This is a genomic window from Bacteroides sp. 224, assembly GCF_010500995.1.
Classification (GTDB): Bacteria; Bacteroidota; Bacteroidia; order Bacteroidales; family Bacteroidaceae; genus Bacteroides.
The window spans coordinates 1-43,941 of the sequence record NZ_QVMK01000023.1 but is presented as its reverse complement, the minus strand read 5'-3'; the positions used below and the strand labels follow the sequence as shown (position 1 = coordinate 43,941).

At 37.5% G+C, this 43,941-nt stretch carries 36 protein-coding genes, 1 tRNA gene and 1 pseudogene; 11 read left to right on the top strand and 27 right to left on the bottom strand.

Annotation, left to right across the window (positions count from 1 at the left end; all coding sequences use genetic code 11):
* Window positions 1-177: 177 nt before the first annotated feature.
* The 6 genes from D0T60_RS11715 to D0T60_RS11690 form a co-directional block, all read right to left on the bottom strand.
* Window positions 178-2,175, bottom strand: a complete 1,998-nt coding sequence (locus D0T60_RS11715; RefSeq protein WP_163218347.1) for a glucosamine-6-phosphate deaminase — start codon at window positions 2,173-2,175, stop codon at window positions 178-180.
* A 128-nt stretch (window positions 2,176-2,303) separates the two neighbouring features.
* Window positions 2,304-3,074, bottom strand: coding sequence for an amidohydrolase (locus D0T60_RS11710; RefSeq protein WP_163218346.1), 771 nt, complete (start codon window positions 3,072-3,074; stop codon window positions 2,304-2,306).
* Window positions 3,075-3,077: 3 nt separating this feature from the next.
* A complete protein-coding gene (locus tag D0T60_RS11705; RefSeq protein WP_163218345.1) occupies window positions 3,078-3,632 on the bottom strand; it encodes a 1-acyl-sn-glycerol-3-phosphate acyltransferase in 555 nt (184 codons plus the stop codon).
* Between the two features lies 1 nt (window position 3,633).
* The gene (locus D0T60_RS11700; protein WP_163218344.1) at window positions 3,634-3,903 is read right to left on the bottom strand and encodes a hypothetical protein; all 270 of its coding nucleotides are present in this window, start codon (window positions 3,901-3,903) and stop codon (window positions 3,634-3,636) included.
* Window positions 3,904-3,972: 69 nt separating this feature from the next.
* The gene (locus D0T60_RS11695; protein ID WP_163218343.1) at window positions 3,973-6,855 is read right to left on the bottom strand and encodes a hypothetical protein; all 2,883 of its coding nucleotides are present in this window, start codon (window positions 6,853-6,855) and stop codon (window positions 3,973-3,975) included.
* Between the two features lie 127 nt (window positions 6,856-6,982).
* Complete coding sequence (locus D0T60_RS11690) at window positions 6,983-8,860, bottom strand: fimbrillin family protein (RefSeq protein ID WP_163218342.1); 1,878 nt, start codon at window positions 8,858-8,860, stop codon at window positions 6,983-6,985.
* A 933-nt stretch (window positions 8,861-9,793) separates the two neighbouring features.
* Between D0T60_RS11690 and D0T60_RS11685 the strand changes: the two genes are divergently transcribed.
* The 7 genes from D0T60_RS11685 (at window position 9,794) to D0T60_RS11655 (ending at window position 16,417) form a co-directional block, all read left to right on the top strand.
* Complete coding sequence (locus D0T60_RS11685) at window positions 9,794-11,032, top strand: ATP/GTP-binding protein (protein WP_163215346.1); 1,239 nt, start codon at window positions 9,794-9,796, stop codon at window positions 11,030-11,032.
* A gap of 2 nt (window positions 11,033-11,034) precedes the next feature.
* Window positions 11,035-11,763, top strand: coding sequence for an RloB family protein (locus tag D0T60_RS11680; protein ID WP_163218341.1), 729 nt, complete (start codon window positions 11,035-11,037; stop codon window positions 11,761-11,763).
* 525 nt (window positions 11,764-12,288) lie between these two features.
* Window positions 12,289-12,858: a hypothetical protein gene (locus tag D0T60_RS11675; protein WP_163218340.1), complete on the top strand. Its 570-nt coding sequence runs from the start codon at window positions 12,289-12,291 to the stop codon at window positions 12,856-12,858.
* A gap of 43 nt (window positions 12,859-12,901) precedes the next feature.
* A complete protein-coding gene (locus D0T60_RS11670; RefSeq protein WP_163218339.1) occupies window positions 12,902-13,195 on the top strand; it encodes a hypothetical protein in 294 nt (97 codons plus the stop codon).
* A gap of 230 nt (window positions 13,196-13,425) precedes the next feature.
* Window positions 13,426-14,406 carry a radical SAM/SPASM domain-containing protein gene (locus D0T60_RS11665; RefSeq protein ID WP_163218338.1) on the top strand — a complete coding sequence of 327 codons (981 nt, stop codon included), beginning with the start codon at window positions 13,426-13,428 and terminating at the stop codon, window positions 14,404-14,406.
* Window positions 14,403-15,293 carry a radical SAM protein gene (locus D0T60_RS11660; RefSeq protein WP_163218337.1) on the top strand — a complete coding sequence of 297 codons (891 nt, stop codon included), beginning with the start codon at window positions 14,403-14,405 and terminating at the stop codon, window positions 15,291-15,293. The genes D0T60_RS11665 and D0T60_RS11660 overlap by 4 nt, the downstream gene beginning before the upstream one ends.
* Window positions 15,293-16,417, top strand: coding sequence for a radical SAM protein (locus D0T60_RS11655; RefSeq protein WP_163218336.1), 1,125 nt, complete (start codon window positions 15,293-15,295; stop codon window positions 16,415-16,417). The genes D0T60_RS11660 and D0T60_RS11655 overlap by 1 nt, the downstream gene beginning before the upstream one ends.
* Before the next feature lie 399 nt (window positions 16,418-16,816).
* On the opposite strand, the pseudogene D0T60_RS18825 reads toward D0T60_RS11655, so the two are convergent.
* The 11 genes and pseudogenes from D0T60_RS18825 to D0T60_RS11600 form a co-directional block, all read right to left on the bottom strand.
* A pseudogene (locus D0T60_RS18825) lies at window positions 16,817-17,200 on the bottom strand (recombinase family protein); the annotation flags it as partial.
* A gap of 346 nt (window positions 17,201-17,546) precedes the next feature.
* Window positions 17,547-18,623 carry an AAA family ATPase gene (locus D0T60_RS11645; protein WP_163218335.1) on the bottom strand — a complete coding sequence of 359 codons (1,077 nt, stop codon included), beginning with the start codon at window positions 18,621-18,623 and terminating at the stop codon, window positions 17,547-17,549.
* A 5-nt stretch (window positions 18,624-18,628) separates the two neighbouring features.
* Window positions 18,629-19,006, bottom strand: a complete 378-nt coding sequence (locus tag D0T60_RS11640; RefSeq protein WP_163215360.1) for a helix-turn-helix domain-containing protein — start codon at window positions 19,004-19,006, stop codon at window positions 18,629-18,631.
* Between the two features lie 91 nt (window positions 19,007-19,097).
* Window positions 19,098-19,919, bottom strand: a complete 822-nt coding sequence (locus tag D0T60_RS11635) for a hypothetical protein (RefSeq protein WP_163218334.1) — start codon at window positions 19,917-19,919, stop codon at window positions 19,098-19,100.
* Window positions 19,920-20,088: 169 nt separating this feature from the next.
* Window positions 20,089-21,201: a tyrosine-type recombinase/integrase gene (locus D0T60_RS11630; protein ID WP_163218333.1), complete on the bottom strand. Its 1,113-nt coding sequence runs from the start codon at window positions 21,199-21,201 to the stop codon at window positions 20,089-20,091.
* 121 nt (window positions 21,202-21,322) lie between these two features.
* Window positions 21,323-22,195, bottom strand: coding sequence for an AlpA family transcriptional regulator (locus D0T60_RS11625; protein ID WP_163218332.1), 873 nt, complete (start codon window positions 22,193-22,195; stop codon window positions 21,323-21,325).
* Between the two features lie 253 nt (window positions 22,196-22,448).
* On the bottom strand, window positions 22,449-23,849 hold the full coding sequence (mnmE, locus tag D0T60_RS11620) for a tRNA uridine-5-carboxymethylaminomethyl(34) synthesis GTPase MnmE (protein ID WP_163218348.1): 1,401 nt from the start codon (window positions 23,847-23,849) through the stop codon (window positions 22,449-22,451).
* A gap of 81 nt (window positions 23,850-23,930) precedes the next feature.
* A complete protein-coding gene (locus D0T60_RS11615) occupies window positions 23,931-24,809 on the bottom strand; it encodes a nucleoside phosphorylase (RefSeq protein WP_163218331.1) in 879 nt (292 codons plus the stop codon).
* Window positions 24,810-24,880: 71 nt separating this feature from the next.
* The gene (gene floA / locus D0T60_RS11610; protein ID WP_163218330.1) at window positions 24,881-25,873 is read right to left on the bottom strand and encodes a flotillin-like protein FloA; all 993 of its coding nucleotides are present in this window, start codon (window positions 25,871-25,873) and stop codon (window positions 24,881-24,883) included.
* Window positions 25,874-25,898: 25 nt separating this feature from the next.
* Window positions 25,899-26,369, bottom strand: coding sequence for an NfeD family protein (locus D0T60_RS11605; RefSeq protein ID WP_163218329.1), 471 nt, complete (start codon window positions 26,367-26,369; stop codon window positions 25,899-25,901).
* A 2-nt stretch (window positions 26,370-26,371) separates the two neighbouring features.
* Window positions 26,372-27,811, bottom strand: coding sequence for a tetratricopeptide repeat protein (locus D0T60_RS11600; RefSeq protein ID WP_163218328.1), 1,440 nt, complete (start codon window positions 27,809-27,811; stop codon window positions 26,372-26,374).
* 120 nt (window positions 27,812-27,931) lie between these two features.
* On the opposite strand from D0T60_RS11600, the gene D0T60_RS11595 reads away from it, so the two are divergent.
* The 3 genes from D0T60_RS11595 to D0T60_RS11585 all read left to right on the top strand — a co-directional run bounded on the left by D0T60_RS11595 (window position 27,932) and on the right by D0T60_RS11585 (window position 32,872).
* Window positions 27,932-31,357, top strand: coding sequence for a DEAD/DEAH box helicase (locus tag D0T60_RS11595; RefSeq protein WP_163218327.1), 3,426 nt, complete (start codon window positions 27,932-27,934; stop codon window positions 31,355-31,357).
* 373 nt (window positions 31,358-31,730) lie between these two features.
* Window positions 31,731-32,495, top strand: a complete 765-nt coding sequence (locus tag D0T60_RS11590) for an ATP-binding protein (protein ID WP_163218326.1) — start codon at window positions 31,731-31,733, stop codon at window positions 32,493-32,495.
* Window positions 32,496-32,500: 5 nt separating this feature from the next.
* Window positions 32,501-32,872 (top strand): DMT family protein, encoded by a 372-nt coding sequence (locus D0T60_RS11585; RefSeq protein WP_163218325.1) that lies wholly within the window; start codon window positions 32,501-32,503, stop codon window positions 32,870-32,872.
* Between the two features lie 2 nt (window positions 32,873-32,874).
* On the opposite strand, the gene D0T60_RS11580 is transcribed toward D0T60_RS11585, so the two are convergent.
* From D0T60_RS11580 to D0T60_RS11555, 6 genes are read right to left on the bottom strand one after another with little or no spacing between them, the layout of a single operon-like run.
* Window positions 32,875-33,906, bottom strand: coding sequence for an FAD:protein FMN transferase (locus D0T60_RS11580; RefSeq protein WP_163218324.1), 1,032 nt, complete (start codon window positions 33,904-33,906; stop codon window positions 32,875-32,877).
* A 5-nt stretch (window positions 33,907-33,911) separates the two neighbouring features.
* Window positions 33,912-34,487, bottom strand: a complete 576-nt coding sequence (locus D0T60_RS11575; RefSeq protein ID WP_163218323.1) for a manganese efflux pump MntP family protein — start codon at window positions 34,485-34,487, stop codon at window positions 33,912-33,914.
* Entirely contained in the window at window positions 34,484-35,233 is a 750-nt protein-coding gene (locus D0T60_RS11570) for a DUF6048 family protein (protein WP_163218322.1), read from the bottom strand. The genes D0T60_RS11575 and D0T60_RS11570 overlap by 4 nt, the downstream gene beginning before the upstream one ends.
* A complete protein-coding gene (locus D0T60_RS11565) occupies window positions 35,193-35,732 on the bottom strand; it encodes a DUF6452 family protein (RefSeq protein WP_163218321.1) in 540 nt (179 codons plus the stop codon). Before D0T60_RS11565 ends, D0T60_RS11570 begins: the two co-directional genes overlap by 41 nt.
* 7 nt (window positions 35,733-35,739) lie before the next feature.
* Window positions 35,740-36,690, bottom strand: a complete 951-nt coding sequence (locus tag D0T60_RS11560) for a glycosyltransferase family 2 protein (protein WP_163218320.1) — start codon at window positions 36,688-36,690, stop codon at window positions 35,740-35,742.
* A 13-nt stretch (window positions 36,691-36,703) separates the two neighbouring features.
* Entirely contained in the window at window positions 36,704-37,237 is a 534-nt protein-coding gene (locus tag D0T60_RS11555) for a DUF4199 domain-containing protein (RefSeq protein ID WP_163218319.1), read from the bottom strand.
* A 205-nt stretch (window positions 37,238-37,442) separates the two neighbouring features.
* On the opposite strand from D0T60_RS11555, the gene D0T60_RS11550 reads away from it, so the two are divergent.
* Window positions 37,443-37,516: transfer RNA gene (locus D0T60_RS11550), tRNA-Thr, on the top strand.
* 53 nt (window positions 37,517-37,569) lie between these two features.
* On the opposite strand, the gene D0T60_RS11545 is transcribed toward D0T60_RS11550, so the two are convergent.
* The 4 genes from D0T60_RS11545 to D0T60_RS11530 all read right to left on the bottom strand — a co-directional run bounded on the left by D0T60_RS11545 (window position 37,570) and on the right by D0T60_RS11530 (window position 43,627).
* The gene (locus D0T60_RS11545) at window positions 37,570-38,916 is read right to left on the bottom strand and encodes a glycoside hydrolase family 28 protein (RefSeq protein ID WP_370524429.1); all 1,347 of its coding nucleotides are present in this window, start codon (window positions 38,914-38,916) and stop codon (window positions 37,570-37,572) included.
* Window positions 38,917-39,059: 143 nt separating this feature from the next.
* The gene (locus tag D0T60_RS11540; protein WP_163218317.1) at window positions 39,060-39,629 is read right to left on the bottom strand and encodes a nucleosidase; all 570 of its coding nucleotides are present in this window, start codon (window positions 39,627-39,629) and stop codon (window positions 39,060-39,062) included.
* Between the two features lie 17 nt (window positions 39,630-39,646).
* On the bottom strand, window positions 39,647-41,251 hold the full coding sequence (locus D0T60_RS11535; RefSeq protein WP_163218316.1) for a beta-N-acetylhexosaminidase: 1,605 nt from the start codon (window positions 41,249-41,251) through the stop codon (window positions 39,647-39,649).
* A gap of 381 nt (window positions 41,252-41,632) precedes the next feature.
* Window positions 41,633-43,627: a leucine-rich repeat domain-containing protein gene (locus tag D0T60_RS11530; protein ID WP_163218315.1), complete on the bottom strand. Its 1,995-nt coding sequence runs from the start codon at window positions 43,625-43,627 to the stop codon at window positions 41,633-41,635.
* Window positions 43,628-43,941 lie beyond the last annotated feature (314 nt).

The window sequence follows — 43,941 nt, the reverse complement described above, 5'->3', positions numbered from 1 at the left end:
ACGAATCCGAAAATGAAAAGCGTGAGCATCGTTGGACTTCTTTTCTTTCATTGGTTGAGTCGTTAAAGAGTCAACCATATCTACAAAAAGACAATCAAAGGATACAAAAAGACAGGTGCTTTAAAATAAAAAGACTCCTTGGCTAATTATGCAAGGAGTCTTTTTATAGGGTTCTCTTTATTTATTATAAGGAATGTATTCTACAAATGCTTCCATGGCCTCGTAAGAAGCTAATCCCAAATTATCGTACAATGCAGCTGTTGCTCGGTTTCGATCTTCGGAGCGTTGCCAGAAAAGACGTTCATCATTGCCTAAGAATGGTGCGCTTTCCATTTGAGACTGATGTTTCAGAATCGAATTACGTTTAGCGCGGAGTTCTTCGGGGCTGATAGGAACAGCCATTTCAATGTTTTCGATTTCCCATTCTGCCCATGCTCCACGATACATCCATATACGACATTCTTTCAGCCATTCTGCTCCGGCTTCTTTTTCTACATCAATAGCGGCTAATGCGGCATCCAAACATACCCGATGGGTGCCGTGCGGATCTGCAAGGTCACCTGCTACAAAGATTTGATGCGGTTTTATCTCTCGTATAAGATCAAGGATGATGTTTACATCTGCTTCACTGATCGGGCTTTTCTGAATTTTTCCGGTTTCATAGAATGGAAGATCCAGAAAATGGCAGCGATTCAACGGAATATTATTGAATGTACAGGCTGTACGAGCCTCTCCGCGGCGTATCAACCCTTTTAGAGTCAGAATATCTTTGGAGTCTATATCTCCTTCTTTCTTATCTTTGAGGAATTGACGAATTTCAGCGTACTTTTCATTGATAGCAGAGTTTGCTGCATTGTCGAAAAGCTGATTAAAGCCATTGATAAAGTGAAGAAAGCGAATTACTTCTTCGTCGCCAACCGCAATATTCCCCGATGTTTGGTAAGCTACATGTACCTCGTGTTGTTGCTCTACCAGTCTTCGGAGAGTTCCACCCATTGAGATTACATCATCATCCGGGTGAGGAGAGAAGATTATAATCCGTTTAGGATAAGGTTTGGCGCGTTCGGGTCGATAAGTATCGTCTGCATTCGGTTTGCCGCCCGGCCATCCGGTAATGGTATGCTGAAAATCATTGAATATCTTTATGTTAACATTGTATGCGGAGCCGTAAAGTGCCAATAACTCGCTCAAACCGTTTTCATTGTAGTCTTTGTTTGTCAACTTTAAAATTGGTTTCTTAACAATTGCACATAGCCAGACTATTGCACTACGGATTAATTTGTCGTTCCACTCGCAAGAGGTTACAAGCCAAGGGCGACGGATACGAGTTAAGTTGGCAGCGGCAGAAAGATCTATAATGATATGCGACTTATTATGAGTTTGCAAATAAGATGCCGGAATGGTATCTGTAACATTGCCTTCAACACATTCTTTAATCATTTCGGCTTTATCTTCTCCCCATGCCATTAAGAATATCTTTTTAGCTCCCATAATGGTAGATATTCCCATAGTAATGGAACTTACCGGTGTACTTTCGATATTAGCGAAAGACTTGGATGCATCATTTCTTGAACCGTTATCAAGCATAATTAACCGGGTAACGGAATTAATGCGAGAACCGGGTTCATTAAAAGCAATATTACCAACGCGACCTATACCAAGGAGGGCAATATCGATACCTCCGAAAGTTTCTATACGTTGCTCGTACAATTTACAAAAATCGAAAATGGCTTCTTTGGGAATGGTACCGTCCGGACTAAATACGTTCTGTTTGTCTATATCCACATGATCGAGCAACATGTTTTTCAGAGAATTCAAGTTGCTGTTAATTGCATCCGGAGCCAGTGGATAATATTCATATAAATTGAATATTACTACATTCCGGAAACTTAGTTTCTCCTCTTGGTGAATTCGGATGAGCTCTTCATATACGTTACGTGGAGAATGTCCACCTGTAAGAGCTATGACGCAGAACTTGCCATCCTTTTGTTTATTGCGGATGGTTTGTGCTATTTCATTAGCAATGTGCTTGGCTCCTTCTTCGGCAGATTCAAAAATGTCAGTAGGAATCTTCTCAAATCGGGTCAGTGCCGATCTCTCAAAAGCATTCTCAGGTTTGTAGTATTTGGGGGATACACGGTTAAGTGTAATCTGAGAACTAAGATTTGTTTTCATAAATTAATTATTCATTAAGTTGTGTCAGACTAAAGTCTCAAACTGTTCTTTTACGTGAACAAAGATACGAAAGAACTTTTTTATGAAAACTACCTTATTGTAGGTATTGTTGGTTTCTTATATTCGTTTTAACAAAACTTAAATTCATCTGCATCTTTCCAGACTGGAAATTTATTTCGGAATTGTTGCAGGGAAGATAGGGAAAGTTCAACGGTTATTGCGTCTTCTTTATGATCCGGAATGGCTGCTAATAACTCTCCTTTTGCCGAATATAGTTTACTTCCTCCACTGTAAATAAGATTGTTTCCGTCTGTGCCAACTCTATTGACTCCACACACATAGCTCATGTTTTCTAAAGCACGGGCTGGCAATAGGGTGTCCCATACCAAGTGTCTTGAATCTGGCCAGTTGGCTGTATAAAGAAGTAAATCGTACTCGTTATGTGTATTTCTGGCCCATACAGGAAATCGAAGATCGTAACAAATTAGTAAACAAATGTTCCATCCCATATAAGGAATGATAAGTCTTTTGTTACCTGCTGCGAAATGGTTCGATTCTTCTCCCATTCTAAACAGATGCTTTTTGTCATAAAAGTAAGATTGACCATCCGGTGTGAGAAAAAAGCCCCGGTTATAGAAATGGTTGCTGTCGGAGGCAATGTAGCTTCCTGTTAAAGCCGTTTGATATTTAATGGCCCATTCTCGAAGTGTTTGAATAGTGGGGCCATCAATTGGTTCTGCAAGCTGGCGACTGTTCATGCTAAATCCTGTGGAAAACATCTCCGGGAGTACAACCAAATTGGTAGTACCCCGAAGCTTTTCCAAATGTTTTTGCAACTTAAGCAGGTTTTCCTGTTTATTTTCCCAGGAAATATCAGTTTGCAGTATGGTTACTCTCATGCATTAAATAGTTCCGAGTGCAAAGTTCTCGGGATGCCTTCCTGAGAAGTTTTTATAGTAAAGTTTAATTTCGCGCATGTCTTTTTCTATATCTCCAGTAGGAAATAGTGACTTTGCTGCTGAAATAGTTTTTGTTCTATAATCTATACCTATTAATATAATAGGAACTTTGGCTTTTAATGCAATGTAATAAAATCCTTTTTTCCAGTTAGGATTCGCTTTGCGAGTACCTTCCGGAGTTATTGCTAAATGAAATTTCTTTCTTTTGGCAAATGCTTCCACCATTTGATCAACCAGTGATGTTTTTTTCTTCCGATCTACCGGTATTCCACCTGCGGCTTTAAAGAAAAGACCCAAAGGAAAGAAAAACCATTCTTTTTTCATCATGAAACTAGTTTTACCTCCGGCTGTTCCATAAAAGAGTTTACCAATAAATAAATCCAGATTGGATGTGTGAGGAGCAGCGCATATTACGCATTTATCATACATTGGGACTGTCCATACTGCTTTCCATCCCAAAATCTTTTGGTAGATAAAACCATAAATAGCTTTCTTCATTTTACTTCAGATCCTCAATAGCTTCAATAATTCCGTTTACTTTTGTATTGAAGTCCTCGCGAAACTTTTTATAAAAGCCTTTTACATTTCCAGGTTCTGTATGGCTGATACGACTGATGAAATCATCTTGTACCATCAGAATATCTGTTAATACTTTATCGGCTTTCTCTTTATTGGTTTCAGGGGTGTTCATGCTTTTAATCAAACACTCTGCAAATAACTCTCCAATAATATAATTAACATTCTTCTTGAGTTGTCTTCTACTTGCCATAATAATTACAATTTAAAATATGAATATTTATTTCGGGGTTAAAGATAAACACTTTATCCGAACTTATTTCTAAAAACTGATTGAGAATAGTGCTTCTGCCTGTAGTTTTCCATAATTTATTGGGTTTATGATGCGTGCTCCCAATGATATAGGAAATTCAATTTGAAGCAGATTACAGTCTAAGATCACATCAAGACCGTAGGAACTTTGCGTATTCCATGATGCTTTTTTAGATGCTTGATTTCGATATAGATCGTAAAATGCATTGCTTCGTACGCGTCGTATATACATTAATGAACCCAAACTGAAATCGGGGCTAATGATACTGAATGAATAATCGGCACTAAAAGTCATTAATTGGCGTGTACTATATAAATAATTATATCCTCTCGGTTCAGTCATGATTCGTTTAGGTAGATACAATGCTTTGTCGTCAAGATCTTGAAACTGATACCCAAAACGCAACATTAATCCGTTATTGTTTATAATACCGGGAAGATAAGTGGTGAGTCGGGCTGCGTACAGATGTCCGTAATTCTCGGAATTGAAAGGAGAGAATATATGTTGCAAACGTAATTGATATCCCCATCGGGGAAGTATGTCACGTTTAGCCATCTTGCGGTAATTGTAGAATCTTAATTCCGAAAGCATATATTGAAAATTGCGGTATTTTCTGCTGTTGAATTGCTGATACTCATTGTTAGTATAATAATAGGTTACAGATGGCTGGAACCCACGAGTATAATGATTGCGAGTCAGGTTGAATGGTATATATACTCTGGCTTCTGCTTCTATCAGGTTGCGATCGGTATATCTTCCTCGGATGCTTTCTTTTCCTGTTTCTTCATTTTGTGTCCATGACATTGTAAAGGCTTTTGCACCATAGTCAACCGATAAATCTACCACAGGATACCATCCCATGTAAGTAAATGCCAGTTTACCGTGGTGATAGTTGTCTTTGTAGTACCATCCTGCCTGAGCGATAGAAGTGTTAAGCGTATTTTGAGATAATATGGTTGCTCCCGGTTTTACAATTGTGCTAATGTCATCAGTGTCTAAATTGATAACATCGGACACGTCATAATAAAAAGGAGCCCAACTATGTATCTTAAATAAGTGTGGAAGGCGATAGTAACGTTTGGGCTTAAATTCAACAGATGCTATGGTAGCTGTATCCAAATTGAAGTTTTCTTGTTGACTGATTGTCTCAGCTAATTTATGTTTATAAGGATTGTTGAAGTTAGCCTGTTTCTTTTGTAGCTTATTGATTGGCACAGATGCTATTTGATAACCGGTAGATTGATAATCTGAGAAAATCAAATCCTTTTCGTTGGATGATAATGAAGGAGTGAATGCACCAAAACGAGCAGATGTTATTTGATAAGGATTGGATGAATTATCTTCCAAACAATAAATATTGTTGGTGCCATTCAAGCCTGATTCAAAATAGAGCTTATCATTTGTCCATATAGGAGAACTGATATTGGCCCAAGTGGGTTTTAAACGCTCTTTCCACTTGCCTGTATTTATATCGAGCTCCTGTATATTGATTCCGTTGCTATCTATTAAAATGGCTATAATTCTATTATCTCCGGCATAAGCGATTTCTTTTGCAAATGCATTTTGAGGGGTATCAAAGGTGGTTATTTCATTTCCATTTTCGGCATTAACCAATACTATCCGGTTCTTTCCAGCTGTTGATACACAAGAAGCAGCTATCTTTTTGTTTGTTGAGTCAACAGCCGGAGTCAGATAACGTTGACGAGATGTTAGTGTTGTAGTTTTCTTTGTTTCTAAGTCTAAACATTTAATAACCGAGTAGTTTTGATGCGTCCATCGCAGACCGGAAACATATTCACTCCAATACACTTTATTGTTGTTAAGTGTGATACGGCTGTTTATATTCCCTAAATAAGTAATCCTTTTTTCTTTTCCGTTTATTAGGGATATTAGCGAATTAAGTTCACTTAAATTTGATTTTACAGCGATTACTGTGGAATCATTCAACGATTGAGCATACTTGTATTCGGTATACTCCTTATTGACCGGAGAAATAGGAGTGGGAGAGAAGCCGGATTGTTGATATTCTTTCTCTTGTATGTTCCATTCTTCATTTAAAAAAGAGAATGTTTGTTGGAACAGCTTTTGAGGGCGAATACCTGTATGGTGCTTTAGAGCATTGGAGAATGGAGGGAGGTTTAATATGCGGTCGGCATATCTGGCGGTTACTTTGTTCCATACATCGGCACCATATTGATGTCGTGCAAAAGCAGTTAGATTATATCCGAATGCATATTTACTTCCTGTATAATTCTTATATGAGCCAAGAAACCATTTATCGAAAGAATAAAAGTCGTTGGAAAGCATTTGGGCACGATAGATCATATTAAATTCAGGTAATCTTCCTCTCCCGCTATTTGATAAAGCGGTTTCGGTAGCTACGGCATCTCCTTCCAAGAACCATGTGGGTAATAAGAATGAAGCTACGCCGGCAGCTTGTTCACCAAGTCCGTAGTAAAGCGGTTTAAAAATGCCACGAATCACTTTGTTGGTTTGGAATAGGTGTCTTGATTCATGAAGGACAAGTTGCCTGTCCCATTGTTGAGCATATAAATCGGAAGAAGGAGTAGTTATTATCTCCATGCGTCTTGGTGCCCAGGATACCATTCCGTTCGATAGCATATTGCCAGGATGCAGAATCACCGGAAATTTCCTGTCTTTGGAATTCCCAATTGTTTGTTGAACATAAGGATAAGCAGTCTCCAATAGTGTAGCGTATCGATAGGCTGTTGAGTCATTTCCTTGAGGATATACAATTTTGAAATGATTGGTGTTGACAATATTCCATTTGTATTTATAAGGGTCAGTACCGTAATTTACAAATTGGGCATGCAGAAAGTTTGCAATAGCTGAAAATGCAAACAAGACAATGACCTGTTTATATGAAAGCATATTCTTATATATTTATTCATTATAAGCTACAAAAGTATATTTTTATGAGGTATTGGCAAATAAAAAGAGAGAATACCTTATATTAAAATAGGGTATTCTCTCTATAAATGAGTGTTTTGAGGAGGGTTTATTCTTTTATGCAGCGAATGCAGGCGCCTAAAACATCCTTATTGCTGCCCGTATTTAGTGCATTATTATGAGAAGACAAATAAAGGGAATGAAGAGTTAATTGAGGGTTACTGTTTTCTGTACACCAATAAAATGCAAACCAATTTTTATTTGCATCCTGATAGGTATGAACTTCATTATACAGTCCTGTGGCAACTCCATTAAATCCGGTTAAGTTGTTTGCTTTATCTTCTCCCCAAAAAGTGCCTCCTTTTATTAAGGAAACATTGTTGTCGATATATTTGTTTAGAATTTCCCAATCAGACTCATTCCCAATTCTCCAGCTTTGCGGTGCAAGCGGTTTATGGGCAATGGCAGCCGAATTGTAAAAATAGTAAAAAGCATTAGGTTGGCAATATTTAGCAACTACTGTTTTGAAATTTTCTCCTTTTGTAATGTCTGTACCATCTGCATATTTAGTTGCTTTCAGATTGCTGCGCATCCAATATTGGGTTCCTATTTTTACAATGGGGTAGGTGATTGTTTCACTGCCACGGGTATCAGTAAGTATATCAGGGAGATGGTAAATTTGAATTGGGTTACTTATTTCGGTAGTTGATATTTCGTTGTTATCGGTAATGTAAATATAGTCAATAGCTGATGAATTTCCTTCTTGGTAAATGAAAGTATTAGTATTCTTGTTCCATTCTATTTCCCCACCATGCACTTGTTTGGTTTCATTTATGAGTTGGCATATAAGTCCTTTTGCCAGATTCGTTTGTCCGTTTTGAACAGGATAGATTACAATCGCCTGACTATTTAAAATATCACTGCAAAGGTATTCTTTACAGATTTCGGCTACTTGTTTTCCCTGACTAATGACTTTGTACACATTCGATTTAGCAAAGCTTAAGCTAGGAATATGTATAGAGGGACCAGAAACTTCTTCGGCATCTATTTCATTGGGATTAGCTTCTCCCCAACCTTCAATACTGGGATTGATGGAAACTTCTACTACTTGCGTAGAAGCCGAAAGGTGAATAGTGATATCTTCTGCACTTCCGCTTGATAATATGAAATCATCCTTAATTTTACATTCATAAACTTTTCCATCTATAATTAATTCGATAATGGTGTGAGGAGCCTGAAGGGTTTGTGGAATAGCAATCGCACTTTTTCCACTAAGTACATTATCGACTATACTCCATGATCCATAAGGAATGATATCTTCTGGGGTGTCTTGTTCTGAAATTTTATTGGTGACAAAGTCATAACTTGCTTTGGTATTAATTCCTTTTATCCTAACAGTAGGGTTGGCTGTTAGAAGTTCATTCAAATCATAATACTTTCCAGGGTTTATCTGTATGTTTAAACGAGTGAATTTATGCTTAAACAATAAATCAATAGTTTCTTCGGTAGCTGTGATATTGGTAGCTTTGGCCACCATAAATGTAGAACTCGAAAAAGCTTGAGGGCTACTCTGATCTTTCTCTATGCTTACATCAATCTTGTTTGTACCTTTCTTAACTCCTTCATTGGTATAGGGGAAGTAGCTAATAAAATTACAAGATTTATTTCCTTCCGGATAGAAGATAGACTCTTCATTTACAAATAATTGTGAGGAGTTATATGTAAATTTAGTATTGTCAATGTATCTTGTTTCTTCCAATGTAGCAGGTTGAACCAATACATAAAGTCCTATGGCATCATCAACATCAAAAGAAGTATTTGTAACACGAGTCTTACTGGATTGAACGCGAGTGGAAATGTTAATGGGAATAGTTCCTTGTTCGATTGTTTCCTCTTCTTTATCAAGCTGATTTACACAAGAAAATAAAGAAAAAAGAGATAAGAACAAAGCAATGTAATGCCTCATGGTAAATAGTCTTATTTTCATATTATTAAAGAATTTGTTAAAAATAGCCGCAAAGGTAAAAAGAATATTTTTTTGTGCAAATATTGGTGATGTTATTTGTGATGTTAAATAGGAATGTGTTGTTTATGAGTGAGTGTTTATGAAGGGTTATTTATGGTTTTTTGTTTGTTGGTGGTTACTTTCTTTTAATGGGATGATGTTTTGGTGGTTTATGTGGTTACTTTCATTTTCCAATACAACATATATAACTTATTGGTGTTCATTGTTTTGGTCTTTAAAAGGTAGAAAGTTAGAAAAACTCCTTGTTCCTGTGTGTTAAAACGCTCACTTTTAACGTTTTTATTTTTCATTAACGAATAGGTGTCTCTTGGGGTAGAGGTTTCGCCATTAATATTGCTTAGGTAGTGGATGATATCACGTGTATGCTTTACAAGTTTCTGATTTTGAAGGTAGAGAAGAAAACGATTCTTTGTCTTTCTTCCCTACCTTTACTTTAATATATCGTATATATAGAGTACGACAATAAAGTAAAGTCGATTTATTAGAATTGAGAGCATAGGCCACAAAATAAAATGAAATGACAATTGATTTTAGATTAGTGACAAAAATATTTCAAGAAACAACTATTGGTCGAAAAAATGTGTTATTTTTGCGACAAAGCGAATAAATTAGACGCTCTCTTCAGGTTATAGTATTAAGACAATAACTCCTTTCTCTGTCAGCTTATATTTTTCAGAGGGTAATGTAGAGATTCAGGATGTGTCATTACAATAAGTATTTTCCCTAATACTTGATTAGTATATTGTTCCTTTGTGCTACTTCAATGAATTATCACTCTTTTGTATTTTATTTTTTTTTGGTAGGTGTTGAAAATGAGATTTTTTCTCAGTTTAATAGTATGCAATCAATTTATTGTGTATTTTTGAAGCATTATAGTATAAAAGAAGTAATTCTATGGCAACATTATTGCAATTTACAGTAGGTAATTATCGTTCTTTTCTGATAGAAAGAACGTTTTCAATGATGCCCAACAGCATACAAGATACCCCAAAAGAATGTGTGGTAACAGAGGGACGGTACAAATACTTGACTGCTGCAGCTGTATATGGTGCAAACTCCAGCGGAAAGAGTAATCTGGTAATGGCATTGGCTGCCATGAAGAACATGGTGTTGAATTCGGTAAAGCTGAACGACTATGATTTGTTGCTTTACGACCCATTTCTCTTGAAAGAAGGGGCTGGAAACCAAGCTACTCATTTTGAGATTGTATATTTGGATACAGATGAGACTCGTATAAGATATGGCTTTAACTATACCCCACGGCAGATTGAACGTGAATGGTTGTTTATAAACAAAAAGAATAAAAAAGAACAGCCTTATTTCGTCCGTGATGAAGAAGGCATTGGTGTGAACGAAATGCTTTTTGCCGAAGGTGTCGGTCTGGAAGAACGAACCAATGACAATCGTTTGTTTCTGTCGTTGGCCGCCCAGCTTGGCGGGGTAATCAGCAAAAATGTGTTGGATTTCTTTAACTCCGGATATACTGTCATATCCGGATTAAGTAGCCAGGGGTATGAGGGTTTCACGGAAAGGCTGTTCTTGAATGAAGAAGCAGAAGCAGTTGATGCTTTGCAATTTTTCAAGGACTTGCAGTTGGGTTTCGTTGATATAGAAGCTGCTGAGCGTGAAATAGAAAAAGGTCGAAAAGCGATAGATGTCTTTACTATGCACAATGTCTATAACCGAGATGGAGAAATAACAGGTAAACAGCGCTTCCGTTTCGAGTATTGTGAATCGCAAGGTACTCAAAAACTGTTTGAGTTGGCAGGGCCGTTATTTGAAACACTACGTCACGGTCGGCTATTGGTGATGGATGAATTGGATGCAAAAATGCACCCGTTGATTTCTCAGCATATAATCAAACTCTTTAGTAATGAGAAAACCAATCCGCATCATGCCCAACTCTTGTTTACCACACATGACACCAACCTGCTCTCTTCTCATTTGTTACGCCGGGACCAGATCTGGTTCACCGAAAAGGATAAAACAGAATCTACAGACCTTTACAGCCTGATGCATATTGTTTTACCTGATGGGACCAAGCCGAGAGGAGATGGCAATCTGGAACGAAATTATATAAAAGGGCGTTATGGTGCCATTCCTTATTTGCAAACCATTGAACAACCGTTGTAGCTATGGGAAAGAAGAAGAAACTTTCATCAATAAATCTAGAATGGTATGGTTACAGAGAGGCAGTTCATGATGACGTTAAAGTGCGTTGTCGTATATTGATAGTATGCGAGGGTGAAAAGACAGAACCTAATTACTTCCAATCATTTGACCAGATGCAATACGGAAGTATGGTTTATGATATTGAGTGCGAAGGTGGAAAGATAAATACAATGCAAGTGGTGGATAAAGCGATTGAACTACGGGATAAGGCGATAGCTTCTGGTGCACCATACGATACCGTTTGGGCAGTGTTTGACAAGGACGATTTCCCGGCTTCGGCATTCAATGCCGCTATAACTAAAGCAGAGCAATATGACATTGGATGTGCCTGGAGCAATGAGGCATTTGAATTATGGTATGTCTTTCATTTCGTGAATCGCGTAACAGCGATGAGTCGTGAAGAGTATAAGAAAACTATCAGTAAACATGTGAATGAGTCTCCGTTATATACTCAGAAAGTAAAATATGTCTATCAGAAGAATGATTCAAATTCACACATAGCGATGACTACTTACGGTGATGAAGCTCGTGCTATTCGTTATGCGCAGAATCAAACAGATAATTTCGATGATGCTCGTTATGCAACACATAATCCTTGTACTACAGTGTATAAGTTGGTGCGCTTGCTTCGTGGAGAGGATAAAGAGTTTAATAAGAGAATTATAGAGGATTTGAACTCTGAAATGAGGTAAAGAATAATTTGTGGTAACAGGTAAAATGTACAATTACATTACCGGATATTAGGCATGAGTTGTTTTCGACAACCTCTATGGGTGATGCGAATAGAAAGTCGCGTCATCTTTATGACTTGGCAATGATGATGAAAACTGAGATAGCATTGAATGCTGTTTCTAATGATGAATTATGGATGACTATCCATCATTACCGTGAATGTTTTACTCATGTGAATGGTGCTAAGTGGAGAAGTTCCTACGTTTGAATCTCTCATAACGCAAATAAAGGAACTTGAAAAAATGTTTCATTCTTAGTGAATATGTAAAATCTAACAAAACGAAGATGTTATGACGAATACTCTTATTGATAATTCAGATGAATGCTTGAGGTTGCTTAGATGCTTTATTGTATATTGAATCTTGCCAACAACAAAACAAATATCACGTTAAACGATATTTTTCACTATCGATATTTAATGTTTTGGGATTGTTTCATTACTTTTGTATTGTTATTTATTTAATCTTGACTCAAACAATATCTGTATGATAGAAGGAATTGTAAGGAATCGAATGCCTCTTGCTGGATTAACACAAGCGAGACTCGCAGAAATGTCAGGCTGTACTCCAACGCAAATGGGAATATTTCTCAAAGAGACGGGATTCCTAAACAAGAAAAGTTTCGAAAAATGTTTATCTGTACTTAGAGTCCGATTGGATGTCTATAACAAGAGATACCAACTCGCACTCAACGCGGCCCCGAAATTGAGGATATATACTAGTGACGAAATAATTTCTATGTCTAAATCCCAAATGGTTTCTCTGACTGGTATTTCTGAAATATCAAGTCTATTCGATGTTTCGGAAAATGAAATGGACAATATTGCTAGTGCAGGTATTGTTGACTACGAAGGGACATATTCCTACTTCAAAGCAATGGTTTTGCATCTTATGCAGATAGGTGGTAAGCCTAGCCCCAAGAGTGTTGAATTGTCCTTTTCTAAGTTAGCTGCAGCATGTGTAATAATTCCTACTATACCCCTTGTCGGAATAACAAGTGTGATAGGAATGGCGACAGGTCTATTGCTAAGTGTTCTCTACCGTCAAATGCATTAACTCCTTTAATGGTATTAGCAATACATTCTAAAAAAATAAAAATATGAGAGGTAAAGTGAAGTATGTAACACGTTCTGTTTGGTATGTTGGGAATCAGGCATATCAGCATTCTTCTGATTGTCATGATGTTCGTTATACAAATACATATGCTGTTTTATACAATGAAGACAATGTAAGTATTGACGAAGATGAAATTCGCTCATGCTATAATAGAACAAAAATAACAGATAATTTAATCAGTGAATTAAGCGATGATCTTCATAACGTTTGGATTGAGTATAGTGCAGACGATGATGGTGATTATTGGCTTGATGACGAATTAGATGATTTGGTGTAATTTTATTAATTTTAATCATTAATTTATGTCTACAAAAGAAGTAAACAAGCTAGAATGTGAGCTCAATAGCATTATTGCTATGGCTTGCTGGATTGAGAACCCATAAACAAGTGTTTGAGAGTTCGAATCCTTATGTAAAATCTTGAGATTTTACATTTACGATCTCGGGCTACTCTTTCATTAGAGAGCCCGAGATTTATTTAGGCAATGATAATATCAAATTCATAATCATGCAAATATACTTACTACTTACAGAAAGATGTAATCTCAATTGCAAGATGTGTATTCGTGGGCACAAACACTCCTATGAGTTAACACTCAATATGCTTGATAATATTAAAGGAATACAAGAGTTTCAAAATCATGACATAGTAATAACAGGTGGTGAACCAACCCTATGCCATGACTTTGAGAAAATCGTGCATAGGCTTGCAGATATTGCTAAGACTGTTTCTATTTGCTCCAATGGAATGAATGACTTTTTTGTTCATGAGGATTTCTTCAAGTCAAACATGAGAGTACAGATATCTTTAGACGGAACAGAATATGCTCATGATTTAATTAGAGGGAAAGGTACATACCAAAAAATCATAAATACTATCACAAAGCTTGATAATTTATCTGTGCCTTATATAGTGGCAACTGTTGTTAGCAGAAAGAATGTATCAAGCATGCTAAAACTGGCTGATACACTATCGAATTTCAAGAAGATGCAGTACTGGACAATCTCCTACGAAATGCCTTTTGGTAATGCTTCTTTTGAAAATATGATGACAGCGGAAGAATGGAATCTTTTCGCAGATAAGATGCTTGAATATGTTGATTTTCGAATGAAAATTCAAAAACTCTTTTCATTTGATTTATTTGTAAAATATAAGGATAAGTTAGATGGAATGTTTACCGATAAATCTTGCGTAAATTGTGGTAGTGGAAGAGATAAAATTTATATATATCCAGACCTTAATGTATATCCATGTACTTGTTTAACAGACTTTTGTCTAGGTAATATTAAGGAGAATGCTCTCTCTCAGATTTTGACTGGCGCGAATGCTCTAAAGTTTACAAACTATAGTGTGCAGGATGATTCAATCTGCAAAGAGTGTGAGTTTTTGAAGTATTGCAATGGCGGCTGTGTAGGCATGTCGTATAACTATTTTAAAGAACTTGGACGTGGTGATATACGATGTCCTAAACTAAAGGTAAAGCTATGAAGCGTATATTCTATTTTAATGTAACATATACATGCAATTCTAGTTGTGCTTTTTGTTACTCGCACAATACAATTCATTCAGGTGTAGTGCATAACGAAATTGAAATTGAACAATTCGTTGAGTATCTTCGGAGGCATAATGTTGGTAAGCATGATCGTGTTATCATCAATGGCGGTGAACCTTTTCTTCATTCAAACATCATCGGAATCCTAAAATCATTAAAAAAAATTGGATGCGAGACTTTAATATACACTAATGGTAGGCGTCTTTTCCAATATGACTTATCCTTCCTTGATAAGCACTATCGATTTGTTATACCTGTACATGGACATGAGAAACTTCATGATTCAATTACCAAAATCAAAAGTAGCTTCGCTGAGATGATTAAAAGTTTTGATTATATCAAGACTTTGGACTGTTTAATTGACGTAAAGGTAATAGTGAATAATGTAATGGCAAGCAATGAAATTGAAGTTGAAAGAACTCTTCTTGTCCTTGACCAATTGCCAATAAATCATGCTGTTCATATTACTAAAATGGCAGATACAATTATCTCCCATAAGAACAATTGTCCGTCCGTGACCCATCGACAAGCAGCTCGATGTACAAATACTTTTTTTAATTTTTATGTTAGCAAGAATCTTAAAATAAAAATTTTCGACACCTGCGTAAAATTACTTTGTTTGGATGATAATATTCTATGTATGGACTGTCCTGATGCACAGGTATTCTTTAAGGATAATGCACACGAATGGAATTTTGAATGTTATACTCCAGTATTAGAGTGCCGCAGTTCATGCGAAAAGTATAGTTTTTGTTACTCCGCTGTGAGTAATTATAATGTTTTAGAATACAATAATGGTAAATTTTATAAAGGATTCGAATAATGAAAGAGCAAATAGATATAACAATAAAGCCAACCATGGCATGCAATATGAAGTGCAAACATTGTTTTAATGGTGATGCTTTCGTTCAGACCGAGAAACTGAATCTTCAGACTGCATATTTGTTTATGGAAAAGGCATGTCAGGAATATAAAAAGGTTAAGGTAACTTTTCATGGCGGTGAACCTACTTTGGCTGGCATTGACTTTTATAATAATTTTTACACCAAACAACGAGAATTACAGCAAAAGTTTGGCACACAGATAAATAATCAGATTGTTACCAATGGTTTACTTCTTACCAATGAGTTTATAGATCTCCTTAACGAACACAATGTACTGATTAATTTGTCTTTTGATGGTCCATATAATTACTTGCTCCGTCAACAAACTCAAAAGGTTCAAGAAATAGTATTTAAAGTGCGAAACAAAGGAGGTCGGTTTAAGTGCTTTTGCACGCTCTCCAAATCTTCAGCTACGCACTTACTCGATATATACAACTGGTTTAAATACAATCATATTTCTTTCAAGACTCTTCCTATAGAAAAGAGAGGTTACGCAAAGAATAATGTTGATATAATTATGTCTCCAGAAGAACTCGCAGAAAATTTTGAACAGGTGTATCGCATATGGCTAACCGACAAAGAGTTTGATATTAGCTATTCAACTTTTGAAGAGTTTGCTAATCTCAGAAGAGATTTGCAACATCGAAAATTCTGGTTTGAACGAAAAATAGCCATGAATCCAGATGGTAGAATGTATACATTTGGTCGTCCAAACGACATTCATTATTGTATTGGAAGTCCTGTAGAAGTCGATAGTCTTAATGACTGTTTTGAGACAGAAGATTATAAGAAGTTTCTTTCGTCATTAGAACAAATGCGTAATAACAGATGCCCTTCATGTGAGAGTAGTACCGTATGTGGTGGCGTAAACATAAACATTGCTTATCTTTATGTAAATGAACCTGAGTTAGTTGATTACAGTTGTCGTCAAAGCAATATGCTTTTTCAGCGAATTCTAAATGTCAACGATGAGGTTATCAATGACTTCAAGAGTGGAATATACGACAAGTACAATGACTATATTAAAGAAAAGTATGCACCATACAAAGGAGGAAGTAATTGATTTCGGGGTACTATTATTTTAATCAAGAGAATTCCTCGGGGCTCTGCCTTGGGGTTATTCATTAGATATTAGTTTGATAAGCGGAAGACTGCACTCCCTCCAAGAAGGTGCTGCCCTCCGTTATTCTTAGACTCAATAAATTCCTCTTTCTCATCTACTATTATTTGATTTTATAGGTTCTCTAATTTCCGTGCATGCGAGGTATTTATATAGAGGGGATCCCTAGCTGCTTTTATTTTTTTTGCAATGGCTAGTATACTCCATCCTGTATTAAATTTTCTGCGAACGCAATCATACTTTGAAACGCAAATGACGTTTAAATAGGTATTCCTCTTACCAGCTTCACGTCCAATATACTTACCTCCAGCTTTTTCTCGCCAAAGCTTCTTTAGTTCTTTAACGAATAAGATTACGTTCTATTTCTGCTGATAAACCAAAGGCAAAAGCTAAAACTTTACTTTGAATGTCTTCTCCCAATCGATAGTTATCCTTTATAGTCCATACACGACACTCTTTGGTCATGCAAATGTTAAGGATCTCCATAATCATGAAGAGATTACGCCCAAGACGCGAAAGTTCGGCACAGATGATTAGGTCGTCCTTCTGTACTTTATTAAGTAGTCTGCCAAGTTCTCGTTTATTGTACGATTTGGTGCCACTAATGGTTTCTTCTATCCAACCATCAATATTCATATTCTCACGTTCGCAGAAGTTATTAATTTCAAAACGTTGATTCTCGACAGTTTGTTTGTCGCTACTTACTCTAATGTACCCGTAGATCATATTATCATTTATTTTTAGAATTTTATTAATATACCATTTATAAAAAAGGCGTTAAGGTACAATTATCGTATTAAGTAGTGCAATGGGGAATGACATTTCAATAGGTCAAATGAAACATATTGAGGCTTGCCCAATATCACACTGATTTATCAGTGGGGTAGCCTAATACCCCATTTGCAAAATTTGCAATGGGAAAAGGCACTAAAGTGGCAGCAAGCTGCGTGTATAGTTGACGTGAAAAGTGTATGAATGGAGCTCTCAAATCGGGAACTCCATCCATATTTAAAGATAGTGCTTTAGTTAATCTTAATATATAGGCACATGGAATAAAGTAAAGTGTCTGGGCTTAGTAATACCTGTCCGGGTTGAGTGAATACTTCTTACCATTTTCTTGCAGAATTATTCGCTTATTCCTGAGGAATGTGATAACCTTAGTGACTTTATTACGCCCGATAGGATAGTCCGCATCATTGTATGCTTCAACCAGTGCCTCCTGCAATTCTTCATAGCCATAAACTTCCTTCTTTGCAAATACAGATATTAAAGCCCTTTCATGTTGCTCTATCCTAATTTCCTTATATGGATCGAATGGGTCTTTGGACGGGCGACCTACTTTTGTTTTCTCCACTACATAATTCTCTACAATTTCAGGTAATGCCTGTTCGTTGATACGAAAAGCAAACGGTTTGAAATCCATTGCTCGAATGTGAACGGCTTCGACTTTACTGATGTTTGAGTCTGCCTTATCCTTTTCAACTTGGAGAATGGTCTCCGCTTTGTTGCTTAGTTCTGTACCGATATGTCCTCTTGCATTCTCATCTCCTTTATTCTGATGGAGGATGGTATGAAGGTGAATTTGTTTCTCATCAGTCCATTGCATAAGTTTGGAAATGATATAGGTCGATTCACTAGGACTATTAATGTCGTAAACCAAATCTCTAATGCCGTCAATGACAACTAATCCTACATTGTTTGTTTTATAAATTGCTTCGTCAATGATGGCTATTCTTTCTTCTGGTGTGTTTTTGCGTAATGCCAGAAATTGCAAATAAGGATAGTTGTCTTCTGTAGAAAGTCCTGCCAATCGAAGTATTCGCTTCATTACTTTTAAACAATGATAGGAACTTTGTTCTGTATCTATATAGATGACATTCGACTTGTCGGCAGGAAACGAGGCTGAATAATTCAATGCCATACCGTTTTTTAAGGCGGCAGCTACAATTGCAGATACATTGAATGTTTTTTTGCTTTTAGCTTTACCAATAGATGCGCTGAAATTACCTAATGTGCCGATTACTATATCGTCTATTTTTAATACTTCCGGAGCCTTCTCATAATTACTGGTAATGCTAAGAATTGACTGTTGCCATAGTTTCCAGACATCTTCTTGTTTCATTGGCTTTCTTTCCCTTCCGTATTCCATATACTTCAATAGTTTGTAGCGTTAGGTTTTCGTTTGTGAGAAGCCAAGATTGCAGCATTCATCTCTTCGGCAGAGAGTGCAGGAGCATTTTTTCTGCCGGTTTCCAACCATTGATCCAGTTCGTCTTTGTAAAGGTAGTAACGTTTACCCTGCTTAACGGCTGGTATTTCACCATTACCTACTTTGAAGTAAAAAGTTGATTTTGGCATCTTTAGATACTCGCGAGCTTCTTCTGAAGTCATTGGAGTGTGGCGATTTTCATACATAGGAACAGACCGATTTGTTACTTGTTTTAACAGCGTCTCTTCTAAACTCTCAACCTTGTTGCAGAGTTCCTTTACAACCATTGGAAGGTCGTTGAATGTTAATTCGTTCTTCATTATAATTTATTTTTGTAAACGCTGTAAAGGAATTCAATGACCTTATGCTGATATACAAAGATTAGAATAAGCATGGAATCATTTCCAAATAAGTTTAGGTTACCTCCATTGGAGGATTGTCAGAAGATATACCTAATGGGTTGACAAGCCCTATTGCTTCCCAATGAAAGTCATAGCTTCCTTTATCGGGTTTGTCTATTTTTATAATGGATGAGACTTCATCCGAAAGATTGCGGATGATAGTAGGCAGTTCGCAGTTCATAAATTCCTTTGGAAAACATTGTTTGATGAATTTGGCTTGTGTCATTCGTTCATAGCCCAATCTCTTACCGATGTTCCATGCGAAGTGGCGAAGGTCGGCCGTGCTAAGAGAACCATCCGTCTCAATAGGAATAAAATTGGCTTCGGGTGATGTAGCAAACAGATTGACATTTTTCAGAATGATTTCTAAATGACTTTTTTTCATGTGGTTGGTCAGGACTGCATTGGTATATTCCACAAGAATTAGTGTTCTTCTCTGTTTATCCAATTTAGCTTTTTGTTGTTTTTCGCTTTCTATCAAGACTGATTTATGCAGACAAGTGCTGACAATTCTATCGATAGGGGAGTTTGTGTCAGAGATAAGGTTTCTGTTTTTCTGTATTTTAATGTCTTGAAGAGTCGATGGCACATTGTCTGTTGAAAGGGGAAGAAGAGTGGGGCTTGCTTTCGAAAAGAAAACATCTGAAAGTGTTGTTTGTAGTAGCCAGTAAATGGTTAACAATAAAAAAAGTACAATAAGAAAGACACCAGATTCAATTAGCCAATGGTGATTGAAATCGGTGCCAATTTCATAAGATGCCAATAAAGCGATACTCCCAAAAGCAATGCTCGGCATAAGCCAAAATAGTGTAAATTCTGTTGCCTTGATAGTCATAACTGTAAGTAATTGGATTTAAAATAGTCAGACAAAATTATCTGCATAGTTCCAATTAATGCTTATTGCTTCTCAATAACAACAGAATCTTTACACTAATTAAATGGTTCCCATCTAAATCATACCCATAATCATACTCAGGATATCTGTTTTGATTTGTTTGTGCCTGTTACTCTTGTCGTTTAAGCGTGATCTTCGAAGAGGCTTTACGCTTGTTAGCATCAACGGTTTTTGTATAGAGTTGCGTGGTAGAAATGCTTCTGTGCGTCATAATACTGGCTATGGTGATAATATCCGTTCCGGCTGCTGCTTGCAAAGTTGCAAAGGTTCTACGGTAGCTGTGGAATGTGATGTTTTTGGTTATTCCGGCAGATTTGATCCATTTTTTCATTGGAGCTTGTGTCATGCTACGTTTGAGTCCTTTGAATATAACTCCCTCGCCAGTATTACCTATAAGTTCCAATGCTTCCTTACTGATAGGAATGGTATCAATGGATTTCGTTTTCTGTGTGATAATCTTTACATACTTGCCTCCATCGTAGTAGTCCTGAATATTTTCCCATCGTAAAGCCAAAATATCACTGATACGCAAACTGGTAAGACACGCAAATAGCGAAGCTGTTTTCAAAACGGGTATATCGCATGGCGTTTCTGCTAATTTGCACAGTTCTTGTTGGGTAAGGAAATCTTTGTCAATATCTTCCGTTTCGATTTTATCCAAGAAGTCGTTAATATTGTTACGTATCAGCTTGGCGCGATACAGGTCTTGGAGAAATCCCCGGAATGTGGACCAATAACCGGCAGCAGAATTTTGAGAGATGGTGTCTTTTTTGCTCTTTAGCTTTTTGGCTGTTAGTAAGTATTCTCTAAATCTATTACAAAGGTCGATGTCTATTTCCTCAAAGATACATTTACCTCCTACAAAATTGCTGAAGTGGATATAGACGAATTTCCATTTCTGGTCATGCTTGCGTAGCTGACGGCGATAATATTCTAAAAAGTCACCTTTAAGTTTACTCTTGTCGAGGAAGTCATATCGTTCGTTAACTATTGCATCGAACCGGCGGCAACGAATAGCTTCTGCCTTTTCGGTCATTTGCTCGTTAAATTCACGTTCCCTTCGGTTTTTGGGTTTCTCATAGATGTAGATGCCTAAAGACTCATGACGGATTACTTTCATTGTTTCTTTGTCTCTATAGCCTGGATAATAGTCCAGATAGAAAGATAATTGCCCATGTTTGATGGGGCGAGTTCTAAGTGTTACAGTTTTACATTCGAACATAGTTTCTTGTTTTTTATAATTAATACTTGATTGTTGTTGTAAAGGTCTTGAATGATGCTTTGCTGAGAATTTTCATTTGGGAATAAGTTCTATATCATTTAAAGAGATATTATTATCCTTTCTAAGTTCTCATCACCTTATCAAATTCAATTTTGAGGAACTTCACGAACCTGCCGGCTTTTATTCTTTCAATGTTGTGAAACCGCAGGACTCCATAAACGGCATCCCTTGTCAAATGGAATTCTGCCATAGCTTCTTGTACAGTATAGTAATATTCCTCTTTACATAGACTTTCTGATTTTGATAGGTCGAAATGGTATTTAGAATAGAATATCTTTCCATGTTCTTTTTTGGAGGGGATATTGTTCCGGTAAACTTGGCTTCGGATAGCACTTCGAGTCATATTGTATTTCTCTACTATGTCTTCGGGCTTATACCATTCGGATAACTCTGTATCAACTTCATATTTAGCAAAAGCAGCATCAATATGTTTTCTACTATAATAATTGAACTTTCGAATACGTGTTTTGGGAATTTTGTTTTGCCGGGTAAAAGTCCATACCCATTTGGTGTTGACTTTATATTTTTCTACAATCTCTTCGGCGGTGTAATATTCTGCTATATTTATCTCTTCTTTGGGTATAATGCGCTCGTATGGTTTAGATTTTAGCATTAGCTCAATATCTGCTCTGCGGATAAAGGACATTCTTTCGCTCAATCTGGATGCGCGTAGCTTGCCTTGTTTTACTAACTTATAGATATACTGTCGGCTTGTACCCATCAGGCTTGCCACTTTGGAAAAGGTCAAGTAATCCTGACCCTCCAAAGCAACAATAGGACGTAAGAGTTCCTGACTGTTTTTTAGTTCGTCTCTTTTCTCACGTACACATTGTTTATAACTACGCTGTGCGCATTGAAGACCACAATACTTCGTTGTCGTCTTTTGGGCAATAAACACTTTACCACACCATTGGCAAGTTCGCTTTACTTCCATACCATTATTTGTTTTAATTTCGCCTACTTTCTGTCACCATACGTAAACCATTGTCAACACATGTCAACTAATGCCTCAGTGTGACATCGGGCTTTACCGCAAAATTGTTTCGCGGTAGAAATACGGTACGAAAATAGGGTGAAAAACGGGTACTAACAAAAAGTGATGGGCAAGTGTTAAAACGAAGAAAGTCCCTCAAAATGAGAAACTTATTGCTAATCGATTACCGTTGTTTACAGTTAATTCTAAGCCATTATTTTCCGATACAAAAATTCCTAAATATATTCTCCAAAACCGAATCATTAGAAACCTCCCCAACTATATCAGATAAAAAATGCAAACAGCTTCTTATGTCCTGACTTAAAAAGTCCCCCGATATATGCATTTCCAATCCTTGTTGTACCCGATGTATAGCTTCTAATGCTTGCGATAAGGCTTCATAATGTCTTACGTTGGTTACAATAATATCATTTTGTGTTACTGTTGGCAAATGCGCAGCTTCAACAAGTATTTTCTGTAAAAGATCTGTATGTGTGCGTTGTTTGGCAGAAATAGAAATAGATTGTATGTTTGCTTTGTTAATTAAATCAGTCAATACAGAGGACAATTCTTTTTCTTGTTCAGCAGAGAGTAAATCTGCCTTATTTAGTACAAGTATTAGTTGCTTGTCTTCTATAAGTGGTAATATTTTTTGCGAAAGCTGTTTGATCTGTTTTTGAGCTTCCTTGCTATCAATTACCCAAAGAATAATTTCAGCCTGTTCAATCTTTTGAAAGGTACGTTCAATTCCCAAATTCTCAATGGTGTCATTGGTGTCTCTGATACCGGCTGTATCTATGAAGCGGAAGGTGACGCCTCCTATGTTGATTGTGTCCTCAATTACGTCGCGAGTGGTACCATGGATGTCGCTTACAATGGCTTTTTCTTCATTTAAAAGTACGTTTAGCAATGTAGACTTTCCGGCATTTGTTTCGCCGATAATGGCAACGGGCACTCCGTTTTTTATGGCATTTCCTATGCTAAATGATTGAACAAGGCGCGAAATAACACTTTCAATATGAGTGGCAAGCAGGAATAATTCGTTACGGTCGGCAAACTCTACATCTTCCTCGCTGAAATCAAGTTCCAGTTCAATCATGGAGGTGAAGTTGAGTAGTTGTTCACGTAGTTGTTTTAGCTCCTGGCTGAAACCACCTCGCATTTGGCTTATTGCCAATCGATGAGTGGCTGCTGACGAAGAAGCTATTAAATCGGCTACAGCTTCTGCTTGGCTGAGGTCCATTTTACCATTTAAAAACGCTCTTTGAGTAAACTCACCGGGTTGAGCCAGGCGACATCCCTTTTCAATCAACAATTGCATAACTTGTTGAAGAATATAAGAAGAACCATGGCAAGTAATTTCCGTAGAATTTTCTCCGGTGTAGGAGTGGGGAGCATGAAAAAGACTAATCAATACATCATCTACTATCTCTTCTCCATTGTAAATATGTCCATAAGTAAGAGAGTATGGTTTTCGGTTTTCTAAGGAATGTTCACTCTTTATCGGAGTAAATATACTATTTGTTATAATAATAGCTGCTGCCCCTGAAACACGGATCATTCCTACTGCACCTCCCTGACCTGTGGCAATTGCACAAATAGTATCTTGATTGATATTCATATTGATTTTTACTTTTGAATAGCAAAGATATATTTTTCTTTAGGAATATGATAACAATTGCAACAAATGAGTGCATCAAATTCTGTCGAGTACTGTTTTTATTAGGGTATCAATGGTGTTTCGGTAGCCTGTATTTGCTTCTTTAATAAGGCGATTGGCTATTACCATGCATACAGTGGTGGCTTTATGCCCCATAAGTTTGCTTAGTCCGGCTAAAGCTGAACTCTCCATTTCGAAGTTGGTTATTTTATAACCTTTATATTCGAAAGCCTCGATCTTTTCGTTTTGCTTAGGGTCGGCTAATGGCACACGTAATTCGCGTCCTTGCGGACCAAAGAAACCTCCGGCTGCAATAGTAACTCCGTTTACCATATCGTTTTGAGCAATCCGATCAGATAGTTCCGGATCTTCGTCGATGACATAAGGGGCAGGAGTACACATATTACCAGTCCAACCCATGTGAGCTAAGAATGCTTTTTCAAATTCAAGATCACAAGCTTCATCACGACCAGCATAAAAGTTTAATAAACCATCGAAACCAATGGATTTGCGCGAACAAATAAATGTTCCTACGGGGGTATTAGGTTGCAAGCCGCCGCATGTACCTATACGAACAAGTTCCAGCTGACGGAAATTATCTTTTTCTTCCCGAGTATTAAAATCTATATTGGCAAGTGCATCAAGCTCATTTACCACAATGTCAATATTATCACATCCAATTCCGGTTGAAAGTACGGTGATGCGTTTACCTTTGTAAGTGCCTGTACAGGTATTGAATTCACGGCTTTCTACTTCAAATTCTTTGCTGTCGAAATGAGAAGCCACGAGTGCTACACGTCCCGGATCGCCTACTAAGATTACTTTGTCTGCCAGTTGTTCCGGTTTAACATGAAGATGAAATACAGAACCGTCTTCATTAATAATGAGTTCGGAGGATGGGAAATACTTTTTCATGATATCTTGGTTTAGTGGTTACTAAAAGAGTTAGTAGTCAGGAGTTTTTAACTCCTAACTACTATAAACAATTACCCTAAAGGTTTGTTTGATGCGCCTGAACTTCCTGGTTTCGCAATGGTTTCGCGCATAGAAGTATCAGCTTCAATATTTTTCATACGGTAGTAGTCCATAATGCCGAGATTGCCATTACGGAAAGCTTCTGCCATAGCTTTAGGAACTTCGGCTTCGGCTTCGATTACTTTTGCACGGGCTTCCTGAGCTTTGGCTTTCATTTCTTGTTCGGAAGCTACAGCCATTGCACGACGCTCTTCGGCTTTAGCTTGAGCAATATTCTTGTCTGCATTAGCTTGATCCATTTGAAGTTCAGCGCCAATGTTTTTACCAATATCAATGTCCGCAATATCAATGGAAAGGATTTCAAAAGCAGTTCCGGCATCAAGACCTTTACGAAGTACTAACTTCGAGATAGAGTCAGGATTTTCCAATACACTTTTATGGTTCTCTGATGAACCAATAGAAGATACAATACCTTCACCTACACGTGCCAGAATAGTATCTTCGCCGGCACCACCCACTAATTGGCGTATGTTGGCGCGTACTGTAACGCGGGCTTTAGCTATCAACTGAATACCATCTTTAGCCATCGCTGTAACGGGAGGGGTGTCAATTACTTTGGGGTTAACTGACATTTGAACGGCTTCAAATACATCACGTCCGGCAAGGTCGATAGCGGTGGCCATCTGAAATGATAACTCAATGTTCGCTTTGGAGGCTGATACAAGTGCGTGAACAACCTTTTCTACGCGTCCACCTGCCAGATAGTGAGCTTCCAATTCATCTCGGGTAATCGTTTTAAGTCCTGCTTTATGGGCCTCAATCATGGCGGGCACAATAATATAAGGAGGAACATTACGAATACGCATCAAGAATAACTGTATTAAAGATATTTGTACCCCTGAAACTTTGGCAGATAGCCAAAGGAAAAACGGTACGTAGTGGAAGAAGATGCCAAGGAAAACAATGGCCCCAACCACAAATGCTAAAATAACGTACGGATTCATTCTTTAAGTTTTAGTTTGTGAATATTTAATTTGCTTGTTTTTCAACCAGAACAACACCATCGCTAATGCGACTTACCACAACTGGTGTTTTTTCATCTAAAAAGCCGTTGGTAGATTTAACCTCAACGATCTTTCCATTAATTTCGGCGTGACCAATAAGGGCAAGGCGAGTAGTGGTTACTCCGGCATCACCTATCTTCAAGCTGTGTTCGGCATGTCTGTCTACTTTCGATGAAATTTCTTTTGTCAGTGAAACTTTATCCAACGTTTTAGATTTCATAAAAAGAACTACAGAGGCTACGCAAGCTATAATAGATATGATAAGTGTAATAAAGCCCTCCAAGGTTCCCATATATACAAAGGCATAGTAGTTGGCATAAGCCAAACAGCCCAAACCTGCAAAGCCTGCAACACTTGTACCGGGAATGAAGAACGCTTCCGCCAGAAATAATATAACTGCGGCGATAATCAATAATACAATAATTAGTATATCCATGCTTATTTTTTTATGTTGTTAATTTCCTTGTTACGTATATCAGTCGCTAAAATATCTAATTCATTGCACATTTCCAACACTCTTTTTTCTAAATCAATAATAGCAGGTGCAGATTTTTCTTTATCTAACTGTTTAGCTTCCGCATACCATTTCCGTTGCGCATCCAATTTCTCTTTCTGCTGACGGTAGTCTTTCTCCATTTGCTGATACTTTCTAAATAGCTCTTTGGCTTGTGGAGATGTAAAATTATTCAGCTCATAATAGGTAAACTTATCGTTAATGATAAACTCAAAATCGTATTCTTTTTCTTTTTGAGGTTTCTGATGAATAGCAGCTTCAAGTCTCTGTTTAGCAGCATCTACTTCGGTTTTATTCTTCCACGTATCTTTAATGGAATGCAGTTGAGCAAGTTGACGCATTCTTTTCGCATCCATTGATTCATAATTATAGGTATGCTTGGAAGTGTTAGGAATGAATACATAAATGCAAACTTTGTCTTCCGGTTGATACCTATCACTTGCAAACCATCCAAGTTCGTTATATTCATCTATTGCATACATATAATCATTGAAAGGAGAGTTGAATGGCATACCTACATTGTCCGGATTAAGATAGCTTTCTGTACTGCTATTATAACGGGTAACGAAAATATCATAACCTCCCATTGATCCTTCTCCGTCTGATGCGTAATAAATTGTAACTCCGTCGGTTAATACAAAAGGATAATTGGTATTTGCCGATTTGTTAATGCTTTCGGGCAGTGGGAGAGGCTTGCTCCATTCGTTAAGCATCTTATTCCTTGACAGAATATTCAATGTGCTGTCTTCGCCTAATTCGCTGTAATAAATTTTATTGGCAAGTTCAGTTTCGTATACGGTTGAGAGTTGAGGGTTGAGAGTTGAGAGTTGAGAGTTAAAAAACTCATTATAAGAATAGAGCCTCCCGGATTCTTCGCTAAGCTTATAGGCTTTCAGAAAGTCCTTTTTGCTGACTACAAAACTGTCTATTACACTTACTTCTTCTACTCCTTTTAGCATGCGAGCACTTATTCTGCTTTTCTCCAGAACCTTTTGTACTGATTCTGTGGATTGTCTTTTCTTAGTGAGCTCTTCAATGTAGCTTTCGTAAATCGTAACTGCTTCTTCGAATCGGTATAATTGATCGTATGCCTGTCCTAAATAGAGTGTAGCATTAGGCACTTTGCGTTTATGAGCAAACTCTAAAGGTTTTATGGCTTCTTCAATATCACCAGTATTTATACAACATACTCCATACCAGTAGTTGTAATTGGAATTGTTGGGTTGTGATTTGAGCAATCTATTGAATGTGGGTTTGGCTTTTTCATATTCTCCATTGGAAAACATTTTTCGTGCCTCTTCTAACGATTGAGCTGATGAAGTGGCAGCAAACAAACAAAAAATGGTAAGAATAAAGTATTTCATTGTTTTTTGTAACTAATAATCACAAAGATAGAAATTTTCTTTTTCCATGTGCATATAATCAAAAGGTATTTTATAAATAGTCGTTTTTTAAAATTACTTTTGCAACCTAATAATATTTATATGTCGAAATATTTTGGAAAAACATGGTGGGGGCAACAATGGCTCAACTCGTTAACTCATATAGATTATAGTAACCGTTTACCTCGGGGAAGTGCTTATGCTAAAAAAGGGTCTGTTAAGGAAATAACCGTCGAAGGAAATACCATAATTGCAAAGGTGGCCGGAAGTAGCCCAAGACCGTATAAAGTAACTATTATAGTGCCTGCGTTTTCTGAAAAAGAAACGAAAATGCTGATACAGGCTTTAGCTCAAAAACCAGTAATCATTTCTAAACTCCTGAATCGGGAATTAGACCCAGAAGTACTGACAATAGCACAAAATATTGGTTTGAAGGTGTTTCCCCGACAGTGGACAGACTTCAATATGAACTGTAACTGTCCCGATTGGGCTGTTCCCTGCAAACATTTGGCTGCTGTAATATATAAAATAAGTGCAGAAATTGATAACGATCCTTTCCTTGTATTCAAATTACACAATGTAGAACTGGAAAAAGAATTGGAAAAAGAAAACATTCATGTTTCTACTCAAAATACAATTGTTCCTGCTCTAAAAGAGCTGCTGAAAAACAATAAAAGAAAAGTAACGCAATCGGAAAACAATACATATAAACAACTTGATTTTTCAATACTTCAGCCAATTAGCGCCCCATTGATACAACTATTGACCGAAGCTCCTGTGTTTTATCAAAACAGTGGAAACTTTAAAGATATATATGCCTCCTTTCTTAAAAAAGCTGAACGTAACGCACAGCAAATATTGAAGGGGAAAGTTACTTTGGATAGTTCTTTTTTGATAACCAAACATACTGATATAAAAGTTGAAATAGATGCAAATAATAATGCTATTGTACAGGTTGATGGTGAAATAAGCGAGTTGTCTCTACAAAGTCTAATTGCTGCATTGTGGCAAATACCGGCCGGTCTTACTAACAACTACCAACCATCAGTAGCTTCATTGTATACTATTTTACAGTTGAGCATAAACCTGGTGGCAAATGGGGCTGTCATTCCGCAGATAGTATCCCTCAATTCAGGATTATATCTGGTACGCTGGTTACCTGCCATAATCAGTAAACCTGTAAAAACCTTGATAGAACAACTTGAACATATTTCAATAGATCTGATATCTTCTTTCATGTCATCTCTGATAGAAAAGCGATGTGGAACTCCAACAAAAGATATCTTTCTTGATCTGTTCTTTCATAAACAAGCATACGCTTTTAGTGCTCCGGGCGAAAAAGCTCTTCCGGGAGGCATTAACTCTTGGATACAACGTTATTTTATCACACAGGGAAATTATCGTCCATCTATTGTTGTTGATGAACTGGAAGAAAATTCTTTCAGGTTGACAATTGAAATAGAAACGCAAAAGAAACAATCTGCGAAAAAAATACCTTTACGCGATATACTGGAACAAAAAAAGTACGAAAAAATAAGATTCGAAGTGTTACAATCACTTACACATCTGAGTTCTTTTATTCCGGGAGTTGACGATTATATCAACCAACAAGGTAAAACAGATATCATTCTTACAGATCGTGATTTTGCTCCTTTTCTTATACAGGCTATACCTGCAATACGATTACTGGATATTGATATACTTTTGCCAAAATCACTGCAACAAATACTTAGACCTAAAGCCAGCATACGCATAAAATCGAAAGCTAAAGATGGCAAGACATTCCTGCGCCTGGATAGTTTGCTGGATTACGATTGGCAAGTGGCAGTAGGTAACATGGTAATGAGCGAAAGTGAATTTAATAAATTACTGAAAACCAGCAATGGATTAATAAAGTATAAAACAAACTACATCTATGTATCTCCTGATGATCTTGAGAAATTGCGTAAACAGTTTACCTCAACTAAAAATCTGTCCTCACTCGAAATGCTTAGAATAGCCCTTAGCAATGAATACTTAGGTGCAGCCATTTCACTTAGTAGTGAGGTGAAAGAAATGATTCGGGAATTGACTCAAGCACCTAATGTTGCTTTGCCTCAAGGGCTCAACGCCACGCTTCGTCCTTATCAACAGAGGGGATTTTCATGGATGTATCGCAATTCACAAATCGGTTTTGGAAGTGTACTTGCCGACGATATGGGGCTTGGTAAAACATTGCAAGTAATTGCCACCCTACTCAAATATAAACAAGAAGGAGCAATAGACATACAGAAAGCATTAATAGTAGTCCCAACCGGATTGCTTGCCAATTGGATGGCTGAATTTGAAAAATTTGCACCTTCTCTCCACGTCATGCTATATCATGGTATCAACCGAAAGTTAGATAAAAAAGTCTCATTTGATATTTTGTTGACATCTTACGGAATAGCAAGAAGCGACACACAGATTCTGAAAAAAGTAAAATGGCAGGTAATAGTAATTGACGAAGCTCAGAATATAAAGAACCAAGATACAGCACAAAGCAAGGCCATTAAAAGTATTGGCGCAAATACATGTATAGCAATGAGTGGAACCCCGGTAGAAAACCGATTGAGTGAACTATGGAGCATTATGGACTTTGCTAATCGTGGATTTTTAGGAAGTATATCCAACTTTAAAGAAATGTATGCCAATCCTATACAGAACAAAAATGATTTGGAAGTGGCTGGTAAACTGAAATTGGTAACAGCTCCCTTTATGATGCGAAGACTTAAAACGGATAAAACAATTATTACCGACCTTCCGGATAAAATAGAAATGGATAGCTATGCTCATCTCACCAAAGAACAGGCGAGTCTTTATCAACAAACATTACAGGAGGCTTTAGCTGCAATTGAGTCTATGGAAGGAGCAGATCATAAAACATTGTTCGCCCGTCAGGGTCTGGTATTACAAATGATACTGGCACTGAAACAGATATGCAACCACCCTGCGCTCTTCCTGAAAAATAGAGTTTTAGATGCCACGCTTTCGGGAAAAGCAGATTTACTTTTTGATAAACTTGACACCATTGTAGATGCTAACGAAAAAGTGTTAATCTTCACCCAGTTTGTCGAAATGGGAACGATGCTTAAACAATTCATTGCTGATCGTTATGGTGAAACACCTTTATTCTATCATGGGGGATGTACTTTGAAACAACGCAAGGAAATGGTGGACAATTTCCAAAATAACCGTGCAGATAAAATATTTATTCTGTCGCTCAAAGCTGCCGGAACAGGATTAAACCTTACCGCTGCCAACCACGTGATACACTACGATTTGTGGTGGAACCCGGCTGTAGAAGCACAAGCCACCGACCGTGCCTATCGTATCGGTCAAAAAAGTAACGTAATGGTACATCGATTCATTACTAAAGGCACATTCGAAGAAAAAATTAATGATATGATTCAAGCTAAAAAAACTTTAGCAAATATGACTGTTTCGACAGGCGAAAATTGGATCGGAAACCTCAATGATAAGGAACTGAGAAGTCTATTTGAACTTTAATAAATAAGAAAAGAGATTGCTTTGTGTCGAGCTGGTGGCAATGAGTGGCACAAACTCGTTGAGAATGCCTACTATATTTATGTAATAGTAGGATCGAAATAAAAAATTTGCTATAAACCAGTTCTACTGAAAGCTCTAACCAAACTGAATTTTCAATTCAGGCAAACTACCTTTACCCACCAGTACTGGTCGGTACTCCCCACCAGTACTACTCGGTATTACCGACCAGTACTGCTCGGTAATGCTTTTTGCAACAAAACAAAAAAATATATTGCAGGGGAGTTAATTACGCTTTTAGTAAGAAATTTATTTTTCAATCCATAATGAGTTTATTACTTTTGCAACCTAATTTGTTGGTTGATTAAAGAACTTTATGGCACAATTTACAGCAGAAGAAAAGTTGATTCGCCTTATTGACAAACGTTTTAATAAAGGTGTTGTTCAATATGGGTTGATAGAGGAGGGGGATAAAATTCTGATAGGCCTTTCCGGTGGGAAGGACTCTTTAGCCTTAGTTGAATTACTCGGCAGACGTTCTCGTATATTTAAACCTCGTTTTTCTTTAATAGCCGTACATGTTGTAATGAAGAATATTCCTTATCAAAGTGACTTGGAGTATTTGAAAAGCCATACAGATGCTTATGATATTCCTCTGATTGTTTACGAAACCTCTTTCGATCCTTCTACAGATACACGTAAATCTCCCTGTTTCTTATGTTCCTGGAACAGAAGAAAAGCTCTATTTACAGTAGCTAAAGAACATGGCTGTAATAAAATAGCATTAGGGCATCACATGGATGATATATTGGAAACTCTCCTGATGAATGTAACTTATCAGGGAGCTTTTAGTACAATGCCTCCCAAATTGATGATGCGCAAGTTTAACATGACTATTATTCGCCCTATGTGCTTGGTACATGAAGCTGATTTAACAGCTCTTTCTCTGGTAAGAGATTATAAGAAGCAGGAGAAGAACTGTCCTTATGAATCGCAGTCCAGCCGAAGTGATATGAAAGGCATACTTCGACAGCTTGAAGAAATGAATCCGGAGGCCAGATATAGCCTTTGGGGAAGTATGACTAATATTCAAACAGATTTATTACCCGAAAAAGTAACAAATAACATTTCTAATAAATAAGTCCCATGCTCTCACAAGGTATTTATTCAATTCTTTTGTTGGTAATATCCAACATCTTTATGACATTTGCCTGGTATGGGCACTTGAAGTTGAAAGAGTTTTCCTGGTTCTCTACACTTCCGCTGATTGGAGTAATTGCAATTAGTTGGGGAATTGCTTTCTTTGAATATTGTTTTCAGGTACCTGCCAACCGCTTAGGATTCAGGGAAAATGGAGGACCTTTTGATATTATGCAACTTAAAATCATTCAAGAGGTAATTACGCTTGTTGTATTTACGCTCTTCTCTATGATTGTGTTCAGAACCGAATTAAAATGGAACCATCTGGCAGCATTTGTTTGTCTGGTGATGGCTGTTTATTTTATCTTTAAAAAGTGATTTTACTTTTGCTCAATCACATACTTCTGCATGTTTTCGGTGATGTGGGTTTTATATTGTCCTGTTGAGTCGCTGTAAATAAAGCAGGCTCCAATGGTGGGATGAGATTTAAGATAAGTTTCGGCTTCGTCCAATCCCATAACCATGAAGGCGGTGGCCAGTGCATCTGCTGTCATACAATCTTCTGCTAAAACGGTGGCAGAGAGAATGTTGTGTTGCACGGGATATCCGGTACGTGGGTCGATGGTATGGGCATACTTTTTACCGTCTTTATAATAGTAATTGCGATAGTTGCCCGAAGTGGCTATGCCGGCATCTGTTAATTGCAGAATAATTTGTAGCTCTTGTTTGTTAACAGACAAAGAATCATCTATGGGTTTATTGATTCCGATTCTCCATTCTTCTTCTCTTGGATTGTGTCCTTTTAGTACTACTTCTCCACCTATATCTACCATGTAGTTTTTTATTCCTTTTCTTTCGAAGAATTGGGCAATAACATCGGTGGCATATCCTTTAGCTATGGCACTGCAACTGATCATCATTCGAGGATCTTTCTTTATTACTTTACCGTTTTCTATACTTACATTCTTGTAGTTGGTTAGTAGCAATAAACTGTCGATCATGGTAGAGTCCGGCCATTCTCCTTTCTTAAATCCGAATCCCCATGCATTGGCTAATGGGGCTATTGTAATGTCAAAAGCGCCATGAGTTTCTTCGGATATTTGCATTGATTTCCTGAATACATTCTGAAAGAGTGTATCTGTTACTATGTCCTCATTCAGATTGACTTTTGTAATGATGGAGGATTTATTGAAAGGGGAGAGGGATAGATCAAGTCGTTTGAGCTCTTTTTCTATTTCGAGTTTTAAATCTTCGTGGTATTGATAGCTTGTAGTATATATAGTGCCGAAAACAAGACCTCTTGTTTGTTGGAAACCCATCGAGGCATTATGTTTATGCAACACATAAATAGTACCTATAATTAAAGGTATAAGCCACAGAAGTATTCGTCTTGATTTTTTTTTAGGTTCCATGCTAATTATTGAAGAGCTATATGTTCTATAAGAATTTTAACACCTATTATAATGAGTATAATACCGCCCCATAAGTCGGCACGTAATTTGCACGCATTTTTAGTGCAGCTTCCGGCTATAAACCCGATGATACTGAGCACGAAAGACACCAGTCCGATGATGATGATAGGACCTATAATGTCACTGATTGTGTTCATTTCCAAAAAGGCAAAGGAAACACCAACAGCCAATGCATCTATACTGGTAGCTACCGCCAATGTTAATATGATTTTTAAACTTGCAGGATTCAGTCCTTGTTTACAATCTTCCTCCTTCAATGATTCTCTCACCATTCTTAATCCAAGGAAAGTAAGGATGCAAAAAGCTATCCAGTGGTCGATGCTCGCTATCAGATGGCTGAGTGTGCTTCCGCCAAGCCATCCCAGTAAAGGCATTATAGCCTGAAAAAGACCAAAGAAAAATGCCATGGTTAGCATGGGGCGAAATGCTATTTTCTTTAGAAAGATGCCGCTTGCTATGGATACGGCAAAGCAATCCATAGCCACTCCGATAGCGATCAGCCAAATTTCGAAACTTGTCATTTCTTAGCCGGAATTTTATAAGATATAGTATACGTGATACCTATGTTGTTTCCTTTGTATTCGCCAAATCCCGGAACATACCAAGGGTCGCCATATTTGCTAAGTGAAGTGCTGCTGCGATATTTCATGCGGAATGCCCAACCCATACTGATATTCTTATATATATTTACACGTACCCCCGCCAGGAATTCAACCCAGTGCATAGTTGCTTTCTGATCTCTATAATCATAAGGAAGGCTTCCTCCCCATACTGGGTCTTCTAAATTAGGGTTTGTGCCTCCTCCGTAGGTTGGATCTTCTAAAGTAGGAGTATACACATCATATTTAAAAGAGCTGATTCCATATCTGAAACCTACATAAAGATATCCGATATTATTTATTTTTTTATGCATGGTGTTGTAATTCAACCCTAAACGAAAGTAGGGAGCATTACTCTTATAGTGAATACCGGTTTCTGTCCATGTATCGGTAGTACCATAACCAATTTCGGCTACTGGTAAGAAACGGTTTTTCAGATCGACCTCTAAGCTGATTTCGGAACTTAAAAAGTCGCTTCCAAATACACTTGCCCCTAATCCATAGATGTCGGCTCCGATAAAAATTCCATTGTAGAGGGGGATTTTTTCGGTAACCTCGGATTCTTTCTTTTTTTCCTCTTTTTCCTGTGCCTGTGCCGGAATGCTTAGAGAAAAAAGCAACAACAGGTTAACGGTAAATATGGAATATCTCAAGGTTTTTGGTCGCATTGGTATTTGTATTAAGATCAAAATCGGCTATTGAATCTACTAAATATGTAGTACATTTATATCCATCTATCCTTTGTTTTACTTCATATCCACAGTCCATTGAAATGAAGGTTGGCGAGTTAGTGTGCCAGATAGTGAGGGTGTCGATAACTGTTACTGTTACTCTATCTTTTTCATCTGCTTCAGGATTTCTCACATATTTATATTCGAGCTTTAAGGAAGATGAATCTGCTGAATAACTAAGTGGAATTTCTAATAGTTCGAGTTTCTCTCCTTTATTTATAATAGTATAGTTTGTAGATAATGCAGTAACAGTTAACCAAGGGATGGTATCTTTCGATATCTCTCCGGTTTCCGGATTAATTTTGAATGGATAAATAAATAACCTCGGTCTTCCGGCCATCGAACAATCGCTTTCGCTCGCACATGAGGAGAGGAAAGAACTGATTATCGGGCAAGCAATCATAATGATTAATAATAAGCTCGTAAACTTCTTCATAGTTATTTTATATTATTTTTTCTATTTGATAATCATTGCGTCCCAATGAATTTCTGGAGATCATTTCTCCTAAAAAGCCGGCAACGAAAAGTTGTGTTCCGATAATCATCGAAGTAAGCGACAGATAAAAGTAAGGAGAATCTGTAACCAGTCGATAAGGCATATCATGATGCATATAGTATAGCTTCATGATACCCACTATTGCCACAGCAACGAATCCTATAAAAAACATCAATGAGCCCAGTAACCCGAAAAGGTGCATAGGCTTTACACCGAAACGAGACAGAAACCACAATGAGATCAAATCCAGATAGCCATTAAAGAAACGACTGATACCGAATTTTGTCTTTCCGTATTTGCGAGCCTGATGGTGAACTACTTTTTCGCCAATCTTATCGAAACCGGCATTTTTGGCAATATAAGGTATATAGCGGTGCATTTCTCCGTAAACTTCGATGTTTTTTACCACCTCTTTATTATAGGACTTCAGTCCGCAATTAAAATCATGTAAGTTCTTGATGCCGGAAACTTTTCGTGCTGTAGCATTGAACAGCTTGGTTGGCATGGTTTTCGAAATTGGGTCGTATCTTTTCTCCTTCCAGCCGGAAACCAGATCATATCCTTCCTCTTTAATCATGCGATAGAGTTCGGGAATTTCATCCGGGCTATCCTGAAGATCGGCATCCATAGTAATAATAACATCTCCTTCGGCTTCTTTAAAACCACAATAGAGTGCGGCTGATTTACCATAATTACGACGGAACTTAATACCCCGAACTGTGTCCGATTGCTTCTTTAAGGATTCTATGACTCTCCAGGATTTGTCTGTACTTCCATCATTTATGAAAATAACTTCGTATGAAAAGCCATTCTCTTTCATCACCCGGTTTATCCAGTTATAAAGCTCGGGTAGCGATTCTTCTTCATTGAACAATGGGATTACAACAGATATATCCATATAAAAACGGTATTTATTGAATTGTATTTTTCTTCTTGGCTACAAATAATGAAATTATCAATGAGAGTATGCTACAATTGAGTACATTGCTTGATAGCAACTGCATACTAATCTCAATAGGAGTCATTGCTCGTATTTGATTTATTGCTTCATTTATTTGATTTGTATATGCTTGGATTGCGGTAGCATTTTCAGGAATCGTATTTAACATCTGTGCATACGTATTAATAATGTGTCCATGATCTAAATACCTGAAGTATATATAATGTGCCATAGCAGTTAATAAAGATGCAAACAGAAATACAAAGATAAGGAAGACCCATGCTTGTACAAAGGTAATAGAACCTCCACAAATCTTATCCCGGAAAGATTTAGCAAAGTAATAAGCTAAGAAAGGAACAGTGAATGTAAACCCTATAAAGAGGAACATTAAGAAAGGGTTGGTCATTCCTATGGGGAATAATGCAAACTTTAAAATCCAAAATATCCCCATATATGTGCCAAAGTGCATGGCGTATTTTTGTATACTTACCTTGTTTTCGTTCATTTATTTACTGTTTATAGGGCACAAAGGTACTATTTTTAGCGGATAAAACTAAAAAAAATAGCGGAACCTCTTGTAGGTTTAACAAAAATGTCTACCTTTGTGCCCGGGTAAGTCCTATACGGCCAGCTCCCTTCAAATCCTCCAGGGCTTGATCGCAGCAAAGGTAGTTGGTTGTAGCGGCGCGATATAGTAAGCTTGCCCACCTGCCTCTTTAGCTCAGTTGGCCAGAGCACGTGATTTGTAATCTCGGGGTCGTTGGTTCGAATCCGACAAGAGGCTCAAAAAAAGCACTTCTTTGGAAGTGCTTTTTTGTTATTATGAGGCTAACTTCTCTACGGCTTCTCCTGAATTTCCTGTTGTAATTCAGCATAAGTTACATTTACTTCTGTTACATTCTCTGCATATTTTGTTTTATTCAGGAATTCAGTAACCTTTTCAACATGTACATCTTTGATTTCCACATTTTTTATAGGTAAACGTTCATCTCCTTTCAATTCATAAATAGCTTCTGCCGATTCGCAAGTTGCATTTTTCAAATAGATTCCTTCTATGTGTGTAATGCGCTCTTCGTATGTAGGAACAAGGTTTTTCCACTGATAAAGTACATCTGTATCAATTTCGAGCACTCTTTTGGTGGAGCCGCATTTCACATTTTCCATGTGAATGTTTTCTACGAAACCTCCTCTGCGGTGGTTGGTTTTTACAAAGAAGAAACGGTGAACAGATTTAGGGGCATAGCAATCATGCATATAAATGTTACGAACACCTCCCGAAATTTCGCTGCCTATGCCTAAGAAAGAGTGTCCGGCAAGAATATTACAATTGCGCACTACGATGTTTTCGCAAGGGGTATTTAGTCTCCAGGCATCTTGGTTGCGTCCGGCTTTGATTACTACTGCATCGTCTCCCTGATCAAAGGTGCAATCTTCTACCAGGAAATTGCGACTCATCTCAAAGTCAATACCATCATTATTGTGTCCGTGAGCTTTCACATCGAGGTTGCGTACAATACCTCCATCACACATATAAATATGAATAGTCCAGAAAGGGCTTTCTCTGATCTTGAATCCGTCTAATTGTACATTTTTACAGCGGTTGAAATGAATAAGATGAGGACGAAGATTGTTCTCGCCCGTTGCCATTTGTCGCTGTTCCACCGGAACGTCGGTAGAGGCCATTGTATAAAGCTCTTTGAGTGCATCCATGTGAGGTTGGGGGCGTTTGAACCATACTTTCCATGTATTCATTTTGGGGGTTAAAGTACCTTTACCTGTGATTGCTACATTTTCGCATTCGAAAGCATAGAGTAGGGGAGAATAGTTGTAACATTCCATCCCCTCCCAGGAAGTCATAACTGCCGGTAGGTAATCGGTGGGATTATCGGTAAATTTAACTACGGCATTCTCTTCCAAATGAAGGTTTATATTGCTTTTAAAATGAATAGGACCGGTAAGCCAGATTCCGGCCGGAACTATTACTTTTCCGCCACCGGCTTTATTACAAGCTTCGATTGCTTTTTTGAAGGCTTCGGTATTGATTGTTTCTCCTCCTTCAACGGCGCCGTAACTGGTTATCGGGAAATCCTTTTCAGGATATACATATACTTTGATTGGCTCCATGGGGAAAGGTGCTTTTACTTCTACCGTTTCGTAGTATCCACGGGGAGAACTACAAGACATAAATACCAGGAGGATACACGCTCCCGGAAAGGTTTTTGAGAACAGTTTTTTCATGATATACAATTTTTCCCCAAAGGTATGGTATTGGCGAGAATTTGTATTTGTATAAATGTACAATTAGATAGAAAACAGTTCACAATGCATTATATTCTTTCTTCCACCCAAGCTGTTAGTGCTCGTTGAGCATCTGACAGCTTGTCTTCCCAGTGTTTAACCGAATTCTGCCCGATGATATCCGTCACATATTTAACAGAAAAGAATGGGGTGTTGAATTCTTTGCAGACTAAAGCCTGAGCATAGGCTTCCATATCTACTACATCTTCCTGAAAAGAAGCGGCTTCTGTTACGAAAGTATCGCCTGTGCTGCAAATACCTGTCCGATCGTGATTTCTTAACCAACTGTCAAGCGATGAATCTTTCTTAAATAATTCGGAATGATCAATTTCATATTCAATTCCCGGAAGCTTGGTTTGCTGGTAATCTCTGTCTACAAAACGAAGGCAGGTAAATATATTGCCCACCTGATGAGTGATGGTACCTGCCGTTCCTACATTAATAACAACATCCGGCTGATATTTGATAATCGCTTCTGTCAGCTTCATGGCCGAGCGTGCTTTACCAATTCCTGTTAGTACATATTGAATATTTAGTTTTTCTGTATGTAAAGGGCTGAATTCCTCTTTCACAGCATAACTAATAAGAATTGTTTTCATTCTTTTATGAGTTTGTTTTATCCTTCTGCAATTACATCTTTTTTGGTGGGTCCCCAGGGTTCCGGTGTTGAGTTAACGTCAAAAGGATTGAAGTAGTTAATCCCTTTGCGATCTAAATATAGAAGGAAATTTTTAAGTCTTTTCATAAAGGAATCATAGTTTTTTACTTTGTCTGCGCTCCAGGCATTTTCGGATATAGCTACCAAACGAGGGAAAATCATATAGTAAAGACGTTTGGTGCCTGCCATTCTCTCAGTCCATACAGAAGCTTGCATGCCCATTATCTGATCCGGATAAGCAGAGATAATAGATTCTACAGGTTTGGGAAACTTATAAACAGTGAAAAGCGAATTAAAATCTGTTCCCCAACGGCGCCCAATCTTTTGTGTGTTATCTTGCACAAAATCGAGGTAGCAAGGTATGCGAGGTGTCATAACTACATTGAATCCTTGAGACAATGCTTTTTCCAGTTGTTCTCTTTTATCATGACGCCACCACATAATAACTGCTTGATGGGATGGGATGCCTGACGCAATCATTTCATCCCAACCAACGGTTGTCTTTCCAAGGTTTTTTACGATATCCGATACGCGGCGCAGGAAATAGTGTTCGAGTCCCGATTCATCGCCCAATTGTTTGTCTTTTATAAACTTCTGAATTTGCGGATCGGTAAACCATACCTGATTGCCGAAGTGTACCTCATCTCCACCAATGTGTATATATGGACCGGGGAATAGTTCCGCCACTTCGGTCAGTACATCCTCTAAAAAACGATAAGTAGATTCTTTGGCAGGATGGAACGTGAAGCCGGCCCAACGTCCTTCGCCTCCGGCAGAAATTTCGGGGTAGGCGCGAGAGGCGGCCGATGCATGTCCGGGCATATCTATCTCAGGAATAACGGTGATATGCCGGAGGCGGGCGTACTCAACAATTTCCTTAACATCCTGTTGGCTAAAGTATTTAGGGTAAGCCATGCGGTCGCTCCAATTGCCAACGGCTCCTTCCTGAGTTAATTTGGGGTATTTTTTGATTTCAATTCTCCAACCATCTTCATCGGTTAAATGCCAGTGGAAGCGATTCATTTTGAGTCGTGCCATGGCGTCCAATAGATTCATAACGGTTTCTTTGTTATGGAAATGACGGGCCACATCCAGCATCATACCCCGCCAGGGATAGCGTGGGGCATCTTCCACATTCATACAGAGGATAAAATAGCTTTTATCTTCCGAGATAATACTTTGTAAAAAGCTCTGTATGGCATAAAACATGCCTGTTGGGGTAGATGCCTCGCAGATTATTTGTTTTTTATCGACTGTTAGTTTATAGCCCTCTTCGGGAATGGTGGGATTTTCTTTTAAGAAAATAGAACCATTTTGAGGTCTGTTCTTTTGATTGATAAGTAGAGAGAATCCATATTCCTTTTTTAATTCATCGTAAAGATATTCCGCGTTTTCGGCTTGTCGCTCGTCTTGATAAATAATAGTAATGAATTTAGTTAATTCAAAAACTCCTTTACCCGAAGTGACCTCTTTGGGCTGAGGAATTATTCCGGGGATTGAATGAATCAATTGATTACTCAATAACAAGTAGCTTAAAAGCAAAAATAGGATTCTATGTTTCATGTTATGCATATATTTGGTTGCTTATTTTAAAAAGCGGAGTAAAGGTATATTATTTTTGGTTATGCTACAAGAATTAGGGGAAGGATATCTATCCTTTGTACTCTATACGCAATGAAGCGTCACTTTTATATATGACATAGTAGCTTATATCGTTAGAGCGCAAAAATAATGAAACTCATTGAAATAAGAAGGATGTCAATTGCCGTCAGTTTTAACTGACGGATAAAATAGGAGGCTTTTTACAGGGCTTTAGCCAAAGGAAATAAGTTTTGGCTAAAGCCGGGAAAACATTGTGCTGCTTTTCTTTATCCGTCAGTTAAAACTGACGGCAATTGATATAGGATGAATTCTGATATTTTTCTGTGGTATATAGAGAGCCTATTATTGCACAACATACTTCTTCCCCTCCAAATCCATAAAGAACATTTTATGTTTTTTATTCTTCACCAAAATATAAATCAATGCTTTATCCCGGTCTTTGGGTAAGTGAGAATACCGGCTTAAGTCTTCTTTCGACGCATAATTCAACCTGTTGAATACAAAGGAGGATTGTGGTTTTATTTTCCATTCAAGCTTCATCAAGTCAAAAACACCGTCTTGTCCTTTGGATGGAACAATCACATAGCCAAAAGTGGAGTTGCCTTTTCGATAAGGGTTTATGTCGAATACATTCTCCATCTTCCGTTCCCCTTCCATATTTTGGAAATAGGAGTTCCCTTCCAAATCTTCTACAAAAAACCATTTACCTTCTTCGGCAGGAACATGGAAACACCTTTCAATGTTTTTATAAATACCATTGAATGCAGGAGCATAGTCTCCGTTTTCATCAATAATTACTTTTTGATAATTGGCGTCCTTTAAAGTAGCCCACGCATAGTATTTTCCTTTGTATTTAAACGGAATAATATTGAATCCGTGAACTCCTTGCGCATGGTATAAAGCGGAGTAGGATGCCAGTTCTCCTTTTTCATCGACGGTAAATCCTTTGAATCCACTATTTAAGGGGATTACTTTGATGGTAGACTTCTCTTCTTTGTATGCCATAAATTCTACACCCGAAAATTCTTGTTCTTCTTTTTTGAAAGACAATTTCCCGTTCTTAACATATAGATTAATTAGCTGACCCTGATAAGTATAAGCTTTATTGTTGGGTGTAAAAAAATAAATATTGTTTAACCAAGGTTTCATAACAGACTTTCCGGTTCTGCTGTCTAAAAGTCCCCATTCTTTACCGTTGGTATATGGTACTAACAGATGAAAATCAGCATCATTCACTTTTTGAAGATCACTTTCTAATCTTTCAATGGCTTGTTCCGATGTGATTCTCTGCTCGTCCGGAATATCAATATCTATACCCAATTCTTTTCCGGGCACAGTACCCAACTTTATATCACTGAGGCGAATTGGGTTTGATCTGACATCTAAAGTCATTAGTTGTCTGTTCTTGCTGAGGTTTAGTTTGGTTAAATTATTATGTTCGCAATCTAAATAAGTTAATAGAGGATTCTTGCTTACGATTAACGAAGTCAATTCATTTTCTCCGCAAGTCAATTTATTTAGTTTTTTATTGTTAGAGATGTTTAGCTTAGTTAATGAATTAGTATTCAAATAGATGTTTTCAAGGTTTACATTTGTTGTTAGATCGATGGTAGTGAGTTGATTGTTTTGCAAATCTAATTTCTTTAGTTCAGAATTGTGAGATAGGTCGATTTGAGTTAGTTTGCATTCTTTGATTGTGAGTTCTTTCAGGTGTACATTCTTCGAGAGATCCAATGGTTCCGGTAGATTCATCTCGGTCAACTCCAAAGATTCGAGTTCGGTAAGTGCGCCAACATTGAATGCTTGTAATGACATTTTAGACAGGGAGAGCTTTTTTAGATGGGGATGATTGCTTACATCTATCTGATCTACGCGAGGAAGATTCAAACTGAGTTTTTGCAAGGCTACATTCTTATGAAAGTCCAAAACCAACTTACGGCGAGAAGAAAGACTAAGCTCTTCGAGCACCTGACTATCTGCCAGATATATTTTGTTCAGACTATTGCTATACAAAGATAATGTTTTCAAATTCTTAAAAGGACGTGCGTCAAAGTTAAGTATCAGATTGTTATTGATGGTAATTGACTCTAAATTGTAAAAGTATTGAAGTCCTTCAATTGTTGAAGCTTTTTGCTCCCAAAAGAGGAGATAAAATTCTTTGGCTTGCGCTGCTTCTTCTTTAGAGATCATTCCATCTTTATTAGTATCGAAATTGTTGAGGCAATATTCTCTCATTTCTTTATTGGGGATAACTACTCTGTCGTTGTTGTTTTGCGCTTGCAGAGTGGCAGATAGCGCGAGAAGTAGTAAGAATAGGGATTTAGTGACGTGTTTCATCTATTAAGTATTTAATTTATCGGCTGCAAATATAAAAAAATGATTTATAAACGAGTTGAATAAAAATAATTAATGAACACAGAGTCACAAAGACACAGAGTTTATATTCTTTCTCTGTGTCTTTGTGACTCTGTGTTCATTCTATTTATAAAGAAAATATACAATATGCTTTTTTAATGAATACCTAACTAAGTGTCATACTTGTTGCCACATTGTGTCTTTTTGTAGATATGGTTGACTCTTTAACGACTCAACCAATGAAAGAAAAGAAGTCCAACGATGCTCACGCTTTTCATTTTCGGATTCGTGAGATT

Excerpts from the sequence above, each read along its gene's own strand:
- D0T60_RS11625 (WP_163218332.1), bottom strand. The coding sequence starts at position 22,195 with ATGGAAGTAAAGCGAACTTGCCAATGGTGTGGTAAAGTGTTTATTGCC.
- D0T60_RS11560 (WP_163218320.1), bottom strand. The coding sequence starts at position 36,690 with ATGGATATATCTGTTGTAATCCCATTGTTCAATGAAGAAGAATCGCTA.
- D0T60_RS11565 (WP_163218321.1), bottom strand. The coding sequence starts at position 35,732 with ATGAAGAAGTTTACGAGCTTATTATTAATCATTATGATTGCTTGCCCG.
- D0T60_RS11665 (WP_163218338.1), top strand. The coding sequence starts at position 13,426 with ATGCAAATATACTTACTACTTACAGAAAGATGTAATCTCAATTGCAAG.
- D0T60_RS11635 (WP_163218334.1), bottom strand. The coding sequence starts at position 19,919 with ATGACTATCAAGGCAACAGAATTTACACTATTTTGGCTTATGCCGAGC.
- D0T60_RS11600 (WP_163218328.1), bottom strand. The coding sequence starts at position 27,811 with ATGAAATACTTTATTCTTACCATTTTTTGTTTGTTTGCTGCCACTTCA.
- D0T60_RS11710 (WP_163218346.1), bottom strand. The coding sequence starts at position 3,074 with ATGAGAGTAACCATACTGCAAACTGATATTTCCTGGGAAAATAAACAG.
- D0T60_RS11545 (WP_370524429.1), bottom strand. The coding sequence starts at position 38,916 with ATGTCTTGTAGTTCTCCCCGTGGATACTACGAAACGGTAGAAGTAAAA.
- D0T60_RS11570 (WP_163218322.1), bottom strand. The coding sequence starts at position 35,233 with ATGCGACCAAAAACCTTGAGATATTCCATATTTACCGTTAACCTGTTG.
- D0T60_RS11630 (WP_163218333.1), bottom strand. The coding sequence starts at position 21,201 with ATGTTCGAATGTAAAACTGTAACACTTAGAACTCGCCCCATCAAACAT.
- D0T60_RS11675 (WP_163218340.1), top strand. The coding sequence starts at position 12,289 with ATGATAGAAGGAATTGTAAGGAATCGAATGCCTCTTGCTGGATTAACA.
- D0T60_RS11540 (WP_163218317.1), bottom strand. The coding sequence starts at position 39,629 with ATGAAAACAATTCTTATTAGTTATGCTGTGAAAGAGGAATTCAGCCCT.
- D0T60_RS11535 (WP_163218316.1), bottom strand. The coding sequence starts at position 41,251 with ATGAAACATAGAATCCTATTTTTGCTTTTAAGCTACTTGTTATTGAGT.
- D0T60_RS11590 (WP_163218326.1), top strand. The coding sequence starts at position 31,731 with ATGGCACAATTTACAGCAGAAGAAAAGTTGATTCGCCTTATTGACAAA.
- D0T60_RS11555 (WP_163218319.1), bottom strand. The coding sequence starts at position 37,237 with ATGAACGAAAACAAGGTAAGTATACAAAAATACGCCATGCACTTTGGC.
- D0T60_RS11700 (WP_163218344.1), bottom strand. The coding sequence starts at position 3,903 with ATGGCAAGTAGAAGACAACTCAAGAAGAATGTTAATTATATTATTGGA.
- D0T60_RS11530 (WP_163218315.1), bottom strand. The coding sequence starts at position 43,627 with ATGAAACACGTCACTAAATCCCTATTCTTACTACTTCTCGCGCTATCT.
- D0T60_RS11575 (WP_163218323.1), bottom strand. The coding sequence starts at position 34,487 with ATGACAAGTTTCGAAATTTGGCTGATCGCTATCGGAGTGGCTATGGAT.
- D0T60_RS11695 (WP_163218343.1), bottom strand. The coding sequence starts at position 6,855 with ATGCTTTCATATAAACAGGTCATTGTCTTGTTTGCATTTTCAGCTATT.
- D0T60_RS11645 (WP_163218335.1), bottom strand. The coding sequence starts at position 18,623 with ATGGAATACGGAAGGGAAAGAAAGCCAATGAAACAAGAAGATGTCTGG.
- D0T60_RS11615 (WP_163218331.1), bottom strand. The coding sequence starts at position 24,809 with ATGAAAAAGTATTTCCCATCCTCCGAACTCATTATTAATGAAGACGGT.
- D0T60_RS11655 (WP_163218336.1), top strand. The coding sequence starts at position 15,293 with ATGAAAGAGCAAATAGATATAACAATAAAGCCAACCATGGCATGCAAT.
- D0T60_RS11585 (WP_163218325.1), top strand. The coding sequence starts at position 32,501 with ATGCTCTCACAAGGTATTTATTCAATTCTTTTGTTGGTAATATCCAAC.
- D0T60_RS11685 (WP_163215346.1), top strand. The coding sequence starts at position 9,794 with ATGGCAACATTATTGCAATTTACAGTAGGTAATTATCGTTCTTTTCTG.
- D0T60_RS11715 (WP_163218347.1), bottom strand. The coding sequence starts at position 2,175 with ATGAAAACAAATCTTAGTTCTCAGATTACACTTAACCGTGTATCCCCC.
- D0T60_RS11680 (WP_163218341.1), top strand. The coding sequence starts at position 11,035 with ATGGGAAAGAAGAAGAAACTTTCATCAATAAATCTAGAATGGTATGGT.
- D0T60_RS11660 (WP_163218337.1), top strand. The coding sequence starts at position 14,403 with ATGAAGCGTATATTCTATTTTAATGTAACATATACATGCAATTCTAGT.
- D0T60_RS11605 (WP_163218329.1), bottom strand. The coding sequence starts at position 26,369 with ATGGATATACTAATTATTGTATTATTGATTATCGCCGCAGTTATATTA.
- D0T60_RS11670 (WP_163218339.1), top strand. The coding sequence starts at position 12,902 with ATGAGAGGTAAAGTGAAGTATGTAACACGTTCTGTTTGGTATGTTGGG.
- floA (WP_163218330.1), bottom strand. The coding sequence starts at position 25,873 with ATGAATCCGTACGTTATTTTAGCATTTGTGGTTGGGGCCATTGTTTTC.
- D0T60_RS11580 (WP_163218324.1), bottom strand. The coding sequence starts at position 33,906 with ATGGAACCTAAAAAAAAATCAAGACGAATACTTCTGTGGCTTATACCT.
- D0T60_RS11690 (WP_163218342.1), bottom strand. The coding sequence starts at position 8,860 with ATGAAAATAAGACTATTTACCATGAGGCATTACATTGCTTTGTTCTTA.
- D0T60_RS11705 (WP_163218345.1), bottom strand. The coding sequence starts at position 3,632 with ATGAAGAAAGCTATTTATGGTTTTATCTACCAAAAGATTTTGGGATGG.
- D0T60_RS11595 (WP_163218327.1), top strand. The coding sequence starts at position 27,932 with ATGTCGAAATATTTTGGAAAAACATGGTGGGGGCAACAATGGCTCAAC.